The organism is Catellatospora chokoriensis, assembly GCF_011297315.1.
GTDB classification, from domain to species: Bacteria; Actinomycetota; Actinomycetes; order Mycobacteriales; family Micromonosporaceae; genus Catellatospora; species Catellatospora citrea.
The window spans coordinates 401,938-458,001 of record NZ_JAAOTI010000004.1; the positions used below are offsets into that span (position 1 = coordinate 401,938).

Sequence of the window (56,064 nt, forward strand, 5' to 3'; positions counted from 1 at the left end):
AGCCGCCCTGCTCACGGGGAGTCATACGAGTCCGGAAGTAGACCTGGCCCTCGGGCGTCTGCCCGGTAAGGATGACGGAGACCAGGCCGTCGGAGTCGCCCGCGGCGGCGACCGCCGCCTCGTCTGTGATCTTGAGTTGGAACACGCCCGCGGCGTTGGTGACGGCGGAGCCCACGACCCGCGGAAGAGAGGTGGTGCCGGCCGGCATGTCATTGATCGTCTGCGCGTCCGGTTCGACCAATGCCTGGATCTCGACGCCGGCCAGTTTGGCGCCGGACCACGACTCGACCGACCCCATGATGTCCGGTCGCTCGTTGGCTGCTGCGGGCGTCACGGCCGTTCCGACCGTGCCGACGGTTGCGATGGCGGCCAGGGCCGCCAGTATTCTTGTCCTCGTTCGCATCTTCATCCCTTTCAGTTGGACTGCGAACTTCGCCGCGCGGTGTTGACGCACCGCGCGGCGACCCCATTGACCGGTAAGGATATTTATCGAAAGCGTTTCGTGAAACAGTGATCAAGTAGCGCGAATCTGTCATATCTAAAATGGCGGGATCGTGGCGTCCACGTTGATCACGTAGGGTTCTGTTTAAGTCGGACATCCGGTACTCGGCCCCATTATTCGGGTGATTTATGATCACGTTCCGTGGGTTAGCGGCTCCCCATAACAGATTGATAACGGATCGGGGGGCCACATCAGGCCATCCAAAGGTCTATTGTGCTGGCCCCTTCTGCACGGGAACCGAGGTCGGCGGGCCGTGAGGTGCGTGGTCCAACTGCACGTCCGCCAGAGGGGCGCCGACGTTGCGCGCCGAGCGGAGGTCCCGGCTGGCACGGTTTCCAACGTGCTGGACCGCCCGGCGACGGTACGGGAGGCGACTCGGGTGAAAGTCCAGTCAGCCATCTCGGACCTCGGCTATGTGCGGGGCCGGTGACTGGCGGGCTGGCTGCCCTGGCGGCGTTCAGGGTTCGCGACGTGGCTGTTCCGTCCGGCCGCCACGGGCCGGCACCCGCAGCGGGCGTCCCGCGACGGGCTGGGTGCGCCCGACAAGCTCAAGGATGAGCGGATGGGGCGCCTGGACGGGTCGGTGCGGGCTCGGTACTCGCACATCACGCGAGCGATGCGAGAACAGCTCATTGAGGCGCTAACCGGACTGCGGTACACGGCACTCGACGTGCGCCGCGCCATCCAGTCCCACGTCGCCGGTCGCCGTACTCGACCGCCTTCTGCGGGAGCGGGGCAGCACTCGTTGACCACCCGAGTTCAAGACCTTCTCCCAGATTTCGGGAACAGATCTTGAGACGAGTGGGGGCCGGTCTCCCTCGGCGGAATACCGGCCCTCACGTGCACTTACTCGGTCGGGGTAGCCGGATTTGAACCGACGGCCTCTTCGTTCCGAATTAGGGCCGGTTGATAGATGACCTGCACGCCGGGAAGGCATCGCTGGTGAAGCGGTCGGCATCCGTCGGCCGACATGCGCACTGAGCGGATGGTTCGGCAAGATCTTCTCCCAGGTTTCCGGTGTCTGGACCTGCGCGGTCATCTCGCGAGAAGAGTGCCAGCGCTGCCGCCCCGTCACACGCCAGCCGTCACCGGCCGATAGCCTCTGCGTGCCCAAGCGTAAAACTTCGGAGGTCACGGTGCTCCCCACCGTCCGCAGGCTAGCCGGTTTCGGCGCGATCTCAGTCGCACTGGCCGTTCCGGCTATCGCCGCAAGCGCATCGGGCGCAGATGCTGCGGAGCCGTCACCCACACCGACCGCTGAAGCGTCTCCCGCCCCGATCTCGTCGCCCAGCTGCCAGGGAAAGATCACGTTCGCGATTCCTGGCTCGGGACCCATCGCCCGCCTTCCCGAAGAGGCAGTGGCTAGCACCATCTCCATGACTTACAGCGGCGACGCCCCGCTTGACGATGGCTGGATCGGGTTTCAGGTGACCCCCGACCTGTTCACCGGCGAGGTGGCACCGCGAGACCTGGTCAAAATGACGCCGCGGTTGTCCTGGAGCGTCGACGGCGGAACGTGGCATCCGGTTCAGCTCGACGACTGGCGGCCGGCGACGCTGCCGAACCACCTTTCGTACTGGGTCACCGACGACTACGCCTTTCCGGGCCTGGCCGCGAACAGCCGTCACTCCGTGCGGTTACGGATCTCGTTCCGGGAGGGGAACCCGAGGGGCTACTACTACGTGAACGCAGGGATCGGCGGCCGCTGCACGGATGCGGGAGAAACGCGGTTCCTCTTCGGGTACGACCCCAAGCTCCTCCGCCTCGACGGAAAGCAGGCCGGTAACAGCGCCAAAGCGACGGCTTCTCCGCCGGCGACACCGTCCGGATCCACCTCACCGCGCACCGCCGCCACCTCGGCATCGGCGTCAGCCCCAGTGACGCGGCGCGCGGATCACTCCGCGGCGGGCGGCGGGAACCTCCGAAACTGGCTGATCGCCGGGGCCGCGGCCGCGGCTGCCGTGCTCGCCGCGTTCGCCGCCGGAAAGGCGATCCGCGCACGCCGGATGATCGGTTGACCTATCCGCAGTTGGGCTCGGCCCATGTCACGTCGAGCAGTGCGACTCCTCGGTCGCCCCAGTAGCGGTAGACCTCGTCGTCCCCGCCCGTCGCGGCCATCCGGGGAATCGGATTGGGTACTGACGCGGGCAGGCTCGAAGAGCCTGCAAGGGTGACCGTCAAACGTGCTTGGCAGGTGTCCGGTCGGCTCGGCTCGGGCACGAACACGCCCGCGATGCCGGTCAGAGACCGCGAAACCGAGGCGTAGCGGGTCAGCTTGCCCACGTTCGAGCTGGCACCGACATAGGTGACCCGGGTGACGCGGACCGTGGCGGACGGGCAGGCTGACTCCAGCTTCGGCGACAGTGCATACGTGTCAGGAGATGGGGAGACCACCAACAAGGTCATGTCCCGGGCGCTGTATTGGCAGCCCGATCGGCTCGAAGAAGGGCGCGGCAGTGCCGGGCTCGGCGAACTCGTCACGCTCGGGCTCGGCGAAACCGTTGCGGGGGTGGCCGAAGGCGACGAACTCGCGCTGCTCGGTGCCGGACCGGTCGGTGCGACGCCGGTGTTGTCGGGCAGTAGTGTGCTGGCCGCGAGTGCCACCGCGCCAACCGCCAGGGCAAGCGCGCGTGTGGCGTATCTGCGGGTCGCCGTTGACCTGACCGCGGCGACCCCGGGCGGCTGGGTGCGGGCCTGGGAGGCAGTTCGGAACGCGGCGAAGTGCTCACGAAGTTCGTCAGACACGGGTCACCTCGTCATCCGTCACATCAAGACTCGATGCGAGCGCTGCTCGGGCGCGGTGAAGCCATGCCTTGACAGTGCCCTCGGGCGAGTTCATGAAGGCCGCGATGTCGGCGATCGACATGTCTGCGAGATAGTGCAGGACGACGGCCTGGCGCTGGTCTTTCGGCAGCTTCGCCAAGGCGCGGGTCAGATCCACGTCATTCGCGGTGGGTTCGGGTACATCCGGCGGTGCGAGGTCACGCTGCCACAGCCGGACAAGGCGGCCACGCCGCCATCGGCTGACGGCGAGGTTCCATGCGACGCGGCGCACCCACGCATAGGGGTCGTCGTACCGGGAGACAACCGACCACTTACCGAAAGCCCTGCAGAACGCCTCCTGGACGAGGTCTTGGGCTTCGGCGTGGCTACCGACGAACGCATGGATCTGCGACGTCAGAGGCCCGAACGCCGCGGAATAGAACTCCGCGAAGTCGTGCTGACTCCCCACCGCACCTCCCCGCCGGCCGTCGAGTATCGCAGCTGGCAGGCGCGGGGGCCTGCGGCCCCCGCGCCCCCCCGTTATGCCAGAGCTTGCGAAACCTGCGCCTCGATCTGAGCGGCCCCTGTAGCAGACAGGCCGGAGACGACGTGAGCGGTGGCAACACCGGTCGGCGTAACCGTCCACAGGTCCGGTACGCCGTCGCGGGTGAAGTCGGCCGCCTCCAGCGTCACGTCGGGATTAATCTGCCAGTTCGCCGAGATCAGGTACTGCGTGTACGCCGCCGATCCGGTCCAGTCGCCGTTGTCGGCAAAGGTGACTGCCTCCCACAGGTACAGCGCTCCGGTGGTTGTGTTCCAGAGGAACATCGCCGTGCCCGACGGCAACAGCAATGACGCGATGCGCCAGTTGTTCCAGTCGTTGCCGCCAGTAGGCGTGGTGTTGGACAACTGTGCCGGGAAGTCGAAAGAGCCAGTTCCGACGCTGCGGTAGTAAGCGAGGTTGAAGCCGTTGACGGCATCCCCGATCGTGCCGAACAAGTCCGGGTAGAGGGAACCGGGCTCGGTCTCACCGGACGCGTTGTACGCGTTGGTCAACTGCAGAGGGTTGTTGCCGTTGAAATCGGACATGTAGCCCGCCGACAGGTGCTGCTCGTTGCCGGAGATGTGCGTCATCATGACCGAACCGTCACCAGTTCCGCTCATGAAGAAGCCGCCGCCAGGGTTGATGCCGTTCGGCGTGTACGCCAGGACGTCGGTGAACCCGTTGCCCATGAAGGCCCCAGTGACGATCTGCGCGCCGTCGAACCGTTCGGGGTCATTGCCGAAGGGGCCGTGAACACCCACATTGACCGCTGGGGTACGCAAGCGTCCGGTAGCCGACCCGGCCGGGTCGCCGCTCGCCAACCAGATGCCGGACCCCAACCCCGCCGGGTCGCCGCTGATGAGCAGGTCGGGATACCCGTCTCCGTTGGAGTCCTTGTCGACTGCCGGCTGTGCCGACATCGCCAAGAAGTATTTAACGGAGCCCAGACTGACCGTTCCACCGGCGCCGACGGCGTTGACCTCCAGCAGCGAGGTCCGCGTCGTCAGCGTCAACGCGATGGTTGCCTGGCCCGAGCTCGCCTTGACCTCACGCACCGCGCCGTCGTTGACCGAGTACCGGTACTTCTTCGGTGTGGTGCCCGCCCCGTCCGGAATGAACGTGACCGTAATCGGCGTACCGACGAAGTAGGGGGCCGGTGCGGCGGTGATCGCGGGATTGGCGACAGCCGCCTGTCCTGCGTGGGCGGCAGCCGGTACAGCCACGGCCGTGCACGATGTCACCACCAGTCCCACTGCCAAGCGGAACATGGTTCTCATGTTTTCCTCCCTGCGGCAGCTTGTGCGGACGAAGGATGATCGGCCGCCTTGCTGCTGTCGCCCTCCAACACGCCGACACCGCACCGAGGTTGCGGGCGTATGGGTGACACGGGTCACAGTGATGCTCGGGGTGCGGGTCCGCTGTTCGCGGAACGATCGTGGAGCGTGGCCGAGCCGTTAGGCGGCTCAAGGATGAGCGGATGGGGCACCTGGACGGATCGGCGCAGGCTCGGTACTCGCACATCACGCAAGCGATGCGAGAACAGCTCATGGAGGCGCTAACCGGACTGTGGTACACGGCGCCCGACGGCACCAGCTGGCCGCCCGATTTAAAGATCTTCTCCCAGAACAGATCTTGAAACCAGTGAGGGCCGGTCTCCCTTGGCGGAAGACCGGCCCTCACTTGCACTTACTCCAGTCGGGGTAGCCGGATTTGAACCGACGGCCTCTTCGTCCCGAACGCGCCCATCAGGCTCTGTCACCGCGCTCTGCTGTTGCTGAACGCCTTGGTAACCGGCGTCAGGCACCCTCCGGTGTTATCCGTTGGCGGTCCGGCTAAGTCCCTGCTGCTGCCTTCCTGCTGCCTGCGACGCAATCAGTATCCCGGTGGAAGGCCAGCGGCTTGACGCGCCGCCGCCTCGGCCGGGGTGTCGTAGTAACCCGGCCTGGCAAGTAGCACAGCTGAGAAGTAGTGGGTCTCCTCGTCATCAGGATCAACGCCCGGCCGCCACAGCGACAGCAGGAGATCCGGCGCGACAAAACATCCCTCTTGCTCGGCGGCCTCCACAACCCGTGTGTGTCCGCGAAGTCGCTCAACTACCTCCAGGGCTGTCATCCCAAAGACGTCTACGTCCCGATAGCGCGCGACGTCGAGCATGTCGTGTTGCTGGTACAGCTCTATCGAGTTCAACCGTCCCCCGCGTCCAAACCCCGGGCTGAAGGCCAAACCGCCAGGACGCCTGACCCACAGCCCTGTCTGCACCGATCCAGTGACCTCGCCCAGGTCGCCCAGAGCACAGCGGGCCTCATCAACAGTGGTTCCCAGGCGCAGCGGCCCGATCCCGTGCGGGGGCTCCAGTTCAAAATCCACGGCACATCGTGGCACGCTGCGCAGACTCGCCGAAGCTACTCCGTCTGTCACCAACCCTCGCGGCATCTCGGCACAAGGCACCACCGGCGACGATCGATCGCGACAGACCTCCCCTGCCATCCCGTCCGCCGTCGACCCACACGCAGTGGACGCGGGTTCTGGCTCCCTGGTCAAGGTGGAGCCCCCAACTGGAGGAACGACCTTGACCAGGGAGCCAGGTTCCGCGTAGGCATCGCCTGGGTCGGCGGCGGGCGGGATGGCCCCCACCCCATCAACCCCGGACCGTAAGACGCAGACGGCCCCTCATCCATCCCGGGGCCGGGGCGGCCCCCGCCGGAGGCGCTAGCTCTAGCAGTTGAGACTGCTAGGTCTAGCGCTCGTGCTAGCCCTGATCCGATGTGCAGGCTGCGATCTAGCGGTTAACGGTGCTGCGCTGGAGCGGCCGTAAAGAGCCCTGGGAGGCTCTGGCGAGGGTTCCGAGTGTCGCTAGAGATCTGCGGGAAGAGCGTCGGTGCGGGGCGCCGCCCTCCCCCGCGCGGGCCGCAGGCAGAGCGCGGGGGGAAGGGCGAGCGCCCACGGTGCGGCGCTTCAGCGCCGCCTTGATCCCATAGAGACCAATTCGGCAATCACTCGGCCAAAGCCGGAACCGGGATCGTGTACGTCAGCTCGTAGCGGTCACCGGGAAACACGATGTCGCAAGCCTCTACGGCGAGATCACCGGCATAGTGCGTGCGCTCAATGACCATCACGTAGGCACCACGGCCGGACAGGGCAAGGCGCTCCGACTCGGCCGCCGTAGCCGCTCTGGCGGTCACTTTCTCAATCACTCGATCAACGTGGATGCCGATGCTGTCCATCCTGGCGATCACACCGGTTGTAGGCCCATCTTCGGGCAGCTCGATCGGCGTCCCCCGCGTCAGCGCGAGAGGTTCCCACGACCAGGACAGCTGAACCGGCCGATGATCGGAGAAGAACCGGTAGACGGTCTCCATCACAGGTTCGCCGAGCGCAACCCCCAACATCTGGGCGACACGGCTGGTGGCTGGCTTCTCGGCGCTCTCGTGATCCCAGTTCGCCTGTTGGCCGGCGTTCGTGGTGTCGGCCTTGAACTGCGAGGTACTGACCGCCTTGCGGGAGTACCGACCCATGCTGTCGCGAACCAGGCGCTTCCGCGAGGTGACGAACACCCCGGCACCCTGTCGCGCCATGGCGATTCCCTCGTGCCTAAGCACAGCCAGCGCGTCGCGGGCAGTCATCCGTGCAACCGCATAGCGCTGCATGATCGTGTTTTCGCCCGGAAGACGGTCGCCTTCCCGGTACTCCCCCCGCATGATCGCTGCCCGCAGGTCGTTCGCGATCTCCTCGTACCGATGCTGGGCACGGTCAGGTGTTTCGGCCATGGCTCTCTTCCTCGGGAGCAACCTCTCTAGAGCACAGGCTACGGATGCCCGACGTGAACCGGAACCAACCCCACGGGTTGGCACAGATTTCTGCGAGATCTCTAGAGAAGCTGTGTTACGGTTGGGACAGGTGAGCTTCTCTAGAGAGGTTCAAACAGACAAATAAAGGCCCCGGTGAGCTGGAACTCGCCGAGGCCGACGCACCGAGTCCTTCCGGAGAGGATCACGATGCACACCCAGACTACCGCCCCTGCGGGGGTTGTCCTCAAGCCCGTTCGGCTGAACTTCGCTCAGTTCTGCCTCTGGTGTGGTGACCGCTGGTGCCAGTCGCAGAAGTGCGTGGACCTTCACGACCAGTCGGTGTGGCAGGTCTGCTCGGAGTGCGACGGCTCCCAGGTCGGCGGGTGCCCGTGCGCGGGTGGGCTGATGGAGGTCCCGCAGGCGTCGTCGGGGGTCGCGCAGCTGCTGGCCGAGGCCATCAAGAACCAGCCTGCCCCGAAGCCGGTGGGCCGTCCGGAGCTGGTCTGCTACGGCAGCGACGCCGACGACCTGATGTACGTGTGGGAACTGCGGTGACCAGCCCCACCGAACCAGTCGCGCGCGATCCCGAGTCAGTCCGGCCAGGATCGCGCGCCGACCGTCTTGCCATGCCGATCGCCCGTGAAGTCCTGGTCGCCATGGCCGAGCACAACGGCGTCTGCGTCCGCCCCCTGGCCATCCGGCGCACCGACCTGGAAACCGGGCGGACCGAGGTCATCGACGTCCCGTGCGGTGCCCGGCTGGCGTCCAAGTGCAAGCCCTGCGCCGAGCGTGCCCGCAAGCTGCGCCGTCAGCAGATCCGCGAGGGCTGGCACCTCGAAGACGAGCCGACCGTGCCGGTCGAGGCCCCGGCCGATGACGTGGTGGCGTTGGTGACCACGCGGGCGCATCTGGAGTTCGACCGCGCCGCCCTGGCCTACGAGCAGCTGTCCCCGGTGGAGCGGGCAGCGCAGGTCGCCGACATCGACTCTGCCGTGGCCGACATCGACGCCCAGCTGTCGGAGTGCCGGATCCGGGGCACCCTGGTCCCCGACGCTGACGCGGCCCCCAAGCGGGTCCGTTCGACCCGCCGCCGTGCTGATGCGGTCGACCTGCCGAAGCTGCCGGTGCAGGCCAAGACGGTTGGCAGGGTCTACCGCGGTAAGGACGGCAAGGCTCACCGCCCGTCGACTCTGCTGACCCTGACGCTCGGGTCGCACGGTCCGGTGCACTCGGCGCGGCGTCGCGGTAGCTGGGTGGCCCCGTGTGAGTGCGGTCGGCTGCACGCCGAGTTCGACCCGCTGATCGGCACCCCCGTGGACCCGGCCAGCTACGACTACCGCCGTGCTGCGCTGGATGCGATCCACTTCGCGAAGGTGCTGGACCGGTTCTGGCAGAACCTGCGCCGGGCCGCTGGCTGGAACGTGCAGTACGCGGGCGCTGTCGAGCTGCAGAAGCGCTTCGCCCCGCACGCCCACTTCGCAGTGCGGGGGACAGTGCCGCGTGCGCTGATGCGACAGGTCGCCGTCGCGACCTACCACCAGGTGTGGTGGCACCACTTCGACGCGCCTGTCTACGACGTCGGCGGCAAGGTCCCCACCTGGAGCGCCGACGTCGGCGGCTACTGCGACCCCGCCACCGGCCAGCCGCTCACAAGCTGGCAAGCCGCCCTTGACGCCCTGGACGACGAGCACGCGACCCCGGCCGATGTGATCCGTCTCGGGCGGGTCGACGCGCGCGGGATCGAGCACGGCACCAAGGACGCCGAGCGGGCCATCCGGTACGTGACCAAGTACCTGACCAAAGACCTGGTCGACAACACCCACCCGCGCACCGACCCGCAACAGGCCCACTTCGACCGCCTCCACGCCGAACTGGCCGTGCTGCCGTGCTCCCCGACGTGCGCGAACTGGCTGCTTTACGGTGTCCAGCCGGACGCCGCCAAGCCGGGTCTGGTGCCGGGCCGCTGCTCGGGCAAGGTGCATCAGCGGACCACGCTCGGGTTCACCGGACGCCGGGTCCTCGTCTCCCGCCAGTGGTCGGGCAAGACCCTGGCCGACCACCGCGCCGACAACCGCGCCTGGGTCCGCACCGTCCTCGCCGGCGCACTCGCCGACGACGAGACGACCCCGGCCGAGGACACCAACCGCTACTCGTTCGAGCTGGCCCGGCCCGAAGACCCCGACGTCTCCAGCCTCGCCGTCCGGCTCATGCGCGCCATCTCCGAACGCCGACGCTGGCACACCGAACTCGAACACGCACGCAACACCGCACTGCCGCCCACAGCCCTCGCCCTGGCCGCCTGACTGGAGGACCGCACCGTGAACCGCACCGACCGCGCAACCTTGCCCCTGCTCCTGGACGTCACCGCTGCCGCAAAGCTGCTGGGCATCTCCCGCTCCGCCGCATACCGCGCCGCCAGCAGCGGCGAACTGCCCTCCCGCCGTCTCGGCGGACGGGTCTACCTCGTCACCGCCAAGGTGCTTGATCTCGTGGAGGAAGCGTGACTACCGCCGCAGCACGACCAGTCCGCACCGTCCCCATGATCGTCCCCGGCCGTCCTAGCGCCGTCCCGTCGCAGTTCAGAAGACGCCTTGCCCCCGAGGTCTACACCGTCGCCGAGGTCGCCGACCTGCTCGGCCTCGCGCTCGGCGGGGCGTACGAACTCGTCCGGGACGGCACGGTCCCCGCGCGCAAGCTCGGCGGGCGCTGGGTCATCCCCAAGAAGCGCTTTCACGCCTGGCTCGACGGCGAGGACCAGGGCGATGAGCCCGACGCTGTTTCGGCAACCCGTGATCGCGGCCAGAGCGGAGGTCGTCGGTGAGCTTCATCCGAAAGACGCCCGGCGGCAAGCACAAGGCGTTCTGGCGCGACCCCGCAGGTAGCCAGCGCTCCAAGACGTTCCGGACGAAGAAGGAGGCGTCGGCCTTCCTCGCTGAGGTAGAGGCGGCCGTGAACCGTGGCACCTACGTCTCGCCGTCTGCGGGGAAGCTGCGCTTCGCCGACTACGCGGACAAGTGGCTGAGCGGCCGTAACGACGAGCGGGCGACAGCTGCCCGTGACGCCTCGATCATGCGTAACCACGTGGTGCCGCGCTGGGGCGCGCTGCCTCTGGCCCGCGTCGAGCACTCCGACGTGCAGGCGTGGATCACAGAGCTGGGGGAGCGGCTGGCCCCAGCCAGCATCGCGGAGTGTCTGCGTCTGACCTCGGGTGTGCTGCGCTCGGCGGTCCGGGACAGGCTGATCGGGTTCAACCCGTGCGAGGGCGTCCGGCTGCCCGCGCGACGACGGAAGGACACCGACGATCTGACCCTCAGCCTGGACGAACTCACGGCGAAGCTTCTTCCGGCAACGCCTGATCGCTACCGGGCGCTCATCGCCCTTGCCGGCGGAACCGGGCTGCGCTGGGGCGAGTGCGCTGGGCTGCGAACCGACGCGCTCGACCTTGTGGCGGGGGTGGTGCGTGTGATTCGGGTGGCCGAGGAGATCTCCGGCCACGTCAGCCTCAAGCCCTACCCGAAGTCGCGGGCCGGTCGGCGGTCGGTGCCGCTGCCGCCATTCGCCAAGGAACTGCTGACCCTGCACCTGCGGGACTACCCGGTCGGGAGTGACGGCCTGGTCTTCGTGGCCAGAACGGGTGAGGCGCTGAAGCGGGGCACGTTCCGCGCCCGTGTGTGGAAGCCGTCACTGAGGCGGGCCGGTCTGCCGGAGGCGCTCCGCTTCCATGACCTACGTCACTCGTACGCGACATGGCTCGTCTCCGATGGTGTACCGATCAACGACGTGGCGGCCGTCCTCGGGCACGAGCAGACGTCCACGACTCTCGATCGGTATGTGCACCCGTCGCGCGACCGAGACAGCAGGGTCCTGCGGTCCTTCGCTGCCTCCGCGCTGCCTACTGCTGGGTGATCTAGGCCCTAGATACACCGAAGGCCCAGATCAGATTTCTCTGACCTGGGCCTTCTTTCGGTCGGGGTAGCCGGATTTGAACCGACGGCCTCTTCGTCCCGAACGAAGCGCGCTACCAAGCTGCGCTATACCCCGAAGCGGTGCTCCGAAATACTAGCTGACCCGGTTCCCGTCGCCAAAACGGGTATCCCCCTCAGCGTGGGATGAGCGTCAGCAGGGTCGCCTCCGGGCGGCAGGCGAAGCGCACGGGAGCGGTCGGGTGGGTGCCCAGACCCGCGGAGACGTGCAGCCAGGCGCGGTCCCAGCGGTGCAGCCCGCGGGCCAGTTTGCGGTCCAGCCCGCAGTTGGTGACCAGCGCCCCGATGCCCGGCACCCGCACCTGGCCGCCGTGGGTGTGGCCGGCCAGCAGCAGCTCGAAGCCGTCGGCGGCGAACGCGTCGAGGATCCGGGGCTCCGGGGCGTGGCTGAGGGCGATGCGCACCGCGGCCGCCGGGTCGGCCGGACCGGCGGGGTAGGCGTCGAGGTCGATGTGGGGGTCGTCGACCCCGGCCAGGTCGACGACGCGGCCGCCGGCCTTGAGCGTGGCGCGGTTGTTGTTGAGGTCTACCCAGCCGGCGTCGAGGAAGGCCGCACGCAGGTCCTCGAAGGGCAGTTCCACGCCGTGCTCGTACTCGCGGTCCTCGCGGAAGTAGCCGAAGGGGCTCTTCAGCACGGGGCCGCTGTAGTCGTTCGAGCCGAAGACGAAGGCGCCGGGCAGCTCCAGCAGCGGCTCGTACGCGGCGAGCACGCCGGGCACCGCGTCCGGGTGGGCCATGTTGTCGCCGGTCACCACGACCAGGTCGGGGTCGAGGCCGGCCAGTTCGCGCACCCAGCGCTGCTTGCGCAGCTGCTTCGGGGTGAGGTGCAGGTCGGACAGGTGCAGCACGCGCAGCGGCTCGGCCTCCGGGGCGAGCAGCGGCACGTCGTAGCGGCGCAGCGTGAACCAGTTGCGTTCGATCAGCGTGCCGTATGCCAGCGCGCCCGCGCCGACGACGGCGGCGCCCAACACGATTTTCCCGAGCGGACCCATGAGGCTAAGAGTAGTTTCATCGCCCGAGGGCAACACAGTGCCGTCGGATGTGCGGAGCACGGAGAGGTGGGTATGGGCACCCTGAAGGAGCGCCTGACCGAGGACATGCGCTCGGCCATGAAGGCGCGCGACGAGGTGGTGACCGGCACGCTGCGGATGGCGCTGGCGGCTGTCGGCGTCGCCGAGGTCGCCGGGAAGGCCAAGCGTGAGCTGAACGACGAGGAGGTGCTCGCGGTGCTCGCCAAGGAGGCGAAGAAGCGCCGGGAGGCCGAGACGGCGTTCGCCGACGCGGGCCGCGCCGAGCAGGCCGCGAAGGAGCGGGCCGAGGAGGAGGTGCTGGCCCGGTACCTGCCGAAGCAGCTCACTGACGAGGAGATCGCGCAGCTGGTGTCGCAGACGCTGGCCGCGGGTGGTTTCAGCGGGATGGGGGCGATGGGCCCGGCGATGAAGGCCGTGCAGGCCGCGGTGGCCGGCCGCGCCGAGGGCGGCAAGGTCTCCGCGGAGGTACGCCGCCAGCTGGCCGCCTAGCGCGGTCCTGCGGCCCGCGGGAGCGGGCGCACAGACGGGCGAGGCCCCGTCCGCGGTGTGCGGACGGGGCCTCGCTGTGTCTGTCAGTTCCGTGGCGGCGGGGGCTGGCCCGGGCCGTTGCCGGGACCGGTGCCTGGATTCGGGGCGCTCTTGCCGTTGCTGACCTCGATCTGGACCATGCCCTTTTTGATGGTCTTGCCGTCCGGGCTGGTGCCGGCCGCGGTGCCCTTGGGGCACTTGGAGTCGGTCTGCTCGGGCGCCACCTCGACGTCGAAGCCCTTGCCCTTCAGGATCGCCTTGGCCTCGTCGATCGTCTTGCATTCGACGTTCGGGATGGAGACCTGGTCGCCATATGCGATCTTGAAGCTGGGCTTGGTGAACTGGATCGCCGGCTTGCCCTTCATGAAATCGCGGAGCGTCTTCTGCACCGCCGGGTTGACCACGCCGTGCTGCATGCCCGAGTCGTGGGCCCAGTCGGGGTTGGTGAGGAAGCCGGAGATGGTGAGCTGCTTGGTGGACAGGGTCAGCGTCGCCGACGCGCTGTTGTCGGTGGTGCCGGACTTGCCGGTGATCGGCTTGCCGACGATGCCGCGGGAGTCGTTGTTGGTCCCGCCGTGGCACTCGCGGTAGGCGGAGTTGTCGCCGCCCGGGCAGCGGCCGGCGTCGACGGCCGCGCGTGCCACGTCCGGGGTCATGACCTGCTTGCAGCGCTTCTCGGCGACGGAGAGCTCGTTGCCCTTGATGTCGGTGATCGACTGCACCGGGGTGGGCTCGCAGTAGACGCCGTCGGCGACGACCGTGGCGTACGCGTTGGCCAGCTCCAGCGGGGTGGTCGCGGAGACGCCCAGCGTGAAGGCGCCCCACTGGCTGGCGTTGTTGGAGTAGCCCAGGTCGTCCTGGGTGGTGCCGGGCTCGTCGTGGAACGTGATGCCCATCTTCTTGGCGACGTTCACCGTGTTCTGGACGCCGGCCAGGATCGCCAGCGGCACGAAGAAGGTGTTGACCGACTTGCCGAAGGCGGTCCACATGTTGTGCACCCCGCCGCCCTGGCCGCTGGCGCAGTAGAAGCCGCCGCAGTTGGCGTTGGGGCCGCTGATCGGGAACCTGGTGATGAACTGTTTCTTGGTCGCCATCGTGAAGTCGAGCGGATAGCCCTTCTCCAATGCGGCGACCAGGCTGAAGAGCTTGAACGCGGAACCCGCCTGGTAGCCGGTGAACCCGTCACCGCCGGTCATCAGCGGGTTGGTGGTGTTCGGGTAGGTGCCGAGCAGGCCCCGGCGCTTCTTGGCCGGGTCGGAGTTGAGCTTGTTCTTCGGGTTGTTCTTGTCGTCGAGCTTGAAGTTGCGGTTGACGGCCAGCGCCCGGACCTTGCCGGAGCCGGGCTCGACGGCGGCCAGCATCAGCGCCTTGTCGTTGTTGACCGAGATCTGGGCCCGGATGTTCTTGTCCGCCGCGTCCTGGGCGACCGGGTCGAGCGAGGTGACGATGCGGAAGCCGCCCGACTTCAGCGAGCGCTCGCGGTCGTACGCGGTGGCGCCGAACACCTCCTGGTCGTTCCACCAGCGCTGGAAGTAGTCGCAGAAGAAGCCCCAGGTGCTCTTGGTGGCCTGCACGCAGCCGTTCGGGGTGATCTTGCCGACGATCTTCAGCGGCTCGGCCTTGGCCAGCGTGGCCTGCTGCTCGGTGAGCGCGCCGGTCTGCACCATCTCGCCCAGCACGTAGTTGCGCCGGTCCACGGCGTCCTTCTCGCCGGAGCCGTCCTCGACACTGAAGGTGCCGGGGAACTTCACCAGCGCGGCCAGGAACGCGGCCTCGGCGGCGGTCAGCGTCTTCGGCTCCTTGCCGAAGTAGACCTGCGCCGCGGCGTAGATGCCGTATGCCCGGTTGCCGAAGTATGCGGTGTTGAGGTAGCCCTCGAGGATCTGCCCCTTGGTCATCCGCTGCTCGATGGCCATCGCGTAGCGCATCTCGCGGACCTTGCGCTTGCTGGTGTCCTCGGTCGCGTCGACGACCTCCTGCGCGGTGTCGGCCGAGTAGGAGATGGACAGCCGGACGAACTGCATGGTCAGCGTCGACGCGCCCTGCTGCACGTCGCCGGCCTGCTTGTTGGCCACGAAGGCGCGGGCGATGCCCATCACGTCGACGCCGTTGTGCTCGTAGAACTTCTGGTCCTCGGCGGCGAGGATGGCCTGCTGGACGATCTTGGGCATCTCGTCCAGCGGAAGGTCGCGCCGGTTCTCGTCGTACATCGTCGCGATGAGCGTCTTGCCGTCGTTGGCGTAGACGTAGCTGATCTGGGGGGAGCGCTTGACGACCAGCTCGTCGGGGAGCTGGCCGAAGGCTTCACCGCCCGCCTTGGCGGCCAGTCCGGACAGTGCCACCGCGGGGAATGCGGCCGCAGCCACCACCACGCCGGCAAGCAGGCCGCAAATCAACAGCGATGCGGCGTTGGCCAGTATGTTGTGGTCGCGCTTTCGCATCAGGGTCACCGCCTCAGGTTACGTGAGCAGAATTCGGCGTCGCGTGCCGCACCATACCGGGTCAGGCTGCGTGGACAGGGCGTGCCGCAGTGACGCCCCCGTCGCCCGCAACCGTTCCGGGCATGTGTTCGTTGTCCAAGACGCACGACCCCTGGCGTGTGGTTGCGTTGCCACGGTCACGAGATGTCCCCCCGGACGTCGTGGCCGCCCCGTTACTCGCAAAACGACGCTCCGCCGCGGGCCGCCGGACCCCCGTCCCGGCCCGCGGGCGGAGGTCACCCTCCGGCGCGCGTACTCGCTGCTCAGGTACTGGCTCAGCGCAGTTAAAGACCTTTTTCCGCCATTTTGGCTGACAACGTTGCGTAATCGTCTGACTACGGAGCATGATGGGCGGGCGAGTAACGCACACCGTTCGCGTCGGTTCGGGGGAACCATCGGGGGGATGTGCCCTGCTCAAGCGACCCTCGGGTCGGGCGGGCCGGGCAAGTCGCGAGCGGTGAGGGGAACGTCAGGGGGGACGTGGACACATGGGCATGGTCAACGATTGGCCCAGTCTCGCGGCGTGCCGGAACGGAGATCCGGACGCGCTGTTCGTTCAGGGCGCGGAGCAGAACGTCGCCAAGAGAGTCTGTCGCGGGTGCCCGGTACGGTACGAGTGCCTGGCGGACGCACTCGACAATCGCATCGAGTTCGGCGTCTGGGGCGGCATGACCGAGCGGGAGCGCCGCGCACTGCTGCGCCGGCACCCGCACGTGGCCAGCTGGAAGCGCGCCTTCGAGGTCGCCATGCAGGAGCAGGACCGCCGCGAGCTGGTCCGTGTCTGACTGATATCACCCATCTTATTATCGAAGGGCCGTTTTCGCCTGATCGGCGGGAACGGCCCTCCGGTCATTCGGCCCGGGTGGCCAGGGCCGCGCCGATGGCCCGCAGGCCGACCAGGTCGTGCACGTCGGTCGGCTGGGCCGGCACGTACGCGACCGGCACCTGCGGGAACTCGTCGGTGAAGCCGGTCGACACCTCGGTCTCCCGGGCCACCTGCCGCATCAGCAGCGCGTGCACCTGCAGCGCCTGGGCTGTGAGCGCGTGCTCGGCGTGCTCGGCGGACAGCTTCTCGGCCGCCTCCGCGCTGTCGGCCGCCGACAGCTCCGGCAGCTCGGACCGGTGCACCCGGTTGAGCACCAGCCCGGCCAGCGGCATGCGCTCCGCGCCGAGCCGCTGCGCGAAGTAGGTGGCCTCCCGTACGGCGTCCGGCTCGGGCGCGGCCACCACCAGGAACGCGGTCTGCGGATCCTGCAGCACCCGGTAGGTGCGGTCGGCGCGCTCCCGGAACCCGCCGAACGTGGAGTCCAGCGCCGATACGAATCCGGACAGGTCGGTCAGCAGCTGCGCGCCGAGGATCTTCTGCACCGCCTTGGAGAACACCCCGAACGAGGCGGTGACCAGGTTGAACATGCTCCTGCCGCCGGCCCGCGCGGGCACCATCAGCAGGCGCAGCATCTTGCCGTCCAGGAAGCGCCCCAGCCGGGCGGGCGCGTCCAGGAAGTCCAGCGCCGACCGGGACGGCGGGGTGTCCACCACGATGAGGTCCCACCGGTCGGTGGCCCGCAGCTGGCTCAGCTTCTCCATCGCCATGTACTCCTGCGTGCCGGAGAACGTCGAGCTCATGGCCTGGTAGAAGGGGTTCGCGAAGATCTCCTTCGCCCGCTCGGGCGCGGTGTGGCTGAGCACCACCTCGTCGAAGGTGCGCTTCATGTCCAGCATCATCGCGTGCAGGTCGCCGTCCCCGGCCAGGCCCTCCACGGGCCGCGGGGTGTTGTCCAGCTCGGTGAGGCCGAGTGACTGGGCCAGCCGCCGGGCCGGGTCGATGGTCAGCACGACGGTGCGACGGCCGTGCTCCTCGGCGGCTCGCACTGCCAGGGCCGCGGCGGTGGTCGTCTTGCCGACCCCGCCCGAACCGCAGCAGACCACGATGCGTACGCCGGGATCTGCCAGCAGGGCGTCCACGTCGAGCATGTGCTCAGCCTAAGGGGCGGAGCGCAACAGTCCGGCAAGGTGCTGCACACCGGCCAGATCCACCCCGTCCGGCAGCAGCGGCAGCTCGACCACGGGCCGGCCCAGCGTCGCCAGCTCGCCGCGCAGTTCCTCCTCCAGCGCGCGCCGCGCCTGGTGGTCGCGCGCCTCGTCGAGCAGGGCGGTCACCGTACGCCGGTCGACCGGCAGCCCCACCGCGCTCAGCCCGCGCTTGAGCTCCGCCTGGGACAGCCTGCTGCCGTCGCCGAGCAGCGGCGGGCGGGCGCAGTTCACGATGATCCGCCCGACGCTGATGTTGAGCGCGGTCAGCTCGCGCAGCGCGTCGGCGGTCTCCTGCACCGGCATCTCCTCCAGCAGGGTGACCAGGTGCACCGAGGTCATCGGCGAGCGCAGCAGCGCGGCGACACCCTCGCTCTGCGACTTGATCGGGCCGAGCTTGGCCAGCTTCGCGGCCTCCGCGGTGACGTTGAGGAAGCGCCCGATCCGGCCGGTGGGCGGCGCGTCGAGCACCACCGACCGATACACCCGCCGGCCGCTGTCGTCGGTGCGGGTGGTGGCCTCCTTCACCTTGCCGGTGAGCAGGATGTCGCGCAGGCCGGGGGCGACCGTGGTGGCGAAGTCGATCGCGCCGAGCTTGCGCAGCGCCCGCCCGGCCGCGCCCATCCGGTAGAACAGCTCCAGGTATTCCAGCAGCGCCTCCTCGGGGTCGACGGCGAGCAGCCGCACGTCCACGCCGACCTCGCCGAGCCGGCGCTCGGCGTACGGCAGCGGCTCCAGCTCGAACAGCTGAGCCAGGCCCTGCCGCCCCTCGACCTCCACCAGCAGCGTGCGCTGCCCGCCCGCGGCCAGCGCGAACGCCAGCGAGGCGGCGACGGTGGTCTTGCCGACCCCGCCCTTGCCGGTCACCACATGCAGACGGGCCGGCCAGGCAGTGTCATGTGCACTGCGCCGGGCCGGCCCGTCACTACCGTCGTTCAGCACCCCTCGATGGTGCCAGGTGGCTACTTCACCTCGCAGACGAACCAGCCTTCGTGCTTGACGAGGGTCAATGTGAGCTTCTGCTCGGACATCTTCTCGTCGCTGGTGACCAGCTTGATGGTGACCTCGGCGGTCGCCTGGGTCGCCGTCTCGCCGGAGATCTTCGGGCTCTCCCAGGTGAAGTTCGGGCCCTTGAGCTGCGCCGTCTGGGACTTGATCTCGGCGATCTTCGCCTCGATCTCCTTGCGGTCGCGCGCTTCACCGCAGACGAGCTTCTCGGCGGCCGCGGCGTTGCCGCCGCTCTTGTAGACGGCCGTGAGGAAGCTCTGCGTGGCGTCCTTGGCCGACGTCGCGCCGGTGCCCTCGGTGTTGCGGGTCAGCAGCACGTACGCGCCGATGCCGCCGCCGCACAGCAGCAGGAGCAGGCCGAGCACGATGCCGATGATCAGCGGAGCCTTGCTCTTCTTGACCGGTGCGCCGGGCACACCGGGCGCGCCCGGGTAGGTCATGCCCGGGTAGGCGGGCTGGCCGGACACCGGGTATCCGGGCTGGCCCGAGACCGGGTACGCGGGCTGGCCCGAGGTCGGGTAACCGGGCTGCGCGGGGTACGCGGGCTGGCCGGAAGTCGGGTACGCGGGCTGGCCGGAGACCGGGTAGCCGGGCTGCGGCACGGTCGGGTACGCCGCGGTCGGCGGCGGGGTGGGGAAGGCCGGCGCGGGCGTGGCCGAGACCGGGGCAGGGGCGCCGGACACCGGCGAGGCGGGCGCGTCCTCCGCGATCGGCAGCGTGGCGGGAGTCGGCGTGGCCGGGGTCGGCTGGGCCGGGGTCGGCTCCGCCTCGGGCGGCAGCGGCACGGCGGGCTGCGGCGTCGTCGGCGGCGTCACCGTCGCCGACGCGAACGGGTCGGCCGGCGGCGGGTACGCGGGTTGCGTCGGTTGCGGCGCGGTCGGCTGCTGTTCGTCGTGCGGCTGGGTCATGCGATCTCCCCTGGTCTTCGTCACAAGGCCGCGACACTCAGCTGCCCCCGCGGCGGCTCAGCTTAACCGCACCTCGCACCCTGTCGCAGCAGGGATCGACCAGGCCGATCTTCCCGGCACGTTAGGTTATGCCCATGACGAAGTGGGAGTACGTCACCGTGCCTCTGCTGGTCCACGCGACCAAGCAGATCCTCGACAACTGGGGCGCCGACGGCTGGGAGCTGGTCCAGGTCGTGCCCGGCCCCAACCCCGAGCAGCTGGTGGCCTACCTGAAGCGGCCGAAGTCCGCCTGAGCACAACCCCGCGGATCCCGCGGTGAAGGAGACAAAGATGTCTGACCCGTACGAAAAGCTTGCTGAGCTGGGGCTGAAGCTGCCCGAGCTGGTCCCGCCCGTGGCGGCGTACGTGCCCGCGGTGCGATCCGGCAACCACGTGTACGTCTCCGGCCAGCTGCCCATGGCCGACGGCAAGCTGCTGGCCACCGGCAAGGTGGGCGCCGAGATCACCGCCGAGCAGGCGAAGGACCTGGCCGCCCGGTGTGCCCTGAACGGACTGGCCGCACTTGAGTGGCTGGTCGGCCTGGACAAGGTCGTCCGGATCGTCAAGGTGGTGGGTTTCGTGGCCTCCGCCCCCGGCTTCACCGGTCAGCCCGGCGTCATCAACGGCGCGTCCGAGCTGTTCGGCGCGGTCCTCGGCGAGGCGGGCAAGCACGCTCGCAGCGCCGTCGGCGTGGGTGAGCTGCCGCTGGGCTCCCCGGTCGAGGTCGAGCTGATCGCCGAGGTCCGCGGCTGACCCGGGTCCGCCGCCCCGCAGTTCAATAGACGTCGGCCTATCCGGATGAGTTCGATCGCGAATTCGTCATCTGGATAGGCCGACGTTCATGTGACACGGGCTTGGCGTGGCCCGCCGGGGCCGGTGCGGCGGTGGGTGTGCCGAAATCCGATCACCGCGGGAGAGGGCGCGCCGTCCCGGGCTAAGTAGAGTTCTCGACATGACGGCGCGGCTGACCTCGGAGCTCCTCCCGGCGTGGGTGACCTGGCTGCGGGCACCCAACCCCGGCCCGATGACCCTCGACGGCACGAACACCTGGCTGCTGGACGACGGCACCGTCATCGACCCGGGTCCGGATGACCGGGCCCATCTCGACGCGATCGTCGCGGCCGGTCCGGTGCGCCGCATCCTGGTCACGCACGGCCACCACGACCACGTGGAGGGCGTGGCCACCCTGGCCGCGATGACCGGCGCGAGCGTCGGCGAAGCGCCGGACTGGCTGACCGTTCTGGACACTCCGGGGCATACCGCCGATTCGGTATGTTTCCTCGCGGAACGCGACGGAACGCGAGTCGTGTTCACCGGCGACACCGTCCTCGGCCGCGGCAGCAGCGTGGTCGCCTGGCCCGACGGCGACGTCGGGGCATACCTGGCCAGCCTGGACACGCTGACCGGCTACCCCGTGCCGGGACTGCCCGGGCACGGTCCGGTGCTGCCGAACTGCGCGGTGGCCGCGGCCTGGCTGCGCGCCCACCGGCTGGAGCGCCTCGACCAGGTGCGTGCGGCGCTCAAGCAGGGCGCCCGCACCCCCGAGGATGTGGTGAACATCGTGTACGCCGACGTCGAGCCGGGGATCCGGTTCGCGGCCGAGTGGACCGTGCGGGCACAACTGGCATACCTCGCGACGTTGAGCGAGCTGTGAAGCCGTCATGACGTGTCCTGTCTGCGGCACCGTGCCGGTGCCCGCCGCCCGCTTCTGCCACCACTGCGGGGCGGCCCTGCCCGCGGCGGCGACGCTGCCCGCCACCGAGCGCCGCGTCGTCACCGTGCTCTTCGGCGACCTCTCCGACTTCACCTCGTGGTCGGAGGAGCTGGACCCGGAGCGGGTCGGCGCGGTCACCGATCGGGTGCTTTCCGCCCTGGCCGGCGCGGTGAAGACGTTCGGCGGGCACGTGGACAAGCTGACCGGCGACGGCATCATGGCCGTGTTCGGGGCCCCGGTGGCGCACGAGGACGACGCCGAGCGGGCCGTGCGGGCCGCGCTGTCGATGCAGCGCGCGGTGCGCCGGGTGCTCGACGACGAGCGCGGCGGCGGTGCCCCGACCGGCCTGCGGCTCGGCCTGAACACCGGGCCGGTGGTCGCGGGCGTGCAGGCCGGGCTGGAGTACACGGTCATCGGCGACACCGTGAACACCGCCGCCCGGCTGGCCGACGCGGCCGCCGTGGGCGCGGTCTACGCCGGGGCGCGCACGGTCGCGGCGACCGGTTCCGTGGCGGGCTGGCGCAACCTGCGGCCGCTGCGGCTGAAGGGCAAGCGCGAACCCGTCGAGACGTACGAGCTGCTGGGCCTGCACGACGCGCGGGGCAGCCGGGCCGGGCTGGGCGAGGAGGGCCCGTTCGTGGGCCGCGAGCCCGAGCTGGGCCGGGTCGCCGGCCGGCTGGCCGAGGTCGTGGACCGCGACGAGCCGCGGGTGCTGGTGTTCACCGCCGAGGCGGGCATCGGCAAGACCCGGTTCGCCACCGAGGTGGAGCGCTTCGCCAACGGATACGAGGTCAGCGCGGGCCGCTTCGCGGCACGTACCCAGGCGCGGGTGCTGCCGGTGCGGTGCGCCGCGTACGGCGAGCGCCGCCGCCTCGCGCCGCTGTCCGACCTGGTCAGACTGGCCATCGGCCTGCCCGCCGACGCCGCCACGGCGGTCACCCGGCAGGTCGCCGAGGAGCGGCTGCGCCGGCTGACCACCCGGCTGACCCAGCGCAGCGAACCCGGCAAGCCGGTCAGCGTGGACGTCGACGCCCTGCTGTCGCTGCTCGGCTATGCCGACCCGAACGAGCTGGCGCAGTGGCACGGACTGTCCGGGGACGACCCCGAGCAGCCCGGCCGGGAGACGGCCACGCTCGCGGTCGCCGTGGCCCGGCTGCTGGACGCGCTGGCCACCGAGTCGCCGCTGGTCGTGATCGTGGACGACCTGCACGACGGCACCCCGGAGACCCTCGACGCGCTCGGCTTCGCGCTGGAGGAGCTGACCGGTCCGGTGCTGGTGATCCTGCTGGGCCGCCCAGAGCTGGTGCGCCGGGCGGGACAGCTGACCCGGGTCGCCGACGCCGAGGCCAACACGCTGCCGCCGCTGCGCGGCGCGGACGCGGCCCGGCTGCTCACCGCATACCTCAAGGGCGGCCGGCTGCCGCAGGCCGACGAGGACCGGCTGCTGACCACCGCCCAGGGCAACCCGTTCTACCTGGCGGAGCTGACCACGCTGCTGATGGAGCGCGGCGCGCTGACCAAGGCGGGCGCGCAGTGGCGGCTCACCCCCGGCTCGCTGGGCAACCAGCTGCTGTCCCGGGACCTGGCCGCGGTGCTCGCAGCCCGCATCGACGCGCTGCCCACCGAGGCGCGCGCGGTGCTGCGCGACGCGGCCGTGGTCGGCGACACCGTGCCGACCGGCGCGCTGGAGGCGCTGCGCGAACGCCGTTCCGGCCGGGACGGCCGCCCCGCCGCGGTGGTCGCCGTCGAGCTGGAACGGGCCGTCGACGAGCTGCTGCAGCGCCGCATGCTGCGCCGGGTGCGGGGCGGGTTCGCCTTCGCCACCCCGCTGCTGCGCGAGGCCGCGTACGGCGGCGTCGGCAAGGCCGACCTCGCCGACCGGCACGCCTTCCTGGCCCGGTGGGCCGCCCCGGGCGAGCCGCCGGTGCAGGTCTCCTCGGGTCGCACCGTGCCGGGCCTGACCGGGGTGAACGAGGCCATGCGCGACGCCTTCGTGGCCGAGCACGCCGAACGCGCCACCCGCCTGGCCGACGCCGTGCGGCTGCGCCCGGACGTGCCCGCCCGCCAGGTCGCGCCGCTGGGCGTGGCCGCGCTCGGCCGGGCCGCGCGCCGGGCGGGGCAGTCCGGCGAACCCGCCGAGGCCGTCGGCTACGGCGAGCGCGCCGCGCGGCTGGTCCCGGGCGCGCTGCCGCTGCCCGACCGGCTGGTGCACGCGCGCTCGCTGCTGCAGTACGGCCGGATCGCCGAGGCGCTGCACGACGCCGAGAAGCTGGTCGCCGACGCCACCGACTCCCCGCGCACCCGGGCCGGGGCGCTGCTGCTGGCGGGCCGGGCACAGGTCGCGCAGGGCGACCCGCACCACGCGTACCGGCTCTGGTCCGAGGCGCTGACCACGGCCACCGACGCCGAGCTGCCCGGCGAGCAGGCCGAGGCGATGCGCCGGCTGGGCATGGCCGACTTCCTGGGCGGGCGGCTGGGCGACGCGTCCAGCCGGTTCGCCGGGGCGTACCAGATCGCGGTCACCGCGGGCGACCGCAAGTCGCAGGCCTGGTCGCTGCAGAACCTGGCCTGGGTGACCACCACCCGCGGCGACTTCGCCGGCGCGGACGCGGCGCTGGCCCGCGCGGCAAGGCTGTTCGCCGAGGCCAAGGACCCGGTGGGCCGGGCCTGGCTGCGCGGCACCACCGCGTTCGCCCGGCTGCTGTCGGGCCGGCTCAACGAGGCGCTGCGCCTGGCGCACGTGTTCCTGCCGTTCGGGGAGCGGGTCGGCGAGGCCTGGGCGGTCGGCACGCTGCGCGCGGTCGCCGCGTTCGCCGCCGCGGAGCTGGGCGAGCTGGGCGAGGCCGACCGGGAGGCGCGGCGCGCCTACCGCGACTTCGCCGCCGCCAAGGACGTGTGGGGGCGCGGCTTCGCGCTGGTCGCCCGCGGTGTCGTGGCGCGCGGGCTGGGGGAGTACGGCCACGCCGAGGACCTGCTCGGCGAGGCGCTGGAGGAGGGCGAGAAGGTAGGCCACCCGCTGCTGGTGGGCATGGCCGGCACGGTCCGCGGCTTCGTGGCGCTGGACCGGGGCGACTTCGAGGCCGCCGAGCTGGACGCCCGCTCGGTGCTGACCATGGTGTCGCCGTACGGCGTGCTCGACCCGGCGCGGGTGGGCCCGCGGGCGCTGCTGGGCGCGGCCCGGCTCGCCGCGGGCGACACCGCGATGGCGATCCGGCTGCTGACGCCCGTGGCGGCCGCGCCGCACGCGCCGTCCATGCTCTACTCCCGCCGCCAGGGCGTCGCCCTGTACGCCGAAGCGCTGCTCGCCGCCGGGCAGATCGAGGAGGCGCTGGCCGCCGCCGAGCTGGCCGAGGCGCTGCCCGCGGTGGACGTGCGCAGCCTGGTGCGCTCCGCCGCGGTGTACGCCCGGGTGCTGGCCTCGGCCGGGCGGCACGAAGAGGCGCTGGTCGCGGCCGAGCGGGCCCGGGCCCTGGCGGACGGGACCCAGCAGACGAGCGAGCGCGCCGTTGCATTGGCGACATGGGGTGCCGTCACGTCGGGGCGAGGCGCTACCGTCTAGCCCGTGAAGCACACGCCCGCCTTCCCGGAGATCCCCGGACTCACGGATCTGTCGCTGCTCGCCATCGGCGGCTACGCGACCATCTTCCGTGCCGTGCAGGGGTCGGTCGGGCGTGAGGTCGCGGTCAAGGTGGAGAACCGCACCATCGACAGCGACCGGGACCGGTCGCGTTTTCTGCGCGAGGCGCGGGCCGCGGGCAAGATGTCCGGCCACCCGCACGTGGCCGACCTGTTCGACGCGGGGGTGACCGCGGACAACCACCCCTACCTGATCATGGAGTTGTACGCGGGCTCGTACCAGGACCGCATGCCGCTGCGCCCGCACGAGGTGCGCGACCTCGGCGTGAAGATCGCCGACGCGCTGGCCGACGCGCACGAGCGCGGCGTGGTGCACCGCGACGTGAAGCCGGCCAACATCCTGATCAGCCACTTCGGCGAGCCCGCGCTGGCCGACTTCGGGCTGGCCATCCTCGCCGAGATCCGCGACCCCGACATCACCCTCGACGTGATGACCCCGGCGTACGCGCCGCCGGAGGCGTTCCGCCGCGCCGAGCCGGCGCCGCCCGGCGACGTGTACGCGCTCTGCGCCACCCTGTACGCCCTGCTGCGCGGCGCACCGCCGCGCTGGGAACGCGACCACCCGCCCGGCCTGCTCACCCTGATCGAGATGTTCGCCCAGCCGGTGCCGGACCTGCCCGAGGTGCCCGCCGCGCTGTGCGCGATCCTGCGCCAGGGTATGGACAACGACCCCGCCGCCCGGCCCACCGCGCGGGCGCTGGAGGAGCTGCTGGCCGACGTCGACCTGGACGGCCCGGCGCAGGAGGACCAGTCGACGGCGGACGTGTCGAACGTCGCCGGGCCCGAGGTCCCGGCCCAGCGCCAGGGCTTCTTCGGCAACCTCATCGACAAACTGTTCCAGTGATCGAATAGGCGTCCGCACCTGCGCTGACGCTTCACCCGCCCTGAGGTGTAGGGCACGACGCGCCGTCGGGCGCGTGTCGCCCCCCTTGAACCACTCGTTGCTCTGGTGTCAACAAGCGGTGGAGCACCGAGGAGCAGGTTCACCATGGCGACTCTCGACACCGCGCTGGACCCCCGCGCGCCCTCCTTCCTGGACAACCGAAGCACCGCCCAGGCGGCCCTGCGTGCGCTGGAACAGGCGCACGGGCAGGCCCGTGACGGCGGCGGCGAGAAGGAGGTCACCCGGCACCACGCCCGTGGCAAGCTGCTGCCCCGCGAGCGCATCGAGCTGCTCGTGGACTCCGACACGGCACTGCTGGAACTCGCCGCGACGGCGGGCCGCGAGGCGGGCGAGCCGGTCGGCGCCGGGCTGGTGACCGCGCTGGGCGTGGTCGACGGCATCGAGTGCATGCTGATCGCCAACGACCCGACCGTGTACGTCGGCGGACCGGCCCAGGCGGGCCGGGCGAAGTTCGCCCGCGCCGTCGAGCTGGCCGACCGGCACCTGCTGCCGCTGGTGCTGCTGCTGGAGTCGACGCCGCAGGAGCAGAGCCGTCCCGGCGTGCCCGATCCCTGCTTCGCGCGGCTGGGGCGGATGGCCGCGCCGGTGCTCTGCGCCGTGTTCGGCCCGCTGGACGCCTGGCTCGCCCCGCTGCCCGACCTGGCCGACCACACCATCACGGTGCGCGGGCGCGGTGATGCGGCCCGGATGGACATGGTCGCCGAGGACGAGCGCGACGCGCTGCGCATGGTGCGCCAGACGGTGCGCCGGCTCGTCACCTACCAGCACGGGGCGCAGACCGGCGCGGTCGAGCCGCCGCGATACGAGGCCGAGGAACTGCTGGCCGTCGCCAGCGCCGACCCGGCCGCGGTGACCGAGCCGCGCGAGGTGCTGGCCCGGGTGCTCGACGGCTCCGACCTGGACGAGTTCCGTCCGCAGCGGGGCGGTGCGCTGCTGGCCGGGTTCGGCGCGGTACACGGCCACCCGGTGGCCGTGCTGGCGGCGACCGGCCCCGCGATCGACCCCGACAGCGCGGACAAGGGTGTGGAGCTGGTCCGACTGGCCGGCAAGGCGGGCGTGCCGGTGCTGGTGCTGGCCAACCCGGCCGGGCACGCCGAGCCGGACAGCTCCGCGCTGCTGCTGCGGGCGCTGGCCCAGGCCGAGCGGATCACCCTGGTGCTGGGCACGTCGCCCGGCTCCTGGGCACTGGCCGGGCCGGGCTTCCGGTTCAGCTGGCCGGTGGGCGAGGGGTCCACCGAGCCGTACGACGGCGTGATCGACCCGCGCGACACCAGGACCGTGCTGGGCATCTGCCTATCGGTGAGCGCGTCGCCGGCCCGCAAGGCACCGGGCAACGCGCCAGAGCGTGAGGTGGCGTCATGATCCGCAGACTGCTGGTGGCCAACCGGGGCGAGATCGCCCGTCGCATCTTCGCGACCTGCCGCGCGGTCGGGGTGGAGACCGTCGCGGTCTACTCCATCGCCGACACCGACTCCCCGTACGTCGCCGAGGCCGACTACGCCGTACAGCTGCCGGGTTCCGCGCCGAGCGCGACCTACCTGCGAGGGGACCTGATCCTCGCGGCCGCCCGCAAGACCGGCGCGGACGCGATCCATCCCGGCTACGGCTTCCTCGCCGAGAACGCCGACTTCGCCGCGATGGTCACCGACGCCGGGCTGACCTGGGTCGGCCCGCCCGCCAAAATCATTTCGGTGATGGCCTCGAAGATCGACGCGAAGGCGCTGCTGGCCGAGGCCGAGGTGCCGGTCCTGCCCAGCTGGACCGATCCGTCCGCGGTGGACGAGTATCCGGTGCTGGTCAAGGCGGCCATCGGCGGCGGCGGCCGCGGCATGCGCATCGTGCGCGACGCCGAGTCGCTGGGCGAGGCGGTCTCCTCGGCCCGGCGGGAGGCGTTCGGCGCCTTCGGCGACTCCACGGTGTTCTGCGAGCGCTACGTCGAGCAGGCCCGCCACATCGAGGTGCAGATCGTCGCCGACCAGCACGGCAACATCGTGACGCTGGGCGAGCGCGAGTGCTCCATCCAGCGCCGGCACCAGAAGATCATCGAGGAGGCGCCGTCGCCGGCCGTCTCCCCGGAACTGCGCGAGAACCTGTGCGCCGCGGCGGTGCTGGTCGCCGAGGCTATCGGCTATGTCGGCATCGGCACGGTGGAGTTCCTGCTCAGCCCCGACGGGGAGTTCTACTTCCTGGAGATGAACACCCGCCTGCAGGTCGAGCATCCGGTCACCGAGTGCGTCACCGGCTTCGACCTGGTCCGGCTGCAGATGTATCTGGCCGAGGGCGGGCAGCTGCCGTTCGCGTCCGCGCCGCCCATGCGCGGGCACTCGATCGAGGTGCGGCTGTGCGCCGAGGACCCCGCCAGCAACTGGCTGCCCGCCACCGGGCAGGTGCACCGGTTCGCGGTGCCCGAGGTCTCGGCCCAGTTCCGGCCAATGCTCCAGCCCGGCATCCGGGTCGACTCCGGGGTGGAGCCCGGCACCGTCGTCGGCGTGCACTACGACTCGCTGCTGGCCAAACTCGTCGCCTGGGCCCCGACCCGGTACGAGGCCGCCCGCATGCTGGCCGGAACCCTGGCGCGGACCCGCATCCACGGCCTGGTCACCAACCGCGACCTGCTGGTCCGGGTGCTGCGGCACCCGGCGTTCCTCACCGGCCAGATCGACACCGGCCTGCTGGACCGGCAGCCCGAGGTGTTCGCGCCGCTGCTGTCCTCGGTGGAGGCGGTTCGGCTCAGCTGCCTGGCCGCGGCCCTGGCCGCCGCCGCCGGGCGGCGGGCGGCGGCCCCGGTGCAGCGCGGCATCCCGTCCGGCTGGCGCAACGTGCCCACCGGCGCACAGACCGTGGTGTACGACGGACCCGCCGGCCCGGTCGAGGTCGGCTACCGCCTCGACGGCACCGGCGCGCTCGCGCAGTGGTGGGTCCGCGCGGTCGACCCCGAGGAGCTCGACCTCGCCGGGCTGGGCCAGGTCGGCCCGGTCGACGACCACCCGCCGGTCGCGGTCGTCTCGGCCGCCCCGGACGAGGTCGTGCTCGACGTGGCCGGCATCCGGCTCGCCCTGCACGTGCACGAGGTCGGCGAGACCGCGTACGTCGACAGTGCCGAGGGCTCGCTCGCCCTGCGCCGGCTGCCCCGCTTCCCGGAGCCGGTGCAGGAGCTGGAGGAGGGCTCGCTCACCGCGCCGCTGCCCGGTGCGGTGGGCCGGGTGCTGGTCGCCCCCGGCCAGCGCGTCGGCGCCGGTGACCTGCTGCTGACCCTGGAGGCGATGAAGCTGGAGCACCCGGTGCACGCCCCCGCCGACGGCGTGGTCGCCGCGGTGACGGTCCGCCCCGGCGTACTCGTCGACACCGGCGCCCTCCTCGCCGTCCTCACCCCCGCCTGACCGCCCCACCCGGGCCCGACCCGGCCCCCCACCTGCCGCAACTCTTAAAGACTCGCGCCCACAGGAGCTTCCTGTGGGCGCGAGTCTTTAAGACTTGCCGGGTTGCCGGGTGGCTGGGTGGTTGGGGGAGGGCCCGCCCGGGGGACGAGAAAGGACGTCCCCCGGGCGGGCCGGATGGTGCCCGGTCCGGGGGACGTCCTCTGGTGGTGCTTCGGCCAGCGCGGGTCTTCGGTCAGCGAAAGGGAGTCGCGCTGGCTGCCGGCCTGCCGGCGAGGTGAGGCGGGTGCAGTGTTTCGCCGGTTCCGGTCCGCGGGTGACTTCTCAAGTCATCGTGGGCCGTGCCCGCCGGCAGGCCGGACGGTTACTGGTTGGCGGACGCGCCGCCGACGCTCCAGGCGGCCGCGTCACCCAGCACGCCCACGGCCACGCCGCTGACGTTGATCGGGATCTGGATCGGCGCGTACACCTGGGTGCCGTTCAGGATGCCGTGGTTGCCGGCGCTGATCATCTTGACGTCACCGTCGTGCTGGTGGTGGCGGCCCTGGTGGTTGTGGTCGTGACCGTGGTCCGGGCAGGGCTGCGGCCGCGGCTTGGGCTTGGGCTTCGGGTGGTGGTTGTTGCCGCCACCGTGGCCGCCGCAGCCGTTGTTGCAGGTCGTGCCGTTGCCGCCACCGTTGCCGCCGGTGCTGTTGTTGCCCTCGGCGGCGTCGCTCTCGGTGTCGAAGCGGCCCATGGTGCCGACCGCGTCCAGCGCGTCGATGTCGATCGCGTCGGCGCCGCGCGCCACACCCTGGTTGCCCAGCAGCCCGCCGACCACCGGCAGGCCGCCCTTGGTCAGGTTGCCCACCAGCGGCAGGCCGCCGTTGCCGAGGTTGCCGACGAGCGGGAGACCACCGCCGCCGAGGTTGCCGACCAGCGGCAGGCCGCCCTTGGTCAGGTCGCCCACCAGCGGGAGACCCCCGTTGGTCAGGCCGCCCACCAGCGGCAGGCCGCCCAGCAGGTCGCCGGACTCGGTCGACTCGCGGCCGTAGCCGTCGTGGTCGTCGTCGTGGTCGCAGCGGCTGTCGCACTGGTGCTTCTTCTTGTGGTGGTCGCCGTCGAGGTCGGCGCTCGCGCCGCCCTCGCACCACGCCGAGGCGTCGCCGAGCACGCCCGCGGCCACACCGCACACGTTGATCGGAGCCTGGATCGGCGCGAAGATCTGCGTGCCGTTCAGGATGCCGTGGTTGTTGGTGCTGATCAGACGGGCGTCGAAGACACCGTCGAGCTCGGCGGCGCTACCGCCGGTGCAGCCGGCGACCGCGTCACCGCCCACGCTCGCGGCGACACCGCAGAGGTTGATCGGAGCCTGGATCGGAGCGAAGACCTGGGTGCCGTTCAGCACCCCGGTGTTGCCCGCACTGATGACGGTGGCCTCGGCGTACGCGGCGGTGCCGGTGGCCATGACCGCGCCGGCAGTGAGAGCGCCGGCCTTCAGTGAGCGTCGAACCCACGTGTTCATAGTGGTAGGGACCTCTTTCGATCGTCGGAGACATCCGACCGACCGATCGAGGCGGTGCAAGAGGTGTCCAGTTCGCCCAGGCACAGGCGAAAGGTCACCGCACGATCGGTCAATGTGGACACGTCTAGCCGCGCTCAATTTGCGAGGTTCGCGACCACTCGGACCAACGAAGTCCCACTGGGGCTGACATGTCAGCGACAAGTTCCCGACACTTTGACCAGCCAAAATGCACAGGTTTGTCCGGATTTGTCCACAATCCAAGAGGGTCCTGGGAGCACCTGTCGCAACACCTAACGACGCGGCCCCTCATCCGTCGCTCGGCCGACCCGGACCGTCCGAACGTATGACCTCACCGAGTCGGCGACGCCCACCTCGACATGGCCGCGAGGTGCGCGCCCCGCAAGGTCATCCGACTTGCCTGGCAGGTGTGCGTATCTTGAGCGCGCATTTGCCCATGTGCCAGGCAAGTCGGGCGATCATGGATGGCCGAGCGCAACCGGCCCGACTTGGGGCGGTGGGTGAGTGGGGACATGGTCGCGCCCACCGTCGCGCGCCGGGTGGGCGCGGGAGGTGGGCGCGTGGTGGTGCGGCAGGTCAGACGCGGGCGCGTCGGGCCAGGCGCTCCGGGTCCAGGATGATGACGCTCTTGCCGTCGAGGCGCAGCCAGCCGCGCGAGGCGAAGTCGGCCAGGGCCTTGTTCACCGTCTCGCGTGAAGCGCCGACGAGCTGCGCCAGCTCCTCCTGGGTGAGGTCGTGGGTCACCCGGAGCACGCCGCCGTCGCGGGTGCCGAAGCGGCCTGCCATCTGCAGCAGGTTCTTGGCGACCCGGCCGGGCACGTCGGTGAAGATGAGGTCGGCCAGCGCGTCGTTGGTGCGGCGCAGGCGGCGGGCCAGCACTCGCAGCAGCTGCTCGGCGATCTCGGGCCGGTTGTTCAGCCACGGACGCAGGGCCTGCTTGCGCAGCCGGGCCAGGCGCACGTCGGTCACCGCGGTGGCGGTGGCGGTGCGCGGGCCGGGGTCGAACAGGGAGAGCTCGCCGAGCATGTCGGAAGGCCCCATCACGGAGACGAGGTTCTGCCGGCCGTCGGCGGCGCGTCGACCCAACTTGATCTTGCCGGAGAGTACGATATAGAGGCTGTCTCCAGGCTCACCCTCGTTGAACACGATCTCGCCCTTGCGGATCTCGATCGTTTCCATCTCACGAGCAAGTGCCTCGGCGGCCTCCGGGTCGACACCCTGGAAGATCCCGCTACGAGCCAGCACCTCGTCCATCGCCTACCTCCATCGACGCGGATCGTGGGCATACCGTGGATTAACTCGTCGCTACACGTACGCCGCGCGAGGTCAGTCTAGGCGCACGCAGGTGGCAACCGGACGCCAACCCCCGTAATCCTGCGACCTCGGCCAGTGCCGCTCGTGGCACCAGGCGGGTAGAGTGCCCGGCGATGTCCACACACCCCCTGAGCCGCCCCGATACCCCCGCATCGTCCGCGCAAACGCCGCCCCGCTCCACCATGGACCGGGTGTTCGGATCGCTTCGCGCGCGTCCGGGGGTCTCTGCCGCGGGCGCGATCGTGCTCCTTGTCACAGTCGTCGGCCTGGGTTTCTCGGCCCTGACCTCGCCGGCCGACGCCGTCACGGCGCAGTGGCACACCCCGGAGGGTGCCGCCGCCGTCACGCCGACGGCCGCCCCCGCCGAGCCCACCGCGGACCCGGCGGCCAACGCCATCAGTATGTCCGCGACCGGCGACATCATCATGGGCGACGCGCCGCAGGATCTTCCGCCGAACGGCGGCAAGGGCTACTTCGACAAGATCAAGCCGTTGCTGCCCGCGGATCTGGTGATGGGCAACCTGGAGCAGCCGATCACGGACGAGACGGGCACCGGTAAGTGCCCGCAGCCCAAACCGGGCGAGCCGGTCAACTGCCACCAGTTCCGGGTGCCGCCGTCCTACGCCCAGCACCTGGTGGACGCCGGGTTCGACCTGCTCAACACGGCCAACAACCACAGCCGCGACTTCGGCACGGCCGGGTTCACCAACACCCAGCGGGCGCTGGACGGGGTCGGGCTCAAGCACACCGGGGCGACCAACCAGATCACCGTCGCCGAGGTCAAGGGCGTCAAGGTAGCGGTGGTGGGCTTCTCCTCGTACGCCGGCAACAACCCCCTGCTCAACCTGACCGCGACCAAGACGATCGTGGCGAAGGCCGCGGAGCAGGCCGACCTCGTCGTGGTGCAGGTGCACATGGGCGCCGAGGGCGCGGACAAGAGCCACGTCCGGCCGGGCACCGAGAACTTCCTGGGCGAGAACCGGGGCAATCCGCACGCCTTCGCCCGTGCCGCGATCGACGCCGGCGCCGATCTGATCGTCGGGCACGGCCCGCACGTGGTGCGCGGCATGGAGTTCTACAAGGGCCGGCTCATCGCGTACAGCCTGGGCAACTTCGCCGGCGGCGGCCAGCTGCGCAGCGAGGGCCGGCTGGGCTGGGGCGGCGTGCTCAAGGTGACCCTGAACCCGGACGGGGGCTTCGTCTCCGGGCAGTTCCACTCCACGATCTTCAGCGGCGCGCACGGCGTCCCGCAGCCCGACACCAAGGAGCGCGCGCTCGGGCTGATCACCCAGATGACCAAGGAGGACTTCGGCGCGAGCGGCGCGGTGCTGAGCGCGGACGGGGCGATCAGCGCACCCGCGACGTAGGCTCTCTGCCGTGGTATCGGTGACGGGCGAGACCGACCTGGCGCGCAAGCGCCGGGTCCGGCGGATGGCGCGCGAACTCGCCGTCATCCATCCAGACGCGCACTGCGAGCTGGACTTCACCGACCCCCTCGAACTGGCGGTCGCCACGATCCTGTCCGCGCAGACCACCGACGTGCGGGTGAACCTGACCACGCCGGCCCTGTTCGCGAAGTACCGCACCGCCGCCGACTACGCCGGGGCGGATCGCGTCGAGCTGGAGGAGATGCTCCGCCCGACCGGCTTCTTCCGGAACAAGGCGGCCTCCCTGATGGGGCTCGGCCAGCAGCTCGTCGACCGGTTCGGCGGCGAGCTGCCGCGGACGCTGCCGCAGCTGGTGACGCTGCCCGGCATCGGCCGCAAGACCGCCAACGTGATCCTCGGCAACGCCTTCGGCGTCCCCGGCATCACCGTGGACACCCACTTCCAGCGGCTGGTCAACCGCTGGGCCTGGACGGCGGAGACCGACCCGGTGAAGATCGAGCACGCGGTCGGGGCACTGGTCGAGAAGCGCGACTGGACGATGCTGTCGCACCGGGTGATCTTCCATGGTCGCCGGGTCTGCCACGCCCGCAAGCCCGCCTGCGGCGCCTGCCCGCTGGCGAGCATGTGCCCGTCGTACGGCATCGGCCCGACCGATCCCGCCGAGGCGGTCAAGCTGCTCAAGGGTCCCCGCGCCGCGGAGATCGCCGCCCTCGCCGGGGTCGGCGCATGAGCCTGCCCACCCACCCGGCCCCTCGGCAGGGCCTGCATGAGGCCGCGCTTTCCGGGAAAGTGTCGCCACCGGCCGCCGTGAAGCGGCGTCTTCCCGGAATGGGCGCCCTGGCGACTGCCGTGGCCGCCGCGACCCTGCTGGCCGGGTGCACGACAGCGGGCGCGCCGCAGCCCGACGAGGCGGTGCCGCAGCCGTTCGCGGCCTGCGCCCCGCTCACCGGCGGCGGCCCGGCCGCCCCGAACGAGGCCCTCCCGTCGAGCGGCACCGCGACACCTGGCGGCACGGCCGCCACCACGTCCGGCGCGGCCACCAGCACGTCCCGCGCGGCCGCCACGGCGTCCGGGACGGGCGGCGCGGGCGACGGCAAGGCCCGGGTGATCCGGCTGCCGGAGCTGTCCCTGGACTGCATGGCCGGCGGCGCTGCGGTGCGCGTGGCCGAGCTGCGGGGCCCATTGGTGATCAATTTATGGGCGTCCTGGTGCCCGCCGTGCCGTAAGGAGCTGCCCGCCTTCCAGCGGTTGGCCGACAGCGGCCGGGTGCCGGTGCTCGGCGTGGTCACCGAGGACGGCCGCGACGCGGCGGCCTGGCTCGCCGACGAGCTGAAGGTGAGCCTGCCGAGCGTGTACGACCGGTCCGGCGGGCTCAAAGCCGCCGTCGGCGAGAACCTGCTGCCGCTGACGCTGTTCGTCGGCGCGGACGGCCGGGCGACCGTCTACCGCGACGTCGCGCTGACCGACCAGACCCTGGCGCAACGGGTCGAGCAGCACTTCGGCCGCGCATGAACGAGCGCGGCGAGGAGAGCGTGTCGGCGGCCCCCCGTGACCATGCCACCGACGGGCGCAGCGAGGAGAAGGCATGAGTGAAGTGGTCACCGGGCAGCCGCCGGCATGGTTCGAACCGCTGCTGACCCGGGTGCGCGCCGCGCGTGCCGTCGACTTCACCCGCATCCCGACCCCCGACGAGGGCGGCCGGCCCGCCGCCGTGCTCATCCTGCTGGCCGAGGGCGAGCAGGGCCCGGACGTGCTGATCATGCAGCGCTCCGCGACCCTGCGCAATCACGCCGGCCAGCCCGCCTTCCCCGGCGGTGCGGTGGAGCCGGAGGACGCCGATCTGACCGCCACCGCGCTGCGCGAGGCGAACGAGGAGGTCGGGCTGGACCCGGCCAGCGTCACCGTGCTGGCGCAGCTGCCCACGCTGTGGATTCCGGTCACCGACTTCCTGGTCACCCCGGTGCTGGCCTGGTGGCACGCGCCGCACCCGGTCGGCGCGCACGACCCGCGGGAGGTGGCGCACGTGGCGCGGCTGCCGCTGGCCGAGCTCGCCGACCCGGACCACCGGCTGCGGGTGCGCCATTCCAGCGGGTGGATCGGCCCGGCCTTCCAGTCGCGCGGCATGCTCGTCTGGGGTTTCACCGCCGGCGTGCTGTCCACGCTGCTCGAACTCGGCGGCTGGGCGCGGCCCTGGCCGACCGACCGGATCGAGGCCCTGCCCACCCCGCCCGCCACGCTTAGTGGCACCGCCGATGTCCCTTCCGTAGGCTGAGCCGATGTCGGTCGTCGACGGTGTCCTGATCATCCTGCTGTTGCTGTTCGGTGTGAGCGGCTACCGGCAGGGTTTCGTGGTGGGCGTGCTCTCGTTCATCGGGTTTTTCGGGGGCGCCCTGATCGGCCTCCAGCTCGGGCCGCTGCTGGCCGGGCTGCTCGACGACGCGGTGCTCAAGCTCGTGGTGTCGCTCATCGCCGTGTTCGGCCTGGCCGTGCTCGGCCAGTCGCTGGCCGGCTGGTGGGGCGGCAAGCTGCGGCGGGCGATCACCAACCGGGCCGGGCAGACCGTCGACGACCTGGGCGGCGCGGTGGTCTCCGTGCTGGCCGTGTCGCTGGTGGCCTGGCTGGTCGCGGTGCCGCTGAGCGACGCCGCGCAGCCCGGGCTGGCCAAGGCGGTGCGCAGCAGCAGCCTGCTCGCGGTGATCGACTCGGTGATGCCGGGCGAGGCGAAGGCGCTGACCGAGGCGCTGCGCGACACCGTCGACACGAACGGCTTCCCCGAGGTGTTCGGTGACCTGGTGCCTACCCAGGTCAAGGAGGTGCCCGCGCCGGATCCCAAGTTGAAGGGGTCGCAGGTCGTGCTGAACGCCAAGAAGTCCGTGGTGAAGGTGCTCGGCAGCGCGCCGAGCTGCAGCCGCCGCATCGAGGGCTCCGGCTTCGTCTTCGCCGACGAGCACGTGATGACCAACGCGCACGTGGTGGCCGGCACGAAGACGATCCGGATCGAGCTCAACGGGGCCCGGCTGCAGGGCACGGTCGTGGTGTACGACCCCGAGCGCGACCTTGCCGTGATCCACGTGCCGTCGCTGAACGCGCCGGTGATGCGCTTCGCGAACTCGCCCGCCAAGACCGGCGCGGACGCGATCGTGCTGGGCTTCCCGCTGGACGGGCCGTACGACGCGCAGTCGGCGCGGGTGCGCGACGTCGGCGACATCACCGGCCCGGACATCTACGAGGACGGCACCGTCACCCGCGAGGTCTACACGATCCGCGGCCTGGTGCGCAGCGGCAACTCGGGCGGCCCGCTGGTCGCCGCGGACGGCAGCGTGCTCGGCGTGATCTTCGCGGCGGCTGCCGACGACCCCAACGTCGGCTACGCGGTCACCGCCGAGGAGGCCTCCACGGTCGCGCTGATGGGTCGCACCCGCACCAGGGCGGTCGGCACCGGCAAGTGCGCCTGAGCGTCACCGGCCGTCGGGCAGCCGGCTCGATCTGAGGTCCGCGCGGCGCAGGGCGGTGATCGCGCCGCCCGCCAGTGCGACGACCCCGACCAGGGCCAGGTTCAAACCACCGCGCTCGCGGCGCGGCAGCGCCTCCGCGGTGGCCTCGGCCGTGACGGACGGCGACGTGGCCGGCACCGGACTGCTGCGCGTCGGGGCCGGCGCGGTGCCGAAGCCCACCTTGCCCGGCGGCGGCGCGGTGTCCAGCGTGTTCGTCCGGACCGGCGCCACCTCGGCGGTGAGCGCGGCGACCGGATCGACCAGGCCGTAGCCGTATTCGTCGTCGCGTCCCGCCGGTCCGAGATCCTGCGCGGTCGCGATCAGGCGCTGCACCACCTCGGCGGCGGGCATGTCCGGCCAGCGGGAGCGGACCAGCGCGGCGGTCGCCGACACCAGCGGTGCGGCGAAGCTGGTGCCCTGCACCTTCCAGTAGCCGCCGGGCCGTGCCCCGACCAGGTCGGTGCCGGGCGCGGCCAGCACGGCCTGCTCCCCGGTGAGCGAACCCTGCCAGAGCTGATGGTGGCTGCCGGGGGCGATCGCGGTGACCGCGAGCACGCCCGGCTCGCGGGCCGGGTACCAGATCTCGGTGGGGCCGCCGGTGCTCACGTTGCCGACGCAGGCCACGACGACGACGTCCTTGGCGAACGCGTAGTCGATGGCCTCGGCCAGCGCGTCGCTGGCCACGCCGCCGCCCAGGGACAGGTTCACCACGGAGGCGTCGTGATCCACCGCCCAGCGGACTCCTTCGGCGACCACCCGCGCGTCGTCGTACTTGTTGTCCTCGTCGAGCACCCGCACCGGCAGGATCTTCGCCTTCGGCGCGAGCCCGACGACCCCGCGGCCGTCGTCGGCGCGCCCGGCGATCAGCGCGGCGACCGTCGTGCCGTGGCCGACCGGGTCGTCGCGGCCGGTGCCGGAGTTGTCCACCAGGTCCAGGCCGCTCAGCACCTGACCGTTCAGATCCGCGTGGTCGCCGACGCCGGAGTCGACCACCGCGACGGTGACGCCCGCGCCGTCGGACAGCTGCCACGCCCGCGTGGCGCGCAGCGTGGCCAGCTGCCACTGGTCGTCGGCGGTGCCGGCCCGGGACGCGCGCTGCTCCGCGCCTGCCCGCAGCTCCGTGACGTCGGATGTCGCGGCGTCCGGCGGGGTGGTCGCGGCCAGGCTGCCGAACGCGGCCAGTGTCAGTGCGCCCACGACGCGTAGCAGCGCCGTCGCATCTTTTCGCGGCACGGCGCTGACCAGGCGGGGAGTCCGGAGTCTGGACACAGTGCCGCCATTCTCACACGGCTTTCCGCGCGGAGGAAGAATCGCCGCCCGTCTCACTGGGACGAGCCGGCGAGCCGGACTAAGCCGCCCAGCCCTGGATCAGTCCGTAGATGCCCAGCACCCAGGCCGCCACCGGCACCACCGAGACGACCACCAGCAGGTCGAACAGGTCGGCGGCACGGCCGACGTACGGCGAGGGGGCCTTGCGGGACCAGGTCTGCCCGGCCAGCACGATCACCATGGCCAGCACCACGGTGCCGACCGCGAAGAACGCCCGGGTGCTGCCCTCGGACAGCCACACCGCCGCGCCCAGCAGCAGCAGGTGCCCGAACAGGCCCGCGGCGACCAGCGGCACCCGCTGGCGCACCGTGACGAACAGGCGCGAGCGCAGCAGCAGCGCGGTCGCGCACACCGCGACCAGCACCCGGCCGGCGGTGCCGCCCGAGGTCACCAGGATGAACCCGGCCGCGGCCATCAGCACGGCGTATCCGATCAACATGCCCGTGAGCAGCTCCTCCGAGCGCGCCACGGCGGCGAACACGCGGGAGCGGTCGGGCAGGTCCGTGGCGGCCCCGCGGCTCGCCGGCACCATCGCGAACGCGTTCTCGCCGTCGGCCGGGCGCGGCGGGACCACCGAGGGCACCGGCACCTTGCCGAACCGGATGGCCAGCACCGGCACCAGGCCGATACCGCAGACCAGGGCGCTGACCAGGACCGCGGCCGCACCGGCCGCGCCCAGCCCGGCCAGCAGCGCGGTCAGCGCGCCGAGCAGCCCGGCGGTGCCGCCCGCGGTGAACACCCGCAGGCCGTGACCCACCCCCGCGGCGCCGAGCATCGCGAACAGCAGCACCGCCACGCAGCCGACCAGCAGCTGCGAAGCGCCGAGCCAGGACGGCAGCCCCGGTGCGCCCGCGCCGTCCGCGCCGCCGAGCACCAGCGCGCCACCCGCGAACGCGTACGGCAGGGCGAAGCCCGCCAGGGCGCTGCCGGTGACGCCGTCCCCGTAGGCCCGGGACGCCAGCACGCCGCCGACCAGCAGCAGCACCGCCACGGTCAGGCCGAGGTAACCGCCCGGCGTCCACTGCGGACCGCCGTGCACCAGTGCGAGCACTCCGGCCACCAGCAGCACGCCCGCGCCGACCAGGGTGGCCATCCGGGTGGCCGCCGGCGTCCACACCGTGCCGCGGCGGCGCGCGCCCTCGGCGATCGCCTCGACGACGTCGTCGTACTCCAGCTCCGGCCACTGTTCCTGGGCCGGGACCAGGTGCAGGATCTCACCGTCGCGCACCGACTGCTGCTGCAGCGACATGCTCTCGGTCAGCGGGCTGCCGTCGGCCCGGCGCAGCACCCAGCCGCCGTGCTGCTCGCCGTCGTCGGCGAGGCCGACCCCGGCATGGCGCAGCAGATCCGGCAGCAGATCCACGACGGTCACCTGCTCAGGCAGCGCCACGTCGACGCGGCGCTGCGGCGTGTGCAGCGTGATGCGGGCAAGGCCGGTGGGGGACGCGGTCGTGGCGGCGGGGTAGCTCACCCGGTACGTCTACCACGTTGTGGCGCAGCGCGTCATCCCGCGCCGTTCCCGCGCACGGGCGCGGCCGTGGCATTGCCGCGCACGGGCGCGGAGACGTGGCATGGCCTAGCATGGCGGGCGGCCGACCGTCTTGGGGAGGGCGTCGCAATGGGTACGGTGATCGTCAAGCGGGCGCCGCGGCGCCCCGCGCCCGAGATTCCGGCCGGGGAGCTCGTCATCGATGCGCCGCCGGAGATTCCGCAGGCCGCGGGCGGGCGCTGGCAGCAGGCCATGATGATCCTGCCGATGCTGGGCAGCGGCCTGGGCATGGCGATGATGGTGGGCCGCGGCAACGGCGACAAGATGTCCTATGTGGCCGGCGGCATGATGGGCGTGTCCAGCCTCGGCATGATCGCCGCGAGCCTGATGAACGGAGCCGGGCAGCCGAAGAAGGCCGAGATGATGGCGGCGCGCCGGGAATACCTGCGCCACCTGGCCGGTCTGCGCCGCCGGGCCCGCCAGGCCGTCCAGCAGCAACGTACGGGCCTGTTCTACCGCCACCCCGACCCGCAGCGGCTGTGGTCCACGGTGGACAGTTTCCGGCTCTGGGAGCGCCGCCCGCACGACCCCGACTTCGGCATCGTGCGCGTGGGCCTCGGCCCGCAGTCGCTGGCGACCCCGCTGCTGCCGCCGGAGACCCGCCCGCTGGAGGAACTGGAGCCGATGACGGCGGGGGCGCTGCGGCGCTTCCTGGACGCGTACTCCGTGGTCCCCGACCTGCCCGTGGCGCTGTCCCTGCGCGGCTTCGGCCGGGTGTTCCTGCGCGGCGACGGCGCCGCCCCGCGCAACGACGGCATGTACACCAGCAACACGGCCACCACCGGTTTCGCCGCCGACCACCGCGACGGCGGCGACGTGCACGGCCTGGCCCGCGCGATGCTCGCGCAGCTGGCGGTGTTCCACGCGCCCGACGACCTGATCATCGCGATCTGCGGCTCGTCCTACCGCCGCGAGGCGTGGGACTGGGCCAAGTGGCTGCCCCACCACCAGCACCCGAGCAAGGTGGACGCGCTGGGCCCGGCCCGGCTGTTCGCCACCTCCGCCCAGGAGATGGAGGGCCTGCTCGCCGAGGTGCTCGCGGGCCGGCCGCGGTTCGGGGCCGGGGAGGGCGCGCCGCACGTGGTCGTCGTCCTCGACGGCGCGGACATGGCCGGGGCGGGGCCGCTGGCCGTGCCCGAGGGCCTGTCCGGCATGACGATCCTGGACCTGGACTCCCCGCCGCCGCGGCTGCTGGAGCGCGGCATGCTGACCCTGGAGGTGCGCGGCCGGGAACGGGCGCTGCACACCGTCACGTCCGCCTCGGTCGCCGAGGTCGGCGTCGCCGACCGGCTCAGCGCGGTGGAGGCCGAGGCGCTGGCCCGCCGGCTCGCCCCGCTGCGCCTGTCCGCCACGACCATCACCAGCAGCAACGCGATGACCTCCGAGAAGGGCCTGGCCGATCTGCTCGGCGTCCCCGACCCGGAGCGCTTCGACGTGGCGTACGGCTGGTCGCCGCGCGCGAACCGCAACATGCTGCGGGTGCCGCTGGGCGTCGGCCCGGACGGCTCGCCGGTCGAGCTGGACATCAAGGAGTCGGCGCAGGACGGCATGGGCCCGCACGGCCTGCTCGTCGGCGCGACCGGCTCCGGCAAGTCGGAGCTGCTGCGCACGCTGGTGCTCGGCCTGGCCGCCACGCACTCCTCGGAGCAGCTCAACTTCGTGCTGGTCGACTTCAAGGGCGGCGCGACGTTCGCCTCGCTGGACCGGCTGCCGCACACCTCCGCGGTCATCACCAACCTGGAGGGCGAGAGCCACCTGGTCAACCGCATGGGCGACGCGATCACCGGCGAGGTGTTGCGCCGCCAGGAGCTGCTGCGGGCCGCGGGCAACTTCGCCAACCTCAAGGACTACGAGAAGGCGCGCACGGGCGGCGCGGCGCTGGCCCCGCTGGCCTCGCTGTTCATCGTCTGCGACGAGTTCTCCGAGTTGCTGACCGCCAACCCCGACTTCATCGACATCTTCGTCCAGATCGGCCGGGTCGGCCGGTCCATCGGCATCCACCTGCTGCTGGCCAGCCAGCGGCTGGAGGAGGGCCGCCTGCGCGGGCTGGACACCCACCTGTCGTACCGGATCGGCCTGCGCACCTTCTCCGCGATGGAGTCGCGGGCCGTGCTCGGCGTCGGCGACGCGTACGACCTGCCCAAGGCCCCCGGCCACGGCTACCTGAAGTTCGGCTCGGAGCCGTTGCAGCGGTTCAAGGGCGCGTACGTCTCCGGCTCGTTCAAGAAGGCGGGCGAGACCGCCGCCGCGCGCCGGGTCGACGGCCGCGACCTGGTCTACGACTTCGGCAACCACTTCGTGCCGGTGCCCCAGCGCCCGGCCAACGCCGAGCCCGAGGTCAACTGGGACGTCAAGCCGGGCGAGAGCCTGATGGACGTCATGATCGAGCGCATGGTGGGCCAGGGCCCGCCCGCGCACCAGGTGTGGCTGCCGCCGCTGGACGTCTCCGACCCGCTCGACCTCGCCTTCGGGCAGCTCGGCCTGGTCCAGGGTCGGGGCCTGACGGTGGCCAACCCCGATCTGCGTGGCGCGCTGCGGGTGCCGGTCGCCGTCGTCGACAAGCCCGCGCAGCAGCTGCGCGACCTGCAGTGGCTGCGGCTGGCCGACGGCGCGGCCGGCCACGTCGCGATCGTGGGCGGTGGTCAGAGCGGCAAGTCGACGCTGCTGCGCACGCTGATCACCGGGCTGGCGCTGACGCACACCCCGCAGGAGGCGCAGATCTACTGCCTCGACTTCGGCGGCGGCTCGCTGGGCGCGCTGCGCGAGCTGCCGCACGTCGGCGGCGTGGCGGGACGGCAGGACGCGCTGATGGTCCGGCGCACCGTCAGCGAGGTCGCGCAGCTGCTCAACATGCGCGAGACCCGCTTCGCCGAGCAGGGCATCGAGTCCATGGCGGCATACCGGCGGCTGCGCGCGGCGGGGCGGTTCACCGACGACCCGTACGGCGACGTGTTCCTGGTCGTGGACGGCTGGAGCACGCTGAAGGAGAGCTACGAGGACCTGGACCCGGTGATCACGGACTTCGCGACCCGCGGTCTGGCCTACGGCGTGCACGTCGTGGCGACCTCGCTGCGCTGGCGCGACTTCCGGGCCAACATCCAGGACCAGTTCGGCAGCAAGCTCGAACTGCGCCTCGGCGACCCGAGCGACACCATCTGCCGGGTCCGCAAGATCGCGCCGCAGGTGCCGTCGCGCCCCGGTTTCGGCCTCACCCCCGACGGCCTGTTCTCGCTCGCGCTGCGTCCGGACGTGGACGCCGTCGGCCACCGCGACGACCTGATCCAGCACATCGCCAAGCACTGGGACGGCATGCCCGCGCCGCGGGTGCGCATGCTGCCCACCGTGTACGCGTACGAGCGGATGCCGCTGGAGACCGGTGGGGAGTGGACGCTGCCGATCGGCCTCGCCGACGACCTCACCCCGGCGACCGTCGACTTCTACGCCGATGTGCACCTGACCGCGTTCGGGGAGAGCGAGAGCGGCAAGTCGACGCTGCTGCGCCAGATCGCCCGGACGATCACCCAGCGGTACACCCCCGACCAGGCCAAGATGATCATCATCGACCCGCGGCGCAGCCTGCTCGGGGCGGTGACCACGGAACACCAGCTCGCCTACATCAGCAACCTGTCCCAGATCCGCGACTACGTCGAGGCGATCCGGGTCCGGATGGAGGAGCGGCGGCCGCCCGACGGCACCCGCCCGCAGGACATGCCGCTGCGGCCCTGGCTGGCCGGGCGGGGCGAGTTCTTCCTCATCGTCGACGACTACGACGTGGTCGTCTCCGGTGGCAGCCACCCGATCGAGCCGCTGGCGGACTTCCTCTTCCAGGCGCGCGACGTCGGCCTGCACCTGATCGCGGCCGCCGGCGCGAACTGGGGCGGCACCCGGTCCAGCTACGACGCGGCGCTGTCGCGGCTGGCCGCCGCCAACGCGCCGTACCTGATGCTCTCCGCGGAGAACATCGTGACCGCGCCGTTCGGCAGCCGGATGAAGTACGACCGGATGCCGCCCGGCCGGGGCCGTCTCATCACCCGCCGCGGCTCGCGCCTGGTCCAGCTCGCCGAGCTGCCCGCGTTCTGAGCACCTGGCACCACGACGAAGGGGCGCGGCCGGAGAAACTCTCCGCCGCGCCCCTTCGACATGTCCGGCCTCAGTGGCCGCCGTTCTCCTTGGCGCGCGCGTACGAGCGCACGATCTCCGCCTCGGCCTCGGTGCGGCCGACCCAGGTCGCGCCCTCGACGCTCTTGCCGGGCTCCAGGTCCTTGTAGACCTCGAAGAAGTGCTGGATCTCCAGGCGGTCGAACTCGGCCACGTGATGGATGTCACGCAGGTGCTCCAGGCGCGGGTCGTCGGCCGGCACGCAGAGGACCTTGTCGTCGCCGCCCTTCTCGTCACGCATGCGGAACATGCCGATGGCACGGCACTTGATCAGACAGCCCGGGAACGTCGGCTCCTGGACCAGCACCAATGCGTCGAGCGGGTCGCCGTCCTCGCCCAGGGTGTTCTCGATGAACCCGTAGTCGGCGGGGTACTGGGTGGAGGTGAAAAGGGTGCGATCCAGCCGGATCCGCCCGGTCTCGTGGTCGACCTCGTACTTGTTGCGCTGCCCCTTAGGGATCTCAACCGTGACGTCGAAATCCATTTCACACTCCCATTGGCCTGTTAGTTCGCCGACGTTGGCGAATTTTAGCTAGTCTCGCCTGGCTGGTTTCGGGCATCGGAGGAGGGCCGCTTTGGGGAGGCAAGGTTCACACTACGGTGCCGAACCCGCAGATGCCGCGGGTTCGCCATCCGGCCCGCCGGGTGAGTGGGTGTGGAACGGCCGGGAATGGGTCTGGCAGCTCCACAGCGGTTATCCACAGGGCCAGGACCAGGGACGCGGCGGGTATCCACCGGCTTATCCACAGGACACAGCCCCGCGACCGGGTGCTTATCCACAGGATGTGCACAGCTCTCCCCAGGACCGCCAGCCCCACGGCGGCAATCCACAGGCTTACGGCTCGCCCTCCGGTCCGCAGGTCTACGGCACCCCGCAGGGCCAGCCCTCGCCCGGCTACGGCTCGGCCCAGGTGCCCCAGGGCCAGTACGGCTCCGCTCAGGTCCCGCAGGGCCAGGCGTCGCCCGGCTACGGTGCTGCCCAGGTGCCCCAGGGCCAGTACGGCTCGGCCCAGGTCCCGCAAGGGCCCGGAGCAGCGGCCGGGTTCGGCGCGCCGCCCACGGGCCAGAGTGCGCAGCCCCGCCCTTCCGAATATGGCCGTCCGGCCGGCCAGGGCGAGCCCTCGCCCGCCGGCGCCAAGGCCGGCAAGCCCAGGAAGCGCCGCAAGGGCGTGCTCGTCACCGTGCTGGCGCTGGTGGTCGCGCTCGGCGCGGGCGTGGGCGGGGTCGCCGTGTTCAAGCCGGACCTGATGTCGAACCTGCTGGCCGCGCCCGACTGGCAGTCGCCCAGCGCGGCTCCGCCCGCGGAGCCCGCGGCCGCGCCGGTGCTGGCCGCGTTGACCGGCGCCCCGGTGCCCGACGCCGCGCTGCTCAAGGGGGCGCTCGACCCGCTGATCGACGGATCGCCGCTGGGCAGCAACGTCAGCGCCTCGGTGGTCGACGTCGGCACGGGCGAGGTCCTCTACGAACGCACCCCCACCGCGATGATCACTCCGGCGTCGAACACCAAGCTGGTGACGGCGGCGGCCGTGCTCAGCACCCGGGGTCCCGACTACCGGATCGTCACCCGTGTCGTGGCCGGGCCGAACCCGGGCGAGGTCGTCCTGATCGGTGCGGGCGACGCCACGCTCGGCGTGACCTCGAAGAAGTTCTACGAAGGCGCACCCCAGCTCGACGATCTCGCCGCTCAGGTCAAGAAGGCGATGGGGACCACCCCGATCACCAAGGTCATCACTGACGGAAGCCTGTTCACCGGGCCTGTCACGTCTCCCGACTGGCCGTCGGACACCCTGAGTGAGGGCACCGTCTCCCGGATCACCGCGTTGATGATCAACGGCACGCGTTCCAACCTCAAGCAGCAGGTCATGCCGTTCACGTGGTACAGCGATCCCGAGCGCGCCGCCGGCGACGCCTTCGCGAAGCTGCTCGGGCTGACCGCCAGCGGCAAGGGCAAGGCACCCGAGACGGCGGCCACCGGCTCGGCAGCCCCGTCTTCACCGGGCAGCGCGGCCGGACCTCCGGCACCCGGCACGGAATTGGGATCGGTGCGTTCGGCGCCGCTGCTGCGCCAGGTCGAGCAGATGCTGACCGAGAGCGACAACACGCTGGCCGAGGCGCTGGCGCGCCAGGTGGCGCTGGCCAAGGGCCAGCCCGCCTCGTTCGCCGGGGCAGCCGCCGCGATGGAGCAGGTGGTGACCGAGCTCGGGCTCGACGCGGCGCAGAGCGACCTGCTGGACGGCTCCGGCATGTCGCCCAAGAACAAGCTCTCGCCGCAGCTGCTGACCGGCCTGCTGGTCAAGGCCGCGGGCGGCGCCGACTCGCACCTGTCCGACTTCTTCAACGGCCTGCCGGTGGCCGGCTGGTCGGGCACGATGCAGGCGCGCTTCGCCAAGTCGAAGGCGGGATTCGGCGTGGTGCGAGCCAAGAGCGGCACCCTCAACGGCGTCAACGCGCTGGGCGGGGTCGTGCAGACCGCCGACGGGCGGCTGCTGGCCTTCGCGGTGCTCGCCGACGGTGTCCCGGTCGACCGGGACACCGCCCAGAACGCCCTCGACAGGATCGCCGCGGCGATCGCGGTCTGCGGCTGCCGCTGAACCTCAGCCGCCGGTCAGCTCACCCGACCGGCGGCTCACCGCGATCCCGCCGGGCAGCAGCGTCGCGCCCTGCCCGCGCCAGGCCATGACCAGCGTGTCCAAGGCCGCGACGTGCCGGTGGGTCAGCGCCGCGCGGGGCGCGCCCAGCTCCGCGGCCCAGGCGTGCAGCACGCGGGTACGCAGCGCGGCCGGCAGCCCGCTCAGCGCGCCGGCGGACAGCCCGGCGGGGGCGCGGCAGCGTTCCAGGGCGTCGGCGGCCAGCTCGTCGAGCAGGTCGGCGTCCGCGCCCAGCAGGGCCGCGGACCGGGCCAGGTTGGCCACGACGCCCTCGCCGAGCGCGGCGACCAGCGCGGGCAGCGCGTCGGCCCGCACCCGCGACCTGGCGTACGACGGATCGGTGTTGTGCGGGTCCTCCCACGGCACCAGGTCCTGCGCCGCACACGCGGCCCGGCAGGCCGAACGCGGCACGTCCAGCAGCGGCCGGCTGAACCGGGCTCCCGCGTGCAGGCGGTGTGCGGGCATCCCCGCGAGACCGCGCGGGCCGGCCCCGCGCGCCAGCGCCAGCAGCACCGTCTCGGCCTGGTCGTCGCGGGTGTGTCCGAGCAGGACCGTCGCCGCGCCGAGCCGCCCGGCCGCCCCGGCCAGCGCCGCGTACCGCGCCGCGCGCGCCGCCGCCTCCGGGCCGCCGCACCCGCCGACGTCGACCGTCGCGACCTCCACCGGCTCGAACCCCTGCTCGCGAGCCCACTGCGCGACCTGCTCGGCCCGCCCCGCCGACCCCTCCTGCAACTGGTGATCGACGGTCACCAACCCGACCCGCCACCCCACCCGCGGCGCGACGAAAACCGCCGCCGCCGCCAGCGCCAACGAATCCGCCCCACCCGAACAACCCACCAACACCAGCGGCCGCGCACCCCCCGCGACCCCGTCCACCGACCGGTATCCCTGCCGCGACTCTGTAAGACTCGCGCCATCGAGGCCGTCCTGTTGCCGCAACTCCTTAAGAGTTGCGGCAGGCGCGGCAGGCGTGGTCGGCAGGGTGGTCAGGGTGTGGCGGATCGCGGTGCGGATCGCGGCGACCGAGGGGTCGAGCCTCATCCCCGGGTGTCGGCGGTGACCACGCGGGCCACCCACGCGTCGGGGTCGGCGATCTCGTCGAGGGTCGGCAGGGTCTGCTTCGACTCCCAGATCCGGTTCAGGCCGTCCATGCCGACCCGGTCCAGCACCGACTGCACGAAGACCCGGCCCTCGGCGTACTGCCGCATCTTGATGTCGATGCCCAGCAGGCGGCGCACGTACTGCTCGACCGGGTTGCCGGGGTTGCGCTTGCGGTCGAACGCCGCGCGGATCGTCGCGACGCTCGGGATGACCTGCGGTCCGACGCCGTCCATGACCACCTCGGCGTGCCCCTCCAGCAGGGTCAGCACCGCGGTGAGCCGGTCGAGCACGGCCCGCTGCTCGGGCGTCTGCACCGCCTCGATCAGCGACGCGCCGCGGGTGCCCTCGGGCGCGCGGGCCGCTTTGATCGCCGCGCCGAACTGCTGGTAGGCCTGGCTGAGCAGGTTCGCCGTCGGCGGCTCGGTGGCCTCGATGAAGGCCCGCACCTCGCTGAGGAAGTGCGCGCGCAGCCACGGCACGGCGGTGAACTGGGTCCGGTGGGTGACCTCGTGCAGGCACACCCAGAGCCGGAAGTCGCGGGGGTCGGCCTTGATCCGGCGCTCCATGGCGACGATGTTCGGCGCGACCAGCAGCAGCTGCCCCGCCTCCACCTGCCGGCCGGGTTCGGCGGGCGGCGCGGCGAAGATGTCGTACTGGCCGAGGACCTTGCCGGACAGGTATCCGAGCACCGCCCCGGCCTCCACGCCGGTCACCTTCGCGCCGACCAGGTTGCCGAGGAAGCCGACCTTCTCCTCCAGCTTGTCGGTCAGCGGCGTGATCACCGTGCGCAGGCCCTGCACGTTGACGTCGGCCCAGGTGCGCCGGTCGACCACGCGCACCGGCGCGTCCGGCACCTGCGGCGTCAGCTTCGTGTACTCGGCGACGTGGCCGATGGCCTCGTCGGCCAGTCGGCGCAGGTCGGCGACGACCGCGGTGGCCTCTTCCAAGGTCACCGATGGTCCGATCGGGCCGAACCGCGCGGCGGTGGTCGAGGCGAGATCCCAGTCCACGAGAGCCATAGGTAAGAACCTACTCTCCCGTAGCCGCATCGCCCCGCGCCACGTGTTTGGATCTAGGGATGCGACAAGCGGTGTACGCGCCCCAGGGAGTGGTGGCGACCAGTCAGCCGCTGGCCGCCCAGGCGGGTCTGGCCATGCTGCGTGAGGGCGGTTCGGCGGTCGACGCCGCGGTGGCCGCGGCGGTGACCCTGACCCAGGTGCAGCCCGGCTCCAACGACCTCGGCGGCGACCTGTTCGCCCTGGTCTGGGACGGCAAGGAGCTGCACGGGCTGAACGCCTCCGGGCGCGCTCCGGCGGCGTTGAGCCTGGCCGCGCTGACCGGGGCCGCGCAGCCGCCCAACGGCGCCCTCGGCGGGGCGCAGGCGCGGGCCCCGCTCGCCCCACCGGCCCGCGGCTGGCTGCCGGTGACCGTGCCGGGCGCCCCGGCGGGTTGGCAGGACCTGCACGCGCGGTTCGGGCGGCTGCCGTTCGAGCGGCTGTTCGCCGACGCGGTGCACTACGCCGAGCAGGGCTGGACGGTGTCGCCGACGGTCGCCCGGCGTTGGGCCGAGTCGGTGGCGGCACATCGCGCGCTGGACCACCCCGAGTGCCGGGCCTGGGCCGACGTGTACGCGCCGGACGGGCGCGCGCCGCGGGCCGGCGAGCTGTTCCGCAACCCGGGCGCGGGCCGGGCGCTGCGGCTGATCGGCGGCAGCCACGCCGACTCCTTCTACCGCGGTGAGATCGCGCAGGCGCTGGCCGCGTACGCGGCGGACACCGGCGGCCTGCTCACCGCCGCCGACCTCGCCGAGCACACCAGCACCTGGGTCGAGCCGGTGCGCACGGACTACCGCGGGCACACCGTGTACGAGATCCCGCCCAACGGGCAGGGGGTGGCCGCGCTGCAGGCGCTCGCGCTGCTCGACGGGTTGCCGGGGCACGGGCTGCACGAGCAGATCGAGGCGATGAAACTCGGCTTCGCCGACGCGCACGCGTACGTCGCCGACCCGGCCGCGTACCCGATGCCGGACCTGCTCGATCCCGCCTACCTGGCGGCGCGACGGGCGCTGATCGGGGACCGGGCCGGTGACCCGCCGCCCGGGGACCCGATGAAGGGCGGCACCGTCTACCTGGCCGCGGCCGACGCCGACGGCATGATGGTCAGCCTGATCCAGTCGACGTACCAGGGCTTCGGCTCGTTCGTGGTGCTGCCGGAGTACGGCTTCGGGCTGCAGAACCGCGGGGCCGGGTTCAGCCTCGACCCGGCGCACCCGAACGTGGCCGCGCCCGGCAAGCGCCCGTTCCACACGATCATTCCCGGGTTCCTCTTCCGCGACGGCGCGCCGCTGGGGCCGTTCGGCGTGATGGGCGGGCACATGCAGCCGCAGGGCCACCTGCAGCTGGTGCTGGCGACCGTGGACGACGGGCTGGATCCGCAGCAGGCGCTGACCCGGCCGCGCTGGTACTGGCACACCGAGCGGCAGGTCGAGGTCGAGCCGGAGTTCGACCCGGTGCTGGTCGAGCAGCTGCGGTCGCGGGGCCACGAGGTCACCGTCGCCACCGACCGGTCCACCTTCGGCATGGGCCAGGCGATCTGGCGTATCCCCGGCGGCTACGTCGCCGGCTCCGAACCCCGCGCCGACGGCCAGGCCGCCGCTTACTGAGAGCAGGTCCGGCGGGGCTGCGCCAAGTCCAGGCCCTACGCGTAGTCGTTGACGCCACTGTGAAGATGGCGACTTTTGTCCGGATTAGCTGCGGGTTCGCCCTGGTGGCGGGCGCGGCGGTGATACCGGCGGGCGGCGGTGCGGCCGCGCCGGACGGCCCGCAGAAACTCCAACCGGCCTCGCGGATCACGGCCGGGCGCGCGCCCACCAGCCGGCTCGCGAAGACCGACCGCAGCCTGCTCGACCGCACCGACGGCGAGCGCATCCCGGTGCTGGTCAAGCTCGACCACGACGCGGTCGCCAGCTATGCCGGCGGGGTGCCGGGCCTGGCCGCGACGAGCCCGGCGGCCACCGGCACCCGGCTGCGCGGCGGCGACGCGGAACAGGCGTACGAGCAGTACCTGGCACAGCGCGAGCAGCAATTCACCTCCGCGCTCGCGGCGAAGCTGCCGTCGGCGACCGTCGGCCAGCGGCTGCGCACCGTGTACGGCGGGGTGGCGCTGACGCTGCCCGCCAACGAGGTCAAGAAGCTGCTCGCCGTCGAGGGTGTGGTGGCCGTGCAGCGCGACGAGCTGCGCGAGCCGCTGACCGACTCGTCCAGTTCCTTCATCGGCGCGGACGTGCTGCAGAGCGGTGCCGGCGCGAACGGCGCCCCGACCAGCCAGGCGGGCAAGGGGGTCGTGGTCGGTGTGCTGGACACCGGCGCGTGGCCGGAGCACCCGTCCTTCGCCGACCAGGGCGTGCTGGCCGCGCCCCCGGCCAAGACGGACGGCTCGGCGCGCCGCTGCGACTTCGGCGACAACCCGCTGACGCCCGCCAAGGACGTGTTCCGCTGCAACAACAAGCTGATCGGGGGTGCGGCATTCCTCAAGGGCTACCTGGAGGCGTTCCCGGACGAGACCTACAAGTCGGCGCGCGACAGCGACGGGCACGGCACGCACACCGCCTCGACGGCCGCGGGTGACGTGCTGGCCTCGGCGAAGGTGTTCGGCGTCGAGCGCGGGCCGGTGCACGGCGTCGCGCCCGGCTCCTGGCTCAGCGTCTACAAGGTGTGCGGGGCCAACGGCTGCATGTCGTCGGACTCGGCGGCCGCGGTGGCGCAGGCGGTGCGCGACGGCGTCGACGTCGTCAACTTCTCCATCTCCGGCGGCACCGACCCGTTCAGCGACCCGGTCGAGATGGCCTTCCTGGACGCGTACGCGGCAGGGGTCTTCGTGGCCGCCTCGGCGGGCAACTCGGGCCCGGACGCCGGCACGGTCAACCACCTCTCCCCGTGGGTGACCACGGTGGCCGCCTCCACCCAGCGCCGCGAGTTCAGCGCGGGGCTGACCCTGCAGTCAGCCACGGCGACCGCGCAGCTGAGCGGGGCCTCGCTGACCGCGGGCGCCGGACCGGCCCCGCTGGTGCGGGCCGGCGACGTCGCCGCCTACAAGGGCGGCGCGACCTGCGCCAAGCCCGCGAAGAAGGGCCAGTTCACCGGGCAGATCGTCGTCTGCGAGCGCGGCGGCAACCCCCGCGTCGAGAAGGGCTGGAACGTACGCGAGGGCGGCGCCGTCGGCATGGTCCTCTACAACCCGAAGCTGCAGGACGTGGAGACCGACAACCACTGGCTGCCCACGGTGCACCTGGCCGACCCGGCGGTGCTGGAGTTCCTCGACGCGAACACCGGCATCACCGCGACGATCACCGCCGGGCAGGCCAACGCGGGCACCGGCGACGTGATGGCCGCGTTCTCCTCCCGCGGCCCCGGCGGCCTGGCGCTCAAGCCCGACGTGACCGCGCCGGGCGTGCAGATCCTGGCCGGACACACGCCGACCCCGGGCGCCACCGCGGGCGGCCCGGCCGGCGAGCTGTTCCAGGCCATCGCGGGCACCTCCATGTCGTCGCCGCACGTGGCCGGCGCGGCGGCGCTGCTGGCGTCCCGGCACCCGGACTGGACCCCGGGTGAGCTCAAGTCGGCGCTGATGACCAGCGCGGTCACCGAGGTCACCATCGAGGACGGCAAGACCCCGGCCGGGCCGCACGAGATGGGCGCCGGGCGGATCGCGGTGGACCGCGCCGACCAGGTCACGCTGACCGTGTCGGACTCCTCCTCCCGCATGATGTCGATGGCCGACGACGAGGTGCGCGCCGTCGACCTCAACCTGCCGTCGATCAACGCGCCGATCATGCCGGGCCGGCTCTCCACGGTCCGCACCCTGCGCAACATGACCGACCGGACCATGACGTACGCCGTGGCGAGCACCGCGCCGAAGGACAGCTCGATCAGCGTCCCGGCAGCGGTCACCGTGCCCGCCCGGGGCACCGCGCCGCTGCCCGTGACCATCTACTCCCGCGCGGTCGTGGACGGCTACCTGTCCGGCGAGATCCGGCTGACCGCGGCCGACGGCAGCCCGGCGCTGCACCTGCCGGTCGCCTTCCGGCCGTCCCAGGGCCAGGTGACGCTGGCCAGCACCTGCACCGCGAAGAAGGTGACGCTGGCCCGCACCGCGCAGTGCACCGTGACGGCCGCGAACACCGGTTACGACGACGCGCCGGTCGACCTCACCACCCGGCTGGACCCGGCGCTCGCCGTCACCGGCGTCGACGGCGGGGCCAAGCTCGACGGCCCGCGCGAGGTCAGCCACGACACCACGCTGCGCGGCATCGAGCCGGGCGCCCCGGACGTCGCGGAGCTGGACGACCGGGTGTGGAAGCCGCTGGACGTCGCCCCCGACGCGATCGGCGACGAGGAGATGATCAATTACGACGTGCCCGGGTTCGGCTACGCCGGCCAGACCTACCAGCGCATCGGCGTCGTCTCCAACGGCTACCTCGTGGTCGGTGGCGGCACCGCCCAGGACGTGCGGATCGCACCGCCGGGCACCGACGGCGAACAGGCACCCGACCCGGCCCGGCCCAACAACGTGCTGGCCCCGTACTGGACGGACCTCGACGGCTCGGCGGCCGACGGGGTGCGGGTGGCCACCGTCGAGGGCGGCGGCGTGGAGTGGATCGTCGTCGAGTGGCGGGTGAACCGTTTCGGCACCGAGGACACCCAGCGCTTCCAGGTCTGGCTGGCCATCGGCGAGGACGAGGACATCCGGTTCGCGTACGACGCGAAGGACCTGCCCGGCGGCACGAAGGGGTTCGCGGTCGGCGCGGAGAACGCCCTCGGCAAGGGCGTCCTGCGCAGCGAGCAGCCCGGCCCGGACCTGCGGGTGCGGAGCACCGGCGGGCACCCGGGCGGGGTGGCGTCGTACACCGTCAAGCTGCGGGGTGTCATGCCCTCGGACGCACGGGTGACCACCAGCATGACCAGCCCGGAGGTCCCCGGCACCACGGTGGTGCGCACCCGCATCCCGGTAGTCGCCCCGTAAAACGCCTGCTCCTGGGGTCACGAGGTTAAGAAGGGCACCTTCTACAACGCAGAGCGTTGTGAAGGTGCCCTTCCTTCGTCCTAGCGGGTGCGGAAGGTCTGGCGGTAGGTGGCGGGGGTGGTGCCCACGCGGCGGTGGAAGTGGTGGCGCAGGGTGGCCGAGTCGCCGAAACCCGCCCGGGTCGCCACCGACTCGACGGTCAGCTCGGTCTCCTCCAGCAGCCGCCGGGCCAGCAGCAGGCGCTGATGGGTGAGCCAGTCGTGCGGCGTCGCGCCCGTCTCCGCCCGGAACCGGCGCGCGAACGTGCGCGGGGCCATATGCGTGCGCGCCGCGAGATCCTCCACGGTCAGCTGCTCGTCCAGGTGCGTGAGCAGCCACTCCAGCAGCGGCTGCAGGGTGTCGCAGTCGACCTCCGCCGCGATCGGCGCCTCGATGAACTGCGACTGCCCGCCCGCCCGGTGCGGCGGCACCACCATCCGTCGGGCCAGCTTCGTCGCCACCGCCGTGCCCTGCTCCTGGCGCACCAGGTGCAGGCACGCGTCGATCCCCGCCGCCGTGCCCGCGCTCGTGATCACCCGCCCGTCCTGCACGTACAGCTCGTCCGGCGACACCAGCGCCGTCGGATGCCGCTGCGCCAGCAGCGCCGCATGCTTCCAGTGCGTCGTGCAGCGCCGCCCGTCCAGCAGCCCCGCCTGGCCCAGCAGGAACGCCCCCGAGCACACCGACAGGATCCAGGCCCCCCGCTCGGCCGCCGCGACCAGCGCCTCCACCGCCGCCGGGGGCACTGCCGAGGTCAGCGGATGCGCCGGCACGGCCACCAGGTCGGCGCTCGCCAGCGGCGTCAGGTCCGCGTGCGGCACGACGCTGAACCCCGACCGCGTACGGATCGGCCCGCCGTCCGGACTGCACACCGCGAACTCGTACGACGGGAACCCGTCCGCGCTCCGATCGGTCCCGAAAACCTCGCACAGCACCCCGAGCTCGAACGGGGCGACGTCGTCCAGGCCGAGCACGGCCACCCGATACAGCGACATGTGACTCACGCTACTCGATGAATGGCAGGAAATCGAGGGACCCTGTCATTCCTGCCACTGTCACCCGCGAACCGGACACGAGACACTTAATTCACTCCGGTGCGCACCGGCCCAAACCACTTCGAAACGGTGAGGCCGTCATGGAACAGTTCGTCTTCCTACTCGTGTTCCTACTGGTCACCGGTGTCGCGGGCCAGCTCGGGATGATCGTCACCAATTCCGACCCCGACGTGCGGCAGAGGCCCTTCATCCGGCAGTCTTGACCACATGGGCTGGTACGACGCGGACATAGACCGTGTGATCATCACTGAAGAGGAACTCCGCGGTAAGACCGCCGAGCTCGCCAAGCAGGTCGCCGCCGACTACGCGTCGGTCGACGGCCTGCTTCTCGTCTGCGTCCTGAAGGGCGCGGTCATGTTCATGGCCGACTTCTCCCGCGAACTCGGCAAGGTCGGCGGCCCACCCGTCGAACTCGAGTTCATGGCCGTCTCCTCGTACGGCCAGGGCACCACGTCCTCCGGCGTCGTACGCATCCTCAAGGACCTCGACCGGGACATCGCCGGCAAGCACGTCATCGTCGTCGAGGACATCGTGGATTCGGGTCTGACGCTCTCCTGGCTGCTCAAGTACCTGGAGTCGCGGTCGGCGAAGTCTGTCGACGTGGTGGCTCTGTTCCGGAAGCCTGAGGCGATCAAGGTGCCGGTGCCGGTGAAGTACGTGGGGTTCGATATTCCTACGGAGTTCGTGGTGGGGTACGGGCTGGACTACTCGGAGCGGTATCGCGAGGTGCCGTATGTGGGGATTCTCAAGCCTGAGGTTTATCAGCGCTGATCGTGGGTGGTTGCGCTCCGCAGGGGGTGCCGCCGGGTTCGCTGGGGGCCGCCAAGAGCGGGCGGCCCTTTACGCTCACTCCGGCGGCACCCCCTGCTCCGCTCCGGTAGGGGTGGTTGCGGTGGGTGGGTCGTGCGGGGTTTTTTAGGTTTGCCACGTCAGTTACGCCCCACACTCGGCTGCTACCTGGCCCCACAGTCACCACACGTGTCCTCAAGGACTGTCATGTGGGGCGTTACTCGTGGGGCGCAAGCAAGTCACCGTGGTCTCCACGGGAGCCGTCGACGGGGTTCTTGGGTGGTGTGGTTACCGCTGTCGCTTTTCCCTAATCTGTGGAGCCTTTTTCAGTTGCTGCGCGGAGCGGGGTAGGGGGCGGGGGCGCGTAAAGGGCCGCCCGGTCTTGGCGGCCACCCGGCACTGGAGCACTTCCACCAGAGCT

45 protein-coding genes, 1 tRNA gene and 1 pseudogene (1 of these 47 only partly in view) are annotated in these 56,064 nt (G+C 71.6%); 27 read left to right on the forward strand and 20 right to left on the reverse strand.

Annotated features, from left to right (window positions below; translation table 11 throughout):
* Positions 1 to 409: the 5' portion of a hypothetical protein gene (locus HAV39_RS09065; RefSeq protein ID WP_191838689.1), read on the reverse strand. 824 nt of this gene lie to the left of the window's left edge; the window shows 409 of its 1,233 coding nt (coding positions 1–409); the start codon lies at positions 407 to 409; its stop codon lies beyond the left edge, outside the window.
* A gap of 433 nt (positions 410 to 842) precedes the next feature.
* Here HAV39_RS09065 and HAV39_RS42580 point away from each other — a divergent pair, with 433 nt between their 5' ends.
* Complete coding sequence (locus HAV39_RS42580; RefSeq protein ID WP_244958763.1) at positions 843 to 932, forward strand: hypothetical protein; 90 nt, start codon at positions 843 to 845, stop codon at positions 930 to 932.
* Positions 933 to 1,878: 946 nt separating this feature from the next.
* Positions 1,879 to 2,520: a hypothetical protein gene (locus HAV39_RS09075; RefSeq protein ID WP_191838690.1), complete on the forward strand. Its 642-nt coding sequence runs from the start codon at positions 1,879 to 1,881 to the stop codon at positions 2,518 to 2,520.
* Between the two features lies 1 nt (position 2,521).
* Here the strand turns inward: HAV39_RS09075 and HAV39_RS09080 are convergent, their stop codons facing one another.
* The 5 genes from HAV39_RS09080 to HAV39_RS09100 form a co-directional block, all read right to left on the reverse strand.
* Positions 2,522 to 2,908: a hypothetical protein gene (locus HAV39_RS09080; RefSeq protein ID WP_191838691.1), complete on the reverse strand. Its 387-nt coding sequence runs from the start codon at positions 2,906 to 2,908 to the stop codon at positions 2,522 to 2,524.
* Between the two features lie 331 nt (positions 2,909 to 3,239).
* Positions 3,240 to 3,734 carry a SigE family RNA polymerase sigma factor gene (locus HAV39_RS09085; RefSeq protein ID WP_239120979.1) on the reverse strand — a complete coding sequence of 165 codons (495 nt, stop codon included), beginning with the start codon at positions 3,732 to 3,734 and terminating at the stop codon, positions 3,240 to 3,242.
* A 71-nt stretch (positions 3,735 to 3,805) separates the two neighbouring features.
* On the reverse strand, positions 3,806 to 5,086 hold the full coding sequence (locus HAV39_RS09090; RefSeq protein ID WP_191838692.1) for a hypothetical protein: 1,281 nt from the start codon (positions 5,084 to 5,086) through the stop codon (positions 3,806 to 3,808).
* Between the two features lie 595 nt (positions 5,087 to 5,681).
* Positions 5,682 to 5,963, reverse strand: a complete 282-nt coding sequence (locus tag HAV39_RS42180) for a hypothetical protein (protein ID WP_203736681.1) — start codon at positions 5,961 to 5,963, stop codon at positions 5,682 to 5,684.
* Positions 5,964 to 6,802: 839 nt separating this feature from the next.
* Complete coding sequence (locus tag HAV39_RS09100) at positions 6,803 to 7,576, reverse strand: GntR family transcriptional regulator (RefSeq protein WP_191838694.1); 774 nt, start codon at positions 7,574 to 7,576, stop codon at positions 6,803 to 6,805.
* A 339-nt stretch (positions 7,577 to 7,915) separates the two neighbouring features.
* Between HAV39_RS09100 and HAV39_RS09105 the strand changes: the two genes are divergently transcribed.
* The 5 genes from HAV39_RS09105 (at position 7,916) to HAV39_RS09125 (ending at position 11,503) form a co-directional block, all read left to right on the forward strand.
* Entirely contained in the window at positions 7,916 to 8,152 is a 237-nt protein-coding gene (locus tag HAV39_RS09105; protein WP_191838695.1) for a hypothetical protein, read from the forward strand.
* A 71-nt stretch (positions 8,153 to 8,223) separates the two neighbouring features.
* Positions 8,224 to 9,900, forward strand: a complete 1,677-nt coding sequence (locus tag HAV39_RS09110) for a replication initiator (RefSeq protein WP_244958765.1) — start codon at positions 8,224 to 8,226, stop codon at positions 9,898 to 9,900.
* A 15-nt stretch (positions 9,901 to 9,915) separates the two neighbouring features.
* Positions 9,916 to 10,101: a helix-turn-helix domain-containing protein gene (locus tag HAV39_RS09115; RefSeq protein WP_191838697.1), complete on the forward strand. Its 186-nt coding sequence runs from the start codon at positions 9,916 to 9,918 to the stop codon at positions 10,099 to 10,101.
* A complete protein-coding gene (locus HAV39_RS09120) occupies positions 10,098 to 10,418 on the forward strand; it encodes a helix-turn-helix domain-containing protein (RefSeq protein WP_239120997.1) in 321 nt (106 codons plus the stop codon). The genes HAV39_RS09115 and HAV39_RS09120 overlap by 4 nt, the downstream gene beginning before the upstream one ends.
* Positions 10,415 to 11,503, forward strand: a complete 1,089-nt coding sequence (locus tag HAV39_RS09125) for a tyrosine-type recombinase/integrase (protein WP_191838698.1) — start codon at positions 10,415 to 10,417, stop codon at positions 11,501 to 11,503. The genes HAV39_RS09120 and HAV39_RS09125 overlap by 4 nt, the downstream gene beginning before the upstream one ends.
* A gap of 61 nt (positions 11,504 to 11,564) precedes the next feature.
* Here HAV39_RS09125 and HAV39_RS09130 read toward each other — a convergent pair.
* Together HAV39_RS09130 and HAV39_RS09135 are read right to left on the reverse strand one after the other, a co-directional pair.
* Positions 11,565 to 11,638, reverse strand: a tRNA-Pro gene (locus tag HAV39_RS09130).
* 58 nt (positions 11,639 to 11,696) lie between these two features.
* Positions 11,697 to 12,572 (reverse strand): metallophosphoesterase, encoded by an 876-nt coding sequence (locus HAV39_RS09135; protein WP_120317454.1) that lies wholly within the window; start codon positions 12,570 to 12,572, stop codon positions 11,697 to 11,699.
* Between the two features lie 72 nt (positions 12,573 to 12,644).
* Here HAV39_RS09135 and HAV39_RS09140 point away from each other — a divergent pair, with 72 nt between their 5' ends.
* Positions 12,645 to 13,100, forward strand: a complete 456-nt coding sequence (locus tag HAV39_RS09140) for a GatB/YqeY domain-containing protein (protein WP_120317453.1) — start codon at positions 12,645 to 12,647, stop codon at positions 13,098 to 13,100.
* Positions 13,101 to 13,183: 83 nt separating this feature from the next.
* Here the strand turns inward: HAV39_RS09140 and HAV39_RS09145 are convergent, their stop codons facing one another.
* The gene (locus tag HAV39_RS09145) at positions 13,184 to 15,580 is read right to left on the reverse strand and encodes a transglycosylase domain-containing protein (RefSeq protein ID WP_191838758.1); all 2,397 of its coding nucleotides are present in this window, start codon (positions 15,578 to 15,580) and stop codon (positions 13,184 to 13,186) included.
* Positions 15,581 to 16,107: 527 nt separating this feature from the next.
* Between HAV39_RS09145 and HAV39_RS09150 the strand changes: the two genes are divergently transcribed.
* Positions 16,108 to 16,404 (forward strand): WhiB family transcriptional regulator, encoded by a 297-nt coding sequence (locus HAV39_RS09150; protein WP_120317452.1) that lies wholly within the window; start codon positions 16,108 to 16,110, stop codon positions 16,402 to 16,404.
* A gap of 64 nt (positions 16,405 to 16,468) precedes the next feature.
* Here HAV39_RS09150 and bagB read toward each other — a convergent pair whose 3' ends face one another.
* The 3 genes from bagB to HAV39_RS43230 are packed head-to-tail and all read right to left on the reverse strand — an operon-like array spanning position 16,469 to position 19,566.
* Positions 16,469 to 17,593, reverse strand: coding sequence for an ArsA family ATPase (gene bagB / locus HAV39_RS09155; RefSeq protein WP_191838699.1), 1,125 nt, complete (start codon positions 17,591 to 17,593; stop codon positions 16,469 to 16,471).
* Positions 17,594 to 17,602: 9 nt separating this feature from the next.
* Positions 17,603 to 18,589, reverse strand: coding sequence for an ATPase BagA (gene bagA, locus HAV39_RS09160; RefSeq protein ID WP_191838759.1), 987 nt, complete (start codon positions 18,587 to 18,589; stop codon positions 17,603 to 17,605).
* A 23-nt stretch (positions 18,590 to 18,612) separates the two neighbouring features.
* Complete coding sequence (locus HAV39_RS43230) at positions 18,613 to 19,566, reverse strand: Rv0361 family membrane protein (RefSeq protein WP_191838700.1); 954 nt, start codon at positions 19,564 to 19,566, stop codon at positions 18,613 to 18,615.
* Positions 19,567 to 19,700: 134 nt separating this feature from the next.
* On the opposite strand from HAV39_RS43230, the gene sp36 reads away from it, so the two are divergent.
* The 7 genes and pseudogenes from sp36 (at position 19,701) to HAV39_RS09200 (ending at position 29,239) form a co-directional block, all read left to right on the forward strand.
* Complete coding sequence (gene sp36, locus HAV39_RS09170) at positions 19,701 to 19,859, forward strand: Sp36 family protein (RefSeq protein WP_120317449.1); 159 nt, start codon at positions 19,701 to 19,703, stop codon at positions 19,857 to 19,859.
* A 37-nt stretch (positions 19,860 to 19,896) separates the two neighbouring features.
* Positions 19,897 to 20,358 carry a RidA family protein gene (locus HAV39_RS09175; protein WP_191838701.1) on the forward strand — a complete coding sequence of 154 codons (462 nt, stop codon included), beginning with the start codon at positions 19,897 to 19,899 and terminating at the stop codon, positions 20,356 to 20,358.
* Positions 20,359 to 20,557: 199 nt separating this feature from the next.
* Complete coding sequence (locus tag HAV39_RS09180; protein WP_191838702.1) at positions 20,558 to 21,259, forward strand: MBL fold metallo-hydrolase; 702 nt, start codon at positions 20,558 to 20,560, stop codon at positions 21,257 to 21,259.
* Positions 21,260 to 21,266: 7 nt separating this feature from the next.
* Positions 21,267 to 24,878, forward strand: a complete 3,612-nt coding sequence (locus tag HAV39_RS09185) for an adenylate/guanylate cyclase domain-containing protein (RefSeq protein ID WP_191838703.1) — start codon at positions 21,267 to 21,269, stop codon at positions 24,876 to 24,878.
* A 3-nt stretch (positions 24,879 to 24,881) separates the two neighbouring features.
* Positions 24,882 to 25,798, forward strand: a pseudogene (locus HAV39_RS09190) (serine/threonine-protein kinase); the annotation flags it as partial.
* A gap of 145 nt (positions 25,799 to 25,943) precedes the next feature.
* A complete protein-coding gene (locus tag HAV39_RS09195; protein WP_191838704.1) occupies positions 25,944 to 27,221 on the forward strand; it encodes a carboxyl transferase domain-containing protein in 1,278 nt (425 codons plus the stop codon).
* Positions 27,218 to 29,239 (forward strand): acetyl/propionyl/methylcrotonyl-CoA carboxylase subunit alpha, encoded by a 2,022-nt coding sequence (locus tag HAV39_RS09200; protein WP_191838705.1) that lies wholly within the window; start codon positions 27,218 to 27,220, stop codon positions 29,237 to 29,239. Before HAV39_RS09195 ends, HAV39_RS09200 begins: the two co-directional genes overlap by 4 nt.
* A gap of 361 nt (positions 29,240 to 29,600) precedes the next feature.
* Here the strand turns inward: HAV39_RS09200 and HAV39_RS09205 are convergent, their stop codons facing one another.
* Positions 29,601 to 30,683: a chaplin family protein gene (locus tag HAV39_RS09205; protein WP_191838706.1), complete on the reverse strand. Its 1,083-nt coding sequence runs from the start codon at positions 30,681 to 30,683 to the stop codon at positions 29,601 to 29,603.
* Positions 30,684 to 31,334: 651 nt separating this feature from the next.
* Complete coding sequence (locus tag HAV39_RS09210) at positions 31,335 to 32,012, reverse strand: Crp/Fnr family transcriptional regulator (protein ID WP_120317442.1); 678 nt, start codon at positions 32,010 to 32,012, stop codon at positions 31,335 to 31,337.
* Positions 32,013 to 32,254: 242 nt separating this feature from the next.
* Between HAV39_RS09210 and HAV39_RS09215 the strand changes: the two genes are divergently transcribed.
* From HAV39_RS09215 to HAV39_RS09235, 5 genes are all read left to right on the forward strand, one after another.
* Positions 32,255 to 33,439 carry a CapA family protein gene (locus tag HAV39_RS09215; RefSeq protein WP_191838761.1) on the forward strand — a complete coding sequence of 395 codons (1,185 nt, stop codon included), beginning with the start codon at positions 32,255 to 32,257 and terminating at the stop codon, positions 33,437 to 33,439.
* A gap of 10 nt (positions 33,440 to 33,449) precedes the next feature.
* Positions 33,450 to 34,190, forward strand: coding sequence for an endonuclease III (nth, locus tag HAV39_RS09220; protein ID WP_191838707.1), 741 nt, complete (start codon positions 33,450 to 33,452; stop codon positions 34,188 to 34,190).
* A 98-nt stretch (positions 34,191 to 34,288) separates the two neighbouring features.
* Positions 34,289 to 34,972 carry a TlpA family protein disulfide reductase gene (locus HAV39_RS09225; protein WP_191838708.1) on the forward strand — a complete coding sequence of 228 codons (684 nt, stop codon included), beginning with the start codon at positions 34,289 to 34,291 and terminating at the stop codon, positions 34,970 to 34,972.
* A 73-nt stretch (positions 34,973 to 35,045) separates the two neighbouring features.
* A complete protein-coding gene (locus tag HAV39_RS09230) occupies positions 35,046 to 35,732 on the forward strand; it encodes an NUDIX hydrolase (protein ID WP_120317439.1) in 687 nt (228 codons plus the stop codon).
* 4 nt (positions 35,733 to 35,736) lie between these two features.
* Positions 35,737 to 36,915 carry a MarP family serine protease gene (locus HAV39_RS09235; protein WP_191838709.1) on the forward strand — a complete coding sequence of 393 codons (1,179 nt, stop codon included), beginning with the start codon at positions 35,737 to 35,739 and terminating at the stop codon, positions 36,913 to 36,915.
* A gap of 3 nt (positions 36,916 to 36,918) precedes the next feature.
* On the opposite strand, the gene mycP is transcribed toward HAV39_RS09235, so the two are convergent.
* Together mycP and eccD are read right to left on the reverse strand one after the other, a co-directional pair.
* On the reverse strand, positions 36,919 to 38,163 hold the full coding sequence (gene mycP, locus HAV39_RS09240) for a type VII secretion-associated serine protease mycosin (RefSeq protein ID WP_373311905.1): 1,245 nt from the start codon (positions 38,161 to 38,163) through the stop codon (positions 36,919 to 36,921).
* Positions 38,164 to 38,302: 139 nt separating this feature from the next.
* Positions 38,303 to 39,754, reverse strand: coding sequence for a type VII secretion integral membrane protein EccD (gene eccD, locus HAV39_RS09245; RefSeq protein ID WP_191838711.1), 1,452 nt, complete (start codon positions 39,752 to 39,754; stop codon positions 38,303 to 38,305).
* Positions 39,755 to 39,901: 147 nt separating this feature from the next.
* Between eccD and eccCa the strand changes: the two genes are divergently transcribed.
* Positions 39,902 to 43,912 carry a type VII secretion protein EccCa gene (gene eccCa / locus HAV39_RS09250; RefSeq protein ID WP_191838712.1) on the forward strand — a complete coding sequence of 1,337 codons (4,011 nt, stop codon included), beginning with the start codon at positions 39,902 to 39,904 and terminating at the stop codon, positions 43,910 to 43,912.
* Between the two features lie 70 nt (positions 43,913 to 43,982).
* On the opposite strand, the gene HAV39_RS09255 is transcribed toward eccCa, so the two are convergent.
* Positions 43,983 to 44,474, reverse strand: coding sequence for an inorganic diphosphatase (locus HAV39_RS09255; protein ID WP_120317434.1), 492 nt, complete (start codon positions 44,472 to 44,474; stop codon positions 43,983 to 43,985).
* A 301-nt stretch (positions 44,475 to 44,775) separates the two neighbouring features.
* Here HAV39_RS09255 and dacB point away from each other — a divergent pair, with 301 nt between their 5' ends.
* Entirely contained in the window at positions 44,776 to 46,581 is a 1,806-nt protein-coding gene (gene dacB / locus HAV39_RS09260) for a D-alanyl-D-alanine carboxypeptidase/D-alanyl-D-alanine endopeptidase (protein ID WP_239120869.1), read from the forward strand.
* Positions 46,582 to 46,584: 3 nt separating this feature from the next.
* Here the strand turns inward: dacB and tilS are convergent, their stop codons facing one another.
* Both tilS and HAV39_RS09270 read right to left on the reverse strand, forming a co-directional pair.
* Positions 46,585 to 47,514: a tRNA lysidine(34) synthetase TilS gene (tilS, locus tag HAV39_RS09265; protein WP_239120868.1), complete on the reverse strand. Its 930-nt coding sequence runs from the start codon at positions 47,512 to 47,514 to the stop codon at positions 46,585 to 46,587.
* A gap of 161 nt (positions 47,515 to 47,675) precedes the next feature.
* Positions 47,676 to 48,758 (reverse strand): zinc-dependent metalloprotease, encoded by a 1,083-nt coding sequence (locus tag HAV39_RS09270; protein ID WP_120317432.1) that lies wholly within the window; start codon positions 48,756 to 48,758, stop codon positions 47,676 to 47,678.
* A 59-nt stretch (positions 48,759 to 48,817) separates the two neighbouring features.
* On the opposite strand from HAV39_RS09270, the gene HAV39_RS09275 reads away from it, so the two are divergent.
* Both HAV39_RS09275 and HAV39_RS09280 read left to right on the forward strand, forming a co-directional pair.
* Positions 48,818 to 50,401, forward strand: a complete 1,584-nt coding sequence (locus HAV39_RS09275) for a gamma-glutamyltransferase family protein (protein ID WP_191838714.1) — start codon at positions 48,818 to 48,820, stop codon at positions 50,399 to 50,401.
* Positions 50,402 to 50,466: 65 nt separating this feature from the next.
* Positions 50,467 to 53,760 carry a S8 family serine peptidase gene (locus HAV39_RS09280; protein ID WP_191838715.1) on the forward strand — a complete coding sequence of 1,098 codons (3,294 nt, stop codon included), beginning with the start codon at positions 50,467 to 50,469 and terminating at the stop codon, positions 53,758 to 53,760.
* An 80-nt stretch (positions 53,761 to 53,840) separates the two neighbouring features.
* On the opposite strand, the gene HAV39_RS09285 is transcribed toward HAV39_RS09280, so the two are convergent.
* Positions 53,841 to 54,794, reverse strand: a complete 954-nt coding sequence (locus tag HAV39_RS09285) for a GlxA family transcriptional regulator (RefSeq protein WP_191838716.1) — start codon at positions 54,792 to 54,794, stop codon at positions 53,841 to 53,843.
* A 140-nt stretch (positions 54,795 to 54,934) separates the two neighbouring features.
* On the opposite strand from HAV39_RS09285, the gene HAV39_RS43235 reads away from it, so the two are divergent.
* Both HAV39_RS43235 and hpt read left to right on the forward strand, forming a co-directional pair.
* Positions 54,935 to 55,057, forward strand: a complete 123-nt coding sequence (locus tag HAV39_RS43235) for a hypothetical protein (protein ID WP_275413966.1) — start codon at positions 54,935 to 54,937, stop codon at positions 55,055 to 55,057.
* A gap of 4 nt (positions 55,058 to 55,061) precedes the next feature.
* Positions 55,062 to 55,625, forward strand: coding sequence for a hypoxanthine phosphoribosyltransferase (gene hpt, locus HAV39_RS09290; RefSeq protein ID WP_120317428.1), 564 nt, complete (start codon positions 55,062 to 55,064; stop codon positions 55,623 to 55,625).
* Positions 55,626 to 56,064: the final 439 nt, after the last annotated feature.

Excerpts from the sequence above, each read along its gene's own strand:
- HAV39_RS09075 (WP_191838690.1), top strand. The coding sequence starts at position 1,879 with ATGACTTACAGCGGCGACGCCCCGCTTGACGATGGCTGGATCGGGTTT.
- HAV39_RS09080 (WP_191838691.1), bottom strand. The coding sequence starts at position 2,908 with ATGACCTTGTTGGTGGTCTCCCCATCTCCTGACACGTATGCACTGTCG.
- HAV39_RS09090 (WP_191838692.1), bottom strand. The coding sequence starts at position 5,086 with ATGAGAACCATGTTCCGCTTGGCAGTGGGACTGGTGGTGACATCGTGC.
- HAV39_RS42180 (WP_203736681.1), bottom strand. The coding sequence starts at position 5,963 with ATGCTCGACGTCGCGCGCTATCGGGACGTAGACGTCTTTGGGATGACA.
- HAV39_RS09100 (WP_191838694.1), bottom strand. The coding sequence starts at position 7,576 with ATGGCCGAAACACCTGACCGTGCCCAGCATCGGTACGAGGAGATCGCG.
- HAV39_RS09110 (WP_244958765.1), top strand. The coding sequence starts at position 8,224 with ATGCCGATCGCCCGTGAAGTCCTGGTCGCCATGGCCGAGCACAACGGC.
- HAV39_RS09135 (WP_120317454.1), bottom strand. The coding sequence starts at position 12,572 with ATGGGTCCGCTCGGGAAAATCGTGTTGGGCGCCGCCGTCGTCGGCGCG.
- HAV39_RS09140 (WP_120317453.1), top strand. The coding sequence starts at position 12,645 with ATGGGCACCCTGAAGGAGCGCCTGACCGAGGACATGCGCTCGGCCATG.
- HAV39_RS09145 (WP_191838758.1), bottom strand. The coding sequence starts at position 15,580 with ATGCGAAAGCGCGACCACAACATACTGGCCAACGCCGCATCGCTGTTG.
- HAV39_RS09150 (WP_120317452.1), top strand. The coding sequence starts at position 16,108 with ATGGGCATGGTCAACGATTGGCCCAGTCTCGCGGCGTGCCGGAACGGA.
- bagB (WP_191838699.1), bottom strand. The coding sequence starts at position 17,593 with ATGCTCGACGTGGACGCCCTGCTGGCAGATCCCGGCGTACGCATCGTG.
- HAV39_RS43230 (WP_191838700.1), bottom strand. The coding sequence starts at position 19,566 with ATGACCCAGCCGCACGACGAACAGCAGCCGACCGCGCCGCAACCGACG.
- sp36 (WP_120317449.1), top strand. The coding sequence starts at position 19,701 with ATGACGAAGTGGGAGTACGTCACCGTGCCTCTGCTGGTCCACGCGACC.
- HAV39_RS09175 (WP_191838701.1), top strand. The coding sequence starts at position 19,897 with ATGTCTGACCCGTACGAAAAGCTTGCTGAGCTGGGGCTGAAGCTGCCC.
- HAV39_RS09180 (WP_191838702.1), top strand. The coding sequence starts at position 20,558 with ATGACGGCGCGGCTGACCTCGGAGCTCCTCCCGGCGTGGGTGACCTGG.
- HAV39_RS09185 (WP_191838703.1), top strand. The coding sequence starts at position 21,267 with ATGACGTGTCCTGTCTGCGGCACCGTGCCGGTGCCCGCCGCCCGCTTC.
- HAV39_RS09195 (WP_191838704.1), top strand. The coding sequence starts at position 25,944 with ATGGCGACTCTCGACACCGCGCTGGACCCCCGCGCGCCCTCCTTCCTG.
- HAV39_RS09200 (WP_191838705.1), top strand. The coding sequence starts at position 27,218 with ATGATCCGCAGACTGCTGGTGGCCAACCGGGGCGAGATCGCCCGTCGC.
- HAV39_RS09205 (WP_191838706.1), bottom strand. The coding sequence starts at position 30,683 with ATGGCCACCGGCACCGCCGCGTACGCCGAGGCCACCGTCATCAGTGCG.
- HAV39_RS09210 (WP_120317442.1), bottom strand. The coding sequence starts at position 32,012 with ATGGACGAGGTGCTGGCTCGTAGCGGGATCTTCCAGGGTGTCGACCCG.
- HAV39_RS09215 (WP_191838761.1), top strand. The coding sequence starts at position 32,255 with ATGGACCGGGTGTTCGGATCGCTTCGCGCGCGTCCGGGGGTCTCTGCC.
- HAV39_RS09225 (WP_191838708.1), top strand. The coding sequence starts at position 34,289 with ATGGGCGCCCTGGCGACTGCCGTGGCCGCCGCGACCCTGCTGGCCGGG.
- HAV39_RS09230 (WP_120317439.1), top strand. The coding sequence starts at position 35,046 with ATGAGTGAAGTGGTCACCGGGCAGCCGCCGGCATGGTTCGAACCGCTG.
- HAV39_RS09235 (WP_191838709.1), top strand. The coding sequence starts at position 35,737 with ATGTCGGTCGTCGACGGTGTCCTGATCATCCTGCTGTTGCTGTTCGGT.
- eccCa (WP_191838712.1), top strand. The coding sequence starts at position 39,902 with ATGGGTACGGTGATCGTCAAGCGGGCGCCGCGGCGCCCCGCGCCCGAG.
- HAV39_RS09255 (WP_120317434.1), bottom strand. The coding sequence starts at position 44,474 with ATGGATTTCGACGTCACGGTTGAGATCCCTAAGGGGCAGCGCAACAAG.
- HAV39_RS09270 (WP_120317432.1), bottom strand. The coding sequence starts at position 48,758 with ATGGCTCTCGTGGACTGGGATCTCGCCTCGACCACCGCCGCGCGGTTC.
- HAV39_RS09275 (WP_191838714.1), top strand. The coding sequence starts at position 48,818 with ATGCGACAAGCGGTGTACGCGCCCCAGGGAGTGGTGGCGACCAGTCAG.
- HAV39_RS09280 (WP_191838715.1), top strand. The coding sequence starts at position 50,467 with ATGGCGACTTTTGTCCGGATTAGCTGCGGGTTCGCCCTGGTGGCGGGC.
- HAV39_RS09285 (WP_191838716.1), bottom strand. The coding sequence starts at position 54,794 with ATGTCGCTGTATCGGGTGGCCGTGCTCGGCCTGGACGACGTCGCCCCG.
- HAV39_RS43235 (WP_275413966.1), top strand. The coding sequence starts at position 54,935 with ATGGAACAGTTCGTCTTCCTACTCGTGTTCCTACTGGTCACCGGTGTC.
- hpt (WP_120317428.1), top strand. The coding sequence starts at position 55,062 with ATGGGCTGGTACGACGCGGACATAGACCGTGTGATCATCACTGAAGAG.